Source organism: Citrobacter sp. CK199 (genome assembly GCF_030333285.1).
Taxonomy (GTDB): Bacteria; Pseudomonadota; Gammaproteobacteria; order Enterobacterales; family Enterobacteriaceae; genus Citrobacter_B; species Citrobacter_B koseri.
In genome coordinates this window covers 647236-704906 of record NZ_JAOWGF010000028.1, presented here as the reverse complement: position 1 = coordinate 704906, position 57671 = coordinate 647236, and the positions used below count along the sequence as shown (strand labels likewise).

Below are 57671 nucleotides of genomic sequence, written 5' to 3'. Positions count from 1 at the left end.
CATTCTCAGCAAAAGCGTGAAGCGGTTGATGCTCACCCCGTTTCAGGCAGGCCAGCAGCGAGTCACCCTCGACGTCGGTTTGCAGCAATTTCGCGACGTCAAGCGCGGCGGCGTTTCCAACGGCATCCGTCGGGAGGTTCTTAAGCGACGCAGTGCTTAAATACCCCTCTTCACCCACGGTATCGCGATATATGCTGCTACTTTTTGAATCCCCGTGGGTAAATTTAGCCGCATGCGTCACCAGGCTAATTTGCTCTGCTCGCCTTGCCGCATCCGTCAACCAATTTTGCGGTTGATAGCGTGCCTCAAGCGCCTGACGTTCCAGGGCGATGGTACTGGCATCTTCTCCCTGCGCCAGTCGCTTTGCAGCCTCTTTTTCAAAGGCTTCCAGCTTTGGCTGCCTTCGCGAGGCAATGTAATCGGTAATAAAATGGGTCAGTGCTTCAGTTGTCATAACTGCTCCCGACGTTCTTAATTAATATCCCTGTAAACACCCAACCACGGGTGGTAACGCCAGTCGCTCGTCACATCCTCTTCATTTACAGGTACGCTGATCTCACCGAAAATTTCACCTACGCGGTTAATCTCAGTCTGTTGGGCATCGGCCAACGCCAGCAACACCTGGCGGTAGTCCGTACATCCCCAATGGTCTGTTCCCTCTGCATACTCAATGTCCTGAAGAACAAATTTATCGGAAGCCTTGATGTTGCCGTTTTCAGTATGAAATGCGAAATAAGGCTCACTCTCTTCCTCTTCCATATGCAGAAAAAATCTGGCTTCCGGCTGCGACTGACGAAACGGTGTCTTACGCTGTAGCCAGGCGTTCCAGGTGAGCGGTTTACGCCACCAGTTTGCGGCAATAATCTGCCGGCTCTTACTGCTGAGTAATTCTTCCCTGAGCCGCATGTGCTCCAGTTCCGCCAGTTTATTTTCACCATTTGCAGGCAAAATACGTGGCAATGCAGTGATCGTCTGATAATCCTGCGGTGGTAATAGTTCACGCAGATCGTGACTGGCTAATGGATGATCCTTATTTTCAAATCCCGGCTTACAAAACGCGGGAGAGCGCTTTCTCAGCGCTTTAATATTACTGCTGAGAATCACCAGGTTTTCGTTCTCTGGAACGACGCGTCGATGGCGCTGTATACGCCCGGCGAACTGAATAATGGATCGCATAGAGCTGGGTTCGATGATACCCCAACTGCTGTCCCAGTCCCTGCCAACCTCCATGACGGAAGTCCCTAACACGACAAAAAGGTGATGCTTCTCCGGGCGGAGATTGAGGGCTTTTGCAATATCTGGATGTTGCCAGAGCGTATCGGGCTGATGGCGAGTAAATGCGCTATCCAGACATTTTTCGATGGCTGAACGCACCGCCAGCGGGTGCCGGGCATGGTAGACACAATAATGGATACAGACATCCTGCGGCGAAGGGATCGCCATTAACGCTTTTGTGACAGCGACCAGCGGATCGATATTCGCGAACCTGACTAAACCCAATGACACGGTCTTACCACCGGGATGCGTCTCTTTATGCGCGTGATGTAAAACCTGCATTTCCGTATGCACGGCGCGGGCCACGCAGGTAATGACATCGCTCACCTCTGGCGACGCCGGAGATACGGGCGAAATACGCCCAAAGTGCAGACGAGGTTTTGCCGCCAGCATTGCCGCCCGCTGCTCAACAAATGTTTTATGCGCAATGCTAAAGCTGCGTCCATCCGCGATGTGCTCCACCTTCGCGCCTTTTTCATCGAACCATGCGCAGCAAATATTCATCGGTTTCTCTGACGCGCCGCAGGACGCCTGCCATATTTTGCGCCCGGCAAACCAGGCGGCAAACATGGCCTGGATAAGATCCGGCGGCAGCGTTGCCGACGAGAGCAGCACGCGGGTTCCCAGCATCCCGGCCCAGTTCATCAGGCGGCAAACGGCATGCAGATCGGCAATATCAAAATCATCAGGTTCATCCAGCACCAGATCGCTGGTCAGCAAGCGCAACATCGCCGGTAGCTGCTTCCCGCCACGCACGCCTTCCGTCGCCGAAATCAAATGATCGAGGGTTGTCACTAAAACAGGGGCACTGACTAACGCCGACAATTTCCTGTCGCCGCTCAACCATTTTTCCAGCGCCCCCGTTTGCACACTGCCTTCATAATGAACATATTGCTGTTCTTCAGACAAGGCCTTTGCCGAGGCGCTATCCCTGTCTGGTTCCGGTTCTTTTTCCTTCTGCCACAACTGCTTCACCGCACCCGAGCCAATCAGTACCGCCAGGTCATCGTCGTCCAGCTTCAGTCGATTACGCAACGCATCGCCGGTTTGCAGCGTCAGCGTGCGTAACCCCATTGCCACGGTGAAGCGACAGCCTTCCTGCTCATCAGCCAGCGCATACATTATTCGTGCATTGGCAAGCGTCTTCCCGCAGCCCGTCGAGGCCATATTGACGCCGAAAAACCCCTCTTCCCGACTCCGCTCACGCAGCGCGACAGCTACATCCCAGGCTTTATTTTGCCAGTGATAAAGCGGATTACCCGAACGCTCACGAAAACCTTTATGCCTTGCAATCGCCGGAAGCGACGAACGCACACGCGCCAGTTGTCTCCCCAGAAGCAATGCGTGATGCGCGACACCGGTCAAATGCTCATCAACCCGTTGTTTTAGCGTGTCATTTTTCCGATCGCTGTTTGCCCATACACAATAATCGGGATCTTGCCACGTTGGGTGAGGATGGCTGGAAGAGTAGAAGTGATCGGCCAGCATCAGACAAAAACGCGCCATATGCAGCGTGAACAGTTGATCCATCTGTCCCCACTGTTTTAATGCCGCGGCATTCTTAGCGCGCCGGGAGATCTGACGTGCTTTCTCCCGCCAGACGCGACTTTGTACAGGCGTACCTGATGGAAAAACCCAGACATTACGAAAATCGACGTCTCGCCACCCTTCTTTTATATGATTCACGGCGTTCCAGTCTGCATTAAGCTGATTTTCAAGCCAGCTCTGACATCCCTCCAGCACGTTGTCGCCACGCAGGTTTTCAGGAAGACGGTGATGAGACAAAATCAGCCAGGCGACGACGCTGGCGAGCGGTGGAAGCGTACGAAAAGGGCTGTCAGAATAGCAGGGGTTATCCTTGCGCAATCGAGCCAGAAGTTCAGCGTCGTCATCCGCAGACAACTCACCGAGTTTTGCCAGCCACTGTTCATCATGTTGCTCACCGATAAACGCCTGAAACAGGCGTACCGAAACCCATTCATGGCGATAAGGTTGATAACTTTTAGCTGTTTTTTTCGTCAGGCTTTCCTGAAAACAGAACCCTGCCTTACCAAAATCATGAAACAAGCCCGCAATCGCTGCTAACAGCGCAATGCTTTCCGCACATCGCCACCGATGTTCATCGGTGTTCGTGATAAGCGTTTGTGTGGTTCGGTTGGTAGGAACACGCCCTTGCGCATTAAAACGACGTATATTGCCGACAATCCATAGCAATTCCATTTGCCCGTTTTTCTTCAACCAGTGGCAGGCAACCGCAGTATTACGCCTTGCGGTTTTCCGTAATAAACGGCGCAGCGTGTTAACGCCTTCTAAGGTGATGATGGTTTGCCAGGCCGCGTCTCCCGTTCGCTCAGCAAACTGATCGAGTATACGGCAACTCTCCTCGCGAGCGCGTTTGGTGCAGCGAGAGATAATCAGCACATTCATTCGCTATCCTCAGCCAACTGTCGCGCCGTGTCCTGAAGCGTGGTGATCATTAAATCTAAAGCATCAGACTGCTGAAATCTATTAATACAGCGCTGGCGGAACGCCTGTGCATCCTCCCCCTCCATTGCCGCGATAAACGCTTGCGGCATGACAAGCGCGTCTTTGATAAGATCGGCCAAATCAAAGACCAGGCCGCCGCGACGCGTTTTACCGTGCATAACCGCCAGGCCGTGTGGGAGCCCTGTAACCCATGCCGCAACAGCCGCTAATCCGTATGCCAGATAATTACCCTGATCCAGAAACCGATTCGCCATATCCAGACCACCGCCCCGTTTTGCTCGGGTAAAATCGCCATATCCAACGGTCTGGCTCACCAGTTTATACAGCGATTTTGTTAATTGCGCCTCTTTGAGCATTAAATGAGTATGATCCTCTGCTTGCGCCATAGACTCATCCGCGAGCGTGATAATATCATTTAATCGTTCCCGGTCTGGCTGAAATATTTTCTGTGATGATGGGGCTAACCAATATTTTTCTATTTGCTGCAATCTTATTTTCTGAAACATCTTTGCCGCGATCAGTCTTTTTTCTTCTTTAAACCAGAAAGAGACCCAATACTGTAAATATTCAGTCGGTCGATATTCACTTTGCGGTGACAGCCATGACACATCAATATCAACTTCATTTGCGGAATAAAGCGGCGTACCATCAGTGCCACAGAAGCCAACCATCACGCCAGCCCTTGCGAACTCCCGCATCGCTGCCTGTGACACTGACGTGCCCATACCCAGCATCACCGCCGTAGTATTCGCGACAGGAATATTCCAGTAATATGATTCATTACCTGCACTCGTAATGTATTCAACTCGCCCACCATTTACCTGCACACGGCATTTTTCAAGATAATATATATTGGCGCGTTTAGAGTGCAGAATGGTTTTTAAATCCGAAGGCATAATTGAATTTGCAGACATATCTATTTAAACCCCGTCATTTTATGTGTTATCGATAGTACTGATGAGGGTCTGGCAGATGAAATGATAAAAATCAACAAAAGAGCTTTCAAAATAAATAATTACATTTGTGGTGTGGTAGCTGCCTGTACGGCAGTGAACTTCCACAGCGTTTTGACTACGATTTTAATTTCTTTCTAAGCTGCCTGTACGGCAGTGAACGGGAAAGACTACACACAGCAATGGATGATTCTTTCTAAGCTGCCTGTACGGCAGTGAACATGAAATTCGTTACTTCAGGTGTGATTTGCTGCTTTCTAAGCTGCCTGTACGGCAGTGAACTAGTATCGCCAGGCATTATAGACGCCCAGAATTTTCTAAGCTGCCTGTACGGCAGTGAACACCCGGAAAGATTTAACGCGTATTGCCGCGCAGTTTCTAAGCTGCCTGTACGGCAGTGAACGATGGATTCCACTTCGGTGGCATCACCGCAATTTTCTAAGCTGCCTGTACGGCAGTGAACACAGAACTTATCGCGTTTGTATAAACGCTTATCTTTCTAAGCTGCCTGTACGGCAGTGAACTTGCTGGCGGCGGAGTAGTCGCCGGTGTTGCTTTTCTAAGCTGCCTGTACGGCAGTGAACGTCACCCACTGAGATCAGCAAATCACGCGCCGTTTCTAAGCTGCCTGTACGGCAGTGAACCATGTTTTATCCCTCCCGTCACGACCGCGTTTTTTCTAAGCTGCCTGTACGGCAGTGAACCGATCCTTACATGCTGGCGAACTGCCCGTCATTTTCTAAGCTGCCTGTACGGCAGTGAACGTCAACGAGCGCGATAAATTCCGCGACATGCTTTTCTAAGCTGCCTGTACGGCAGTGAACGCGCAGGGCTGGTCTTCAGAGCAAATTTTACATTTCTAAGCTGCCTGTACGGCAGTGAACTAAAAGTTGACGGCATAGGCCAGCACCGGGGCTTTCTAAGCTGCCTGTACGGCAGTGAACGAACCGCGCACTATCCAGACAAAAGCCAGGACTTTCTAAGCTGCCTGTACGGCAGTGAACCGACAGTCCATCGCTTCATTTCGAGCGTGATCTTTCTAAGCTGCCTGTACGGCAGTGAACTGTGTGTCCGTGCCGACCTCACATATCAACAATTTCTAAGCTGCCTGTACGGCAGTGAACACTGACGCGCTGACAATTAATAGCTTACGTCATTTCTAAGCTGCCTGTACGGCAGTGAACCGGGGCGTAACGGTACTCAGCGAAGCGTTCCTTTTCTAAGCTGCCTGTACGGCAGTGAACAATGGATGTATTTTTCGATTTGAAGTGCGCCCTTTCTAAGCTGCCTGTACGGCAGTGAACTCATCCCGTTCTTCATTGATGAGGCGCTACCTTTTCTAAGCTGCCTGTACGGCAGTGAACATCCAGCACATCCATCTGGTCGATTTCCACAATTTCTAAGCTGCCTGTACGGCAGTGAACAGAGGAAGAGAACGATGCGCTGCTGCTTGAGTTTTCTAAGCTGCCTGTACGGCAGTGAACGGTTATTTGTTCGAGGTCAAAGCTAATTTACTTTTCTAAGCTGCCTGTACGGCAGTGAACCCATTTCATCGTAGAGACTGTCATGTGTGTGATTTCTAAGCTGCCTGTACGGCAGTGAACAATTCGGACACCGGCAGTGCTCTCTTCGTTGTGTTTCTAAGCTGCCTGTACGGCAGTGAACAAGGTGCTGATGGATTTTGTCTCCCGCAGCTATTTCTAAGCTGCCTGTACGGCAGTGAACACTGGAACGGTGAGGGAGATAACCCGAATGAATTTCTAAGCTGCCTGTACGGCAGTGAACTCTGGATCGTTTCCAAATTCCTTGCGGATTTTTTTCTAAGCTGCCTGTACGGCAGTGAACAACTATGGGATGGGGTTCTGCTATTGGTGGCGTTTCTAAGCTGCCTGTACGGCAGTGAACATCCGCCTGCGCTTCCGGGGTGTTCGGTTTCTTTTCTAAGCTGCCTGTACGGCAGTGAACACGTCCGGTTCAACCTGACGGGCTTGCTTCGTTTTCTAAGCTGCCTGTACGGCAGTGAACTGAAGCAGTTCGTCGCTATCATGGTGTTAATAAAGAAAAATATCAACGAAATGATTAAATACCCTTTTATCGCCACCTAATATAAACACATAAAAATCATAGCGTTAAAAAAACACTCAAAAAAAGGGTTTCCAGGTATCCGGGGCATGACGGCAAAAAAAATCCGTAACCTCAAAAGAGATTACGGATTTTAGCGAGTTTATCTGAACGCGACTGGCGTTCAGATTTTACCGGTTACGAGATTAATGCGCGGCTTCCGGTTTGTGCTTTTGCGCACTCTGGAAGCCATACGTCAGCTCATTTTTCTCTTTATCCAGCGCAACGGTCACCTGGCCACCGCCAACCAGTGAACCGAACAGCAGCTCGTTTGCCAACGGTTTTTTCAGGTTGTCCTGGACGACGCGCGTCATTGGACGTGCGCCCATCGCGCGGTCATAGCCTTTCTCTGCCAGCCAGTCACGCGCTTCCTGACTCACTTCCAGGGAGACGCCTTTCTGATCCAGTTGAACCTGCAGCTCGACGATAAACTTATCGACAACCTGATGGATCACTTCAGTAGACAGGTGATCGAACCAGATAATGTTGTCGAGACGGTTACGGAACTCCGGCGTAAACACTTTCTTGATTTCACCCATCGCGTCCGTACTGTTGTCCTGATGGATGAGGCCAATCGATTTACGTTCAGTTTCACGCACACCGGCGTTGGTGGTCATCACCAGCACCACGTTGCGGAAATCCGCTTTACGCCCGTTGTTGTCCGTCAGCGTGCCGTTGTCCATCACCTGCAACAGCAGGTTAAAGACATCTGGATGCGCCTTCTCAATTTCATCCAGCAGCAGAACTGCATGTGGATGTTTGATAACCGCATCGGTCAGCAGACCGCCCTGGTCGAAACCGACATATCCCGGAGGCGCGCCGATCAGGCGGCTTACGGTGTGGCGTTCCATATACTCGGACATATCAAACCGCAGCAGCTCAATACCCAGCGCTTTGGAGAGCTGTACCGTTACCTCGGTTTTCCCTACCCCGGTAGGCCCCGCGAACAGGAACGAACCGACAGGTTTATGTTCATGACCGAGACCCGCACGGCTCATTTTGATCGCTTCGGTCAGCGCTTCAATTGCCTTATCCTGCCCGAAGACCAGCATTTTCAGGCGGTCGCCGAGGTTTTTCAACGTATCGCGATCGCTCTGCGAGACGCTCTTCTCAGGAATACGCGCGATGCGCGCCACAACAGACTCAATATCCGCCACGTTGACGGTTTTCTTGCGCTTGCTGACCGGCATCAGACGAGCACGCGCACCGGCTTCGTCGATGACGTCAATCGCCTTATCCGGCAGATGACGGTCGTTGATGTATTTCACCGCCAGCTCTACCGCCGCACGCACCGCTTTCGCCGTGTAGCGAACATCGTGGTGCGCTTCGTACTTCGGTTTCAGGCCGTTGATGATCTGCACAGTCTCATCCACGGACGGCTCAGTGATATCAATTTTCTGGAAGCGACGCGCTAACGCGCGGTCTTTTTCGAAAATGTTGCTGAATTCCTGATACGTCGTGGAACCAATCACGCGGATCTTACCGCTGGAGAGCAGCGGTTTAATCAGGTTTGCGGCATCCACCTGGCCGCCCGACGCCGCACCCGCACCGATAATGGTGTGGATCTCATCAATAAACAGGATGCTATTGGTGTCCTGTTCCAGCTGTTTGAGCAGCGCTTTAAAACGTTTTTCGAAATCGCCGCGATACTTGGTGCCCGCCAGCAGCGAGCCGATATCCAGCGAGTAGAGGGTGCAATCCGCCATCACTTCCGGCACATCGCCCTGGACAATACGCCAGGCCAGACCTTCGGCAATCGCCGTCTTACCGACGCCGGACTCACCCACCAGCAGCGGGTTATTTTTCCGGCGGCGACACAGCACCTGAATGGCACGCTCCAGCTCTTTTTCACGACCAATCAGCGGATCGATTCCGCCCACGCGAGCAAGCTGGTTAAGGTTAGTCGTGAAGTTCTCCATACGTTCCTCCCCGCCAACTTGTTCTTCGCTATTTGGCTGATTGCCGGGGTCAGAAGACTGACTCGGCTCGTCCTTTCGCGTCCCATGAGAAATAAAGTTCACCACGTCGAGGCGGCTGACTTCATGCTTACGCAGCAGATAAGCCGCCTGGGATTCCTGTTCGCTGAAGATAGCCACCAGCACATTCGCGCCAGTTACCTCACTGCGCCCGGAGGACTGAACGTGAAAGACCGCACGTTGCAGCACGCGCTGAAAACTCAACGTCGGCTGTGTGTCGCGCTCTTCTTCGCTGGCAGGCAGTACGGGTGTGGTTTGTTCAATGAAGGCTTCAAGTTCCTGACGGAGCGCCACCAAATCCACGGAGCACGCTTCCAGCGCTTCGCGGGCCGATGGGTTACTGAGCAACGCCAGTAACAAGTGCTCGACGGTCATAAACTCATGTCGGTGCTCGCGCGCTCTGGCGAAAGCCATGTTTAAACTGAGTTCCAGTTCTTGATTGAGCATAGGCACCTCCCCCAATTTTTACGCCTGCATTCAGGCTTTTTCCAGCGTACACAGCAACGGATGCTCGTTCTCCCTCGCATACTTGTTCACCATCGCCACTTTGGTCTCCGCGACCTCGGCGGTAAATACGCCGCAGATAGCTTTACCTTGATAGTGAACCGCAAGCATCAGTTGCGTTGCACGTTCTACATCATAAGAAAAGAATTTTTGTAACACGTCAATAACAAACTCCATTGGAGTGTAATCATCATTGACTAATATCACTTTATACATAGATGGCGGTTTTAGCGCGTCGCGCACCTTATCTTCCGCCAGCTGGTCAAAATCCAGCCAATCGTTCGTCTTACCCATTGTCAGTCGTCATCTTCGGTTACGGTTACCGGCAGAACGTACTGCCGCTGACAAGAGCCTATGCACGCAATCAATCTACCCCAATTAATAGATAACTATCATCTATCTCTGTCATCCGCGACATCTGTCACATTACCGGCAATAGCGTTAACTGCTTCAAATTTTTGATTCATTTTTACCCCATCCACCCCGCCTGGCGCTTGACGCCCCGCCTGATTTCTCTAAATTGTAGTTTCGAGAGTTGGCGAGGTTTTGAACAGCCCCCACTCCGCCACCGGTTCATTCCATCTTACTTATATAAGATTTACGAAGGATGTCGAAGCATGGAAACGGGTACTGTAAAGTGGTTCAACAATGCCAAAGGGTTTGGTTTCATCTGCCCTGAAGGCGGCGGCGAAGATATTTTCGCCCATTACTCCACCATTCAAATGGATGGTTACAGAACGCTTAAAGCCGGGCAGTCTGTCCGGTTTGATGTCCACCAGGGGCCAAAAGGCAATCATGCCAGTGTCATCGTGCCCATCGAAGCAGAAGCCGTTGCATAGCTCTTCTGTCTCATTGTGTACATCCCGCAGTCAAAATGCCAGCCCGATCGGCTGGCATTTTTATTTCTGCGCCATTGCTTTTTGCCGAATAGCGACGCTGACGCGCCTTACCCGGCGGACAAACATCCGGCAAGATTCACTCCCGCGCCAGCGCATCTACCGGATCGAGTCGTGCCGCATTACGTGCGGGCAACCAGCCAAACAGTATCCCGGTAAACGTCGAGCACAAGAACGCCGTCAGGAGTGCGACGGGCGAGAAGCCGATTTCCCAGCCGGGTAAAAACATCTGTAGCGTAAAGGCGATCAGCATCGACAGCCCGATCCCTAACGCGCCGCCGACCAGACACACCAGCACCGCTTCAATTAAGAACTGTTGCAGCACATCGCTGGCGCGCGCGCCTACCGCCATACGGATGCCAATCTCCCGGGTTCGTTCAGTGACGGAAACCAGCATAATGTTCATTACGCCAATCCCCCCTACCACCAGTGAGATCACCGCAACCAGCGTCAGGAACAGTTGAAGAGTACGTGTGGTCTTTTCGGCGGTTTTCAAGACGCCGTCCATATTCCAGGTAAAGAAATCCTTCTTCCCGTGGCGCAGCGTCAGCAGGCGGGTAAGCTGCTGCTCAGCCTGCGCGCTGTCAAATCCCTCTTTCACCCGAACGGTGATGGAGTTCAGCCATGACTGCCCCATCACCCGCCCGGACATCGTGCTGTACGGCAGCCAGACGCGGAGGATCTTACTGCTGCCGAACATAGACTGTTTCTCTTCGGCCACGCCGATCACCGTTGCAGGCATATTACCGACCAGGATCACTTCGCCCACCACTTTCGCTTTATTGGGGAAAAGTTGACGCCGCGTGTTGCTGTCGAGCACCACCACCTGTGCCCGGCCATTCAACTGCTCTCTGTTGAACGTGTTCCCCTCGCTAAAGGTCATGCCGTAGACATTAAAATAGTCGCCGCTGACGCCATTGGCGCTGGCGGCCACGTCGGTGTTGCCGTAGCGAAGCCGCAGATTTTGCGATACGGCAGGCGTCGCGGACGTTACCCACGGCTGCTTCTGAATCGCGTTCAGATCGTCATATTTCAGCGCCTGCTGATATTGCGGATCGTCGTCGCCGAAGTCTTTACCGGGGTAAATATCGATAGTATTGGTGCCAATGGCGCGAATATCCGCCAGCACCATCTGTTTTGCCGCATCGCCGACCACCACGATCGACACCACCGACGCAATCCCGATAATAATCCCCAGCATGGTGAGCAAGGTGCGCATTTTATTGGCGGCCATCGCCAGCCACGCCATCGTGAGCGCCTCACGAAATCCGCTGACAAACTGGCTCCAGCCGGAGGCCGTTTTGACGACGGGCTCCGCGATGCCTTGCCCCGCTTGCGTTTTCTGCGACGGCGGATTACGCACGATCTCGCCATCGTGGATTTCAATCACCCGTTCGGCCTGAGCGGCAACCTGCGGGTCGTGGGTCACGATAATGACCGTATGCCCCCGATCGCGCAGTTGATGCAGAATCGCCATCACTTCATCGCCGGAATGGCTGTCGAGCGCCCCCGTCGGTTCATCGGCGAGGATCACCTGCCCGCCGTTCATCAGCGCGCGCGCAATACTCACCCGCTGCTGTTGCCCGCCGGAGAGCTGCGAAGGCTGATAATCCACCCGATCGCCCAGCCCCAGCCGTTGCAGCAACTCTTCGGCCCGCTCCAGCCGTCGTTTGCGCTCCGTACCGGCATAAACGGCGGGTACCTCAACGTTTTGCGCCGCCGTCAGATGTGAGAGCAAATGATAACGCTGGAAGATAAAACCAAAATGTTCGCGGCGAAGTTGCGCCAGCGCGTCGCTGTCGAGCGTGGAGACATCCCGCCCCGCAATCCGATAGGTGCCGCTGGTGGGTTTATCCAGACAGCCGAGGATATTCATCAGGGTCGATTTACCGGAGCCGGACGCGCCGACAATCGCCACCATCTCTCCGGCATGAATTTGCAGGGAGATGCCCTTCAGCACCTCGACCTGTTCTTCACCTGACGGATAACTGCGGCGAATATTGCTCAGCTCAAGCAATGCCGTCATTGCGCGGCTCCAGGTTTGCTCTCGCTGATTACCACCTCATCGCCCTCTTCCAGTCCCTTGACGATCTCCACGTCAGTATCGTTACGCGCGCCAATCGACACCTCGCGTTCACGGGTTTCGCCGTTACGCAACAGCGTGACTTTGTAGCGGTTATTGCCGACCGGGTCGCCAAGCGCCGCCAGAGGAATCGTCAACACGTTTTTAATGTCCGTGAGCTGAATATGCACCTGTGCGGTCATGTCCAGGCGCAAAATCCCTTTCGGGTTAGGAACTTCAAAACGCGCGTAATAGAAAATAGCGTCGTTCACTTTTTCAGGCGTGGGCAGGACATCTTTCAGCGCGCCTTCATAGCGGGTCTGAGGGTCGCCCAGCACGGTAAACCAGGCTTTTTGTCCGGGACGCAGGTGAATAACGTCCGCTTCGGAAACCTGCGCCTTCACCAGCATGGTGCTCATATCCGCCAGCGTCAGGATATTTGGCGCCTGTTGAGCGGCGATCACCGTCTGTCCCTGCAAAGTGGTGATTTGCGTCACCTCGCCTGCCATCGGGGCGACAATGCGGGTGTAATCCAGGTTGGTTTTTGCTGTATCAAGAGAAGCCTGATTACGTTTAATCTGCGCGTCAATCGTGCCGATCTGCGCCTGTTTGACGGCCATTTCCGTCGCGGCCGTATCCAGTTCCTGTCGCGAAATCGCCTGGGTTTTCGCCAGCTGTTGCTGGCGTGACAGGGTGACGCGCGCCAGTTTCCACTCGGCTTCAGCCTGTCGGCGCTGAGCGCGTAATTCCATCAGCGTGGCTTCCACCTCTTTGATCTGGTTTTCCGCCTGTTCAGGATCGATAACGCCAAGCAGCTGATCTTTTTTCACCTTGTCGCCAATTGCGACCGACAGCGTTTTAAGCTGGCCGCTGACCTGCGCCCCGACATCCACTTTGCGCAGCGCATCCAGTTTCCCCGTCGCCAGCACGCTCTGCTGAAGGTCGCCCGGACGGACAATCAGCGTTTGATAGTGGGGTAGCGGCGCATTTAACGTTCGCCAGAGCGTAAACATCGCCACGATGATAATGAGGGCGATGAGAAGATAGCGCTTTTTCATTTTTCCCTTGAGCTTCATAACGATCCAACATTCCCCGAGATATCCACCAGAGTGGGAAGATAAACCTTAACGGTAAATAAACAAACACTGAAAAACGCGCCGAATATCGCCGTCGCTATCTATTGCTGGACTGCATTCCGCCACAGATGTCGCGGCTGTTTCGCCGTTAATCCGCTCTCCCGCGCGCCAGCCAGAGTACGCGGGAGAACATTTTTTTGAACAGCGTCGGCACCGCGTCAACGCCGCGTCGCCCTGCCTCCATCGCCACTTCAATGGCTAAATCAGGCTTTGACGAACGGTGGATCGCCTTCGAAATAATTTTCCGCATATTCATCGGGACGTTTTCCGGTATTTGCGCCACCCGATGAAAGACATCAGCAAATCCTGACCGATACATAAAATGTTCCATATCCAGAGCAGGCAATGCCGTCAGGTGCTCACGCTCTTCTTCCCGGTCGTTATTCAGCAAACCGCGCACCGTTGCGGCATATTTTTTCCCGGCTTCGTCGCCATCCACCAGCACATGCCACTCAATCCCCATCCGGCGGGCGAATTTTACCAGCGGTCTCAGGCCAGACTGGGCGAATTCGATCACTTTAATCCCTTCGGCATCGAAGTGGTGCCCACACTGGCGCGCCAGTTCGTTGATAACCCAGGTTTCCGTTTCGCCCTCCACCAGCAGCCAGCAGCGGGAAAACAGCGACGAGGCCCGGTTAAAACGAATATGAAAGGCGATGCGGCGACCATCTTCCGCACTCAGCCCGCCAGGCCCCAGTCGCCAGGCCGCGACCCGTGAAGATTCACGCACCAGACGGACAACGTGCTCCACAGGCGTCAGCGACAGCAGCTCGCCGGAATTGGTCGTTGCCACACGTTGCAGCGGTAAAAGATTCAACAACTGCCATGCCACCGACAGCATAATCGGATGCAGACGCGTTTCCGGGTCTTCAACCAATAATAATGGTCGGGCATCTTTATCCAGCCGCAGCGTCCCTTTTGCCTGTAACAGCGTGGAGAACAGCCCCAGCAGGATCACGCGATGCGTGCGGCCGCCGGGTTTGTCGATCATCCGGTTAATAATGTCCAGATAGCGCCAGCTACGCTGTTCGTTGTTCGAACGGCGACGCATCAACCGATGACGGGATTGCCCCGCGCCTTGCTCGGAAAAGTAATGCTCCAGCAGCTGTACCATCGCCGAAAGCCCCTGGCGAATCTGTCCGTCCGTTAAATTCTGCGGACGGGTCGCCAGCTCTCGCGCCAGAAAGTCCAGCTGGCAGGCGGTAACTTCAACATCGGGAACATCGGGCACCGTACCGTTACGGATGCGTCGCATAAAGCGCGCATCGCGCAGGCGCAGTACCGGCATCAAACGAATGAGATGGTGTGCCTGGCGATTAATATCATCGATCGGTAGCGGGTGGCCGTCGCCATCAAGGAAGCTGCGCAGCGTCATCACGCTGCCATCTGCCGCGCTCTCCCCCTCCAGGCGGTAGAAAATACGGTGAAAGCCATCCTGACAGGGAGACCAGCATGCCTCCAGCGGGCGGTATCGACGCACCCGATGGCGGCCTGGCTGAGATTCACGGAAAGTGAGGATAATATGCAGATGATGTTCACGTCCCTGAATATCTCCGGGGGGAAACCAGAAATCCTCGCGGATGAAATGATACAGTTCCGATTCTGGCGACAGCAGCAGAGTTAAGGCATCCAGCAGGCTGGATTTCCCCCACGCGTTCTCCCCAATCAGCACGTTGTTTTGCTCCAGCATCAACGATAATCGATTGATCCCGCGAAAACCCACAATCTCAACGCGTTCGAGAATCATGTATCCTCCAGAAATGAACAACTTATCCTTTCCGCAGTATAACGACAAAATCCGTTGCATGGCGTGATAATTGCAGCATTAAGTCCGTGCACTACACTCTTTATTAAGACAAATCAGAACAAGGATTCACACCACATTGCCCTAAATCAAACTAACTGAATTTTTTTAACTGGTGATTGGGTGACGTTCGTTCTTAAAATACAGTTTCCTGCATTATGTCGTCACCCTTTTATGACGATAAAAAAACAGCCGCATATTCAATGTGGTTAATTTTATTATTTGAGGTGGTTATGTTTAGAAAATTAGCAGCCGAATGTTTCGGTACATTCTGGCTCGTTTTCGGTGGCTGCGGAAGCGCCGTTCTGGCTGCGGCATTCCCTGAACTGGGAATTGGTTTTGCGGGTGTCGCGCTGGCTTTTGGTCTGACCGTACTGACAATGGCATTCGCCGTAGGTCATATTTCCGGCGGACATTTTAACCCGGCAGTGACATTAGGTTTATGGGCTGGCGGTCGTTTTCCGGCAAAAGAGGTCATTGGCTATATTATCGCTCAGGTTGTCGGCGGTATTATTGCCGCGGCGGTGCTGTATCTGATTGCCAGCGGTAAAGCAGGCTTTGATGCCGCTGCCAGCGGTTTTGCCTCTAACGGTTACGGCGAACATTCCCCTGGCGGTTATTCCATGCTTTCCGCCATCGTCATTGAAATCGTGCTGACCGCCGGTTTCCTGCTGGTCATTCATGGCGCGACGGACAAACACGCCCCGGCGGGTTTTGCCCCGATCGCCATTGGTCTGGCGTTAACCCTGATTCACCTGATCAGTATTCCGGTCACCAACACCTCTGTGAACCCGGCGCGCAGCACCGCGGTTGCGATCTTCCAGGGCGGTTGGGCATTACAACAACTGTGGCTGTTCTGGGTGATGCCGATTATCGGCGGTATTCTGGGTGGCGTGCTGTACCGCACGCTGCTTGAAAAACGCGATTAATTGAGTGAAGTCCGTGGTGTCGGGTGGCGACTACGCCTTACCCGACCTGCGGTACAGTACAATAAGCAGGCCGGGTAAGCGTTAGCGCCACCCGGCTTTTTTTTGCTCCTTTACCTGACCGCCTTTATTGGGTAGTGTCATTGCGCTGTCTCGCATATAAAGGACCCGGTTGTTCATGTTTTCAGGACTTTTAATCATTTTGGTTCCACTGATTGTGGGCTACCTCATTCCGCTTCAGCATCAGGCCGCATTAAAACTGATCAACCGGCTGTTAAGCTGGATCGTCTACGTCATTCTCTTTTTTATGGGGATCAGCCTGGCGTTCCTGGATAATCTCGCCAGTAATTTGCTCGCTATTTTTCATTATTCCGCTGTCAGTATTACCGTTATTTTGCTGTGCAACATCGCGGCATTATTCTGGCTGGAACGTTCGCTACCGTGGCGACACAACCACCAGCAGGAGAAATTACCTTCACGTATCGCGATGGCGCTTGAGTCACTTAAATTATGCGGCGTCGTGGTACTGGGTTTTCTGCTTGGCCTCAGCGGGCTGGCATTTCTCAAACACGCCACGGAGGCCAGCGAATATACGCTGATCTTCTTATTATTCCTGATCGGCATCCAGTTGCGAAACAATGGCATGACCTTAAAACAGATTGTGCTGAATCGCCGGGGGATGATTGTCGCCGTGGTGGTGGTCGCCAGCTCTATGCTCGGCGGGGTTATCAATGCGCTCATTCTCGGCCTGCCGATCAAAACCGCGCTGGCAATGGCATCGGGTTTCGGCTGGTATTCCCTGTCCGGCATTTTATTGACCGAATCGTTCGGCCCGGTAATTGGCAGCGCCGCTTTCTTTAACGATCTGGCGCGCGAGCTGATAGCGATTATGCTGATCCCCGGTCTGGTTCGTCGCAGTCGCTCCACCGCGTTAGGGTTATGCGGCGCCACGTCGATGGACTTCACGTTGCCGGTGCTTCAGCGTACAGGCGGTCTGGAGATGGTGCCTGCCGCCATCGTTCACGGTTTTATCCTCAGCCTGCTGGTGCCGATCCTGATGGCCTTTTTCTCAGCCTGATACCTCCCTGGCGGTAGAACCCTGCCGCCAAAATTGCGCTAAATCAATCTCCCTGTAAATTATGTAAGAAATCACTTTTATCCCTTTGCGCGCAGGCATAACCTTAAACATGTATATTAAATATAACTTTAAAAAAGGTGTGACCATGTTTTGTGTGCAATGTGAACAAACCATCCGTACTCCGGCGGGGAACGGCTGCTCCTACGCGCAGGGTATGTGCGGTAAAACAGCGGAAACGTCCGATCTCCAGGATCTGCTGATTGCGTCCCTGCAAGGTCTGTCTGCATGGGCTGCTAAAGCCCGTGAATATGGCATCATCGATCATGACGTTGACAACTTTGCCCCGCGTGCATTTTTCTCCACTCTGACCAACGTTAACTTCGATTCTCCGCGTATCGTCGGCTATGCCCGCGAAGCGATCGCCCTGCGCGAATCGCTGAAAGCGCAGTGCCAGAACATCGATGCAAGCGCTACGGTAAACAACCCGATGGCCGACCTGCAACTGGTCAGCGACGATCTGGGCGATTTGCAACGTCAGGCCGCCGAGTTCACCCCGAACAAAGACAAAGCCGCTATTGGCGAGAACATCCTCGGCCTGCGTCTGCTTTGCCTGTATGGCCTGAAAGGCGCGGCAGCGTACATGGAGCACGCCCACGTTCTGGGTCAGTATGACAACAACATCTACGCGCAGTACCACAAAATCATGGCGTGGCTGGGCACCTGGCCTTCCGATATGAACGCTCTGCTGGAATGTTCTATGGAAATCGGCCAGATGAACTTCAAAGTGATGAGCATCCTGGATGCCGGTGAAACCACCAAATACGGCCACCCGACCCCGACTCAGGTTAACGTGAAAGCGGTTGAAGGTAAGTGCATCCTGATCTCCGGTCACGACCTGAAAGATCTGTACAACCTGCTGGAGCAGACCGAAGGGACTGGCGTGAACGTCTATACCCACGGTGAAATGCTGCCCGCGCACGGTTACCCGGAACTGCGTAAATTCAAACACCTGGTCGGTAACTACGGCAGCGGCTGGCAGAACCAGCAGGTTGAATTCGCCCGCTTCCCTGGCCCTATCGTGATGACCTCTAACTGCATCATTGACCCGACCGTTGGCGCATATGACGACCGTATCTGGACGCGCAGCATCGTCGGTTGGCCGGGCGTAAACCACCTGGAAGGCGAAGATTTCTCTCCGGTTATCGCTCAGGCGCAGCAGATGGCAGGCTTCCCGTACAGCGAAATCCCGCATCTGATCACCGTTGGTTTCGGTCGCCAGACGCTGCTGGGCGCAGCAGACAGCCTGATCGACCTGGTCAGCCGCGAAAAACTGCGTCACATCTTCCTGGTGGGTGGCTGTGACGGCGCGCGTGGCGAACGTAACTACTTCACCGATTTCGCGACCAGCGTACCGGATGACTGCCTGATTCTGACGCTGGCCTGTGGTAAATACCGCTTCAACAAACTGGAATTCGGCGACATCGAAGGTCTGCCGCGTCTGGTTGACGCTGGTCAGTGTAACGACGCTTACTCCGCCATCATTCTGGCCGTCACGCTGGCAGAAAAACTGGGCTGTGGCGTGAACGACCTGCCGCTGTCTCTGGTGCTCTCCTGGTTCGAACAGAAAGCGATCGTCATCCTGCTGACGCTGTTGTCTCTGGGCGTGAAAAACATCGTGACCGGGCCAACTGCGCCAGGTTTCTTCACCCCGGATCTGCTGGCTGTCCTCAACGAGAAATTTGGCCTGCGTCAGGTCACCACCGTTGAAGAAGATATGCAGCAACTGTTGAGCGCGTAAGGAGTTTTAGAATGACGATGCCAACCACTCAGTGTCCGTGGCGGATGCAGGTACATCACATCCATCAGGAAACCCCGGATGTGTGGACTCTCTCATTACTGTGTCACGATCACTATCCGTACCGTGCCGGTCAGTATGCGCTGGTCAGCGTTCGCAACTCTGCGGATACGCTGCGGGCCTACACCATTTCGTCCACGCCGGGCGTGAGCGAGTACATTACGCTGACGATCCGTCGCATTGATGAAGGCGCAGGTTCACAGTGGTTAACCCGCGAGGTGAAACGCGGCGACTATATCTGGCTGTCCGATGCGATGGGCGACTTTATCTGCGAAGACAAAGCCGAAGACAAGTTCCTGATGCTGGCGGCCGGTTGCGGCGTCACGCCAATTATGTCGATGCGTCGCTGGCTGGCAAAATACCGCCCGCAGGCAGATGTGCAGGTGATCTTCAACGTGCGTTCGCCGCAGGATGTGATTTTCGCTGAGGAATGGCGTCAGTACCCGGTCACGCTGGTGGCGGAGAACAATGCGACCCACGGTTTCGTGGCGGGTCGCCTGACCACTGAATTACTGAAAAACGTGCCGGACCTGGCATCGCGCACCGTCATGACCTGCGGCCCGGCGCCGTATATGGACATGGTTGAGCAGGAAGTGAAAGCGCTCGGCGTAACGCGCTTCTTTAAAGAGAAGTTCTTTACACCAGTTGCCGAAGCGGCAACGGAGGGTCTGAAGTTCACCAAACTGCAACCGGCGCAGGAGTTTTACGCGCCTGTCGGCACCACGCTGCTGGACGCGCTGGAAAGCAATAAAGTTCCGGTGACCGTGGCATGTCGTGCTGGCGTATGCGGCTGCTGCAAAACCAAAGTGGTTTCCGGTGAATATACGGTCAGCAGCACCATGACGCTGACCGATGCGGAAATCGCCGACGGTTATGTACTGGCCTGCTCCTGCCATCCGCAGGGCGATTTAGTTCTGGCATAAGCTCTCATTGCCGGATGACGCTTCGCTTACCCGGCCTGCCATTTTTCGGCAGGCCGGGTAAGGCATTTACGCCGCCATCCGGCAATTCTTCACCGCCAGGCCGAATTTCCCGCAACAGAGAACCGCCCCGCCCCCAGAAACGCCACCGCCAGCGCGCCAATAAAGAAATAAACTAAACTTTCTATCGCCCATGCGCCGACGGCGTCCAGTTGCCAGGTTTTCCCGGTGCCGACCATTAACCACGCCACCACCATCGTCAATGCCAGCACCAGCGCGGCAGGACGCGTAAGAATACCCAGCACAATCAGGCAAGGCGCAATCACCTCGCCCACCAGCACGCCATAGGCGATAAACCCGGGCAATCCTTTTGCAATCAGCATATTGCTAATGCCATCAATACCGTCGAACAGTTTATGCAGGCCGTGAAACAGCATCAGCCCCCCTACTGCGAGGCGTAACAGAAACTTGCCAAAATCTTCATGCGTCAGCATACGGTTCACTGCATTTAATAACGTTGTAACCATCTGAATTGACTCCTGGTTCCGGCTGGTTTGCCATTAAATTACGCGTTCTGTCGGTTGAAATATAGCTGCTGAAAATAAGGGGTGATGACAAAGCGTAACGATTATCTTCATCTAAACTTGTAACCGGTATCACATTACAGGAGATGGAAAACCATGAAACAAACCGTTGCCGCTTACATTGCAAAAACACTTGAACAGGCTGGCGTGAAACGTATCTGGGGCGTGACGGGCGACTCCCTGAACGGCCTGAGCGACAGCCTGAACCGGATGGGGACGATTGACTGGATGTCGACGCGCCATGAAGAGGTCGCCGCCTTTGCCGCTGGCGCGGAAGCGCAACTCACCGGTGAACTGGCGGTGTGCGCGGGTTCATGCGGGCCTGGCAACCTGCATTTGATTAACGGTCTGTTCGATTGCCACCGTAATCACGTCCCGGTTCTGGCTATCGCCGCCCACATTCCTTCCAGCGAAATCGGCAGCGGCTACTTTCAGGAGACCCACCCACAAGAGCTGTTTCGCGAATGCAGCCACTATTGCGAGCTGGTTTCCACCCCGGAGCAGATCCCGCAGGTACTGGCGATCGCCATGCGTAAAGCGGTGCTTAACCGTGGCGTCTCCGTCGTGGTGCTGCCGGGCGACGTTGCGCTGAAACCGGCGCCGGAAAGCGCCAGCACCCACTGGTATCATGCCCCGCTGCCGATCGTGACCCCGGCCGAAGAAGAGCTGAAAAAACTGGCACAGCTATTACGTTACTCCAGCAATATCGCCCTGATGTGCGGCAGTGGCTGCGCGGGCGCGCATAAAGAGCTGGTGGAATTCGCCGCCAAAATTAAAGCGCCAATTGTTCATGCGCTGCGCGGCAAAGAGCATGTAGAGTACGATAACCCTTACGATGTGGGCATGACGGGATTGATCGGCTTCTCATCCGGTTTCCATACGATGATGAATGCTGACACCCTGATCCTGCTCGGCACCCAGTTTCCCTATCGCGCCTTTTACCCGACCGACGCCAAAATCATTCAAATCGATATCAACCCGGCAAGCATTGGCGCGCACAGTAAAGTCGATATGGCGCTGGTCGGCGATATTCGCTCCACGCTCGCCGCGTTATTGCCGATGCTGGAAGAAAAAACCGATCGTAAATTCCTTGATAAAGCGCTGGAGCACTATCGCGACGCGCGCAAAGGGCTGGATGATTTAGCCAAACCGAGCGAGAAAGCGATTCACCCGCAATATCTGGCGCAGCAGATCAGCCATTTCGCCGCAGATGACGCCATCTTTACCTGCGACGTCGGCACGCCGACCGTATGGGCGGCGCGTTATCTGAAAATGAACGGTAAGCGCCGTCTGCTGGGATCGTTTAACCACGGTTCAATGGCCAATGCCATGCCGCAGGCGTTAGGCGCCCAGGCCACCGAACCGGGCCGTCAGGTGATCGCCATGTGCGGCGACGGGGGATTCAGTATGCTAATGGGCGATTTCCTCTCTGTCGTACAGATGAAGCTGCCGGTAAAAATTATTGTTTTCAACAACAGCGTGCTGGGCTTTGTGGCAATGGAGATGAAAGCGGGCGGCTACCTCACCGACGGCACCGAGCTGCACGACACGAACTTCGCCCGCATCGCTGAAGCCTGCGGCATTACAGGGCTCCGCGTTGAAAAAGCCGCCGACGTCGACGAGGCGCTGCAACGCGCACTGTCTATCGACGGTCCGGTACTGGTCGATGTGGTTGTGGCGAAAGAAGAACTGGCCATTCCGCCGCAAATCAAACTGGAGCAGGCCAAAGGGTTTAGCCTGTATATGCTGCGCGCGATCATTAGCGGGCGCGGAGATGAAGTGATCGAACTGGCGAAAACCAACTGGCTAAGGTAAAACAATGCACATCGCCTTTTAAACTATAGGGATGTGCAATGATCGATTTACGTAGTGATACCGTTACCCGGCCGAGTCGTGCCATGCTAGAAGAGATGATGGCCGCCCCGGTCGGGGACGACGTGTACGGAGATGACCCAACCGTCAACGCCCTCCAGCAATACGCCGCTGAGCTTTCTGGCAAAGACGCGGCGATTTTTTTACCCACCGGCACTCAGGCTAACCTGGTCGCTCTGCTCAGCCACTGTGAACGCGGCGAAGAGTATATCGCCGGTCAGGGCGCGCATAACTATCTGTACGAGGCAGGCGGCGCGGCGGTGCTGGGCAGCATTCAACCGCAGCCCATTGATGCCGCCGCAGACGGTACGTTGCCGCTGGATAAGGTCGCCGCGAAGATCAAGGCGGATGATATCCATTTTGCCCGCACTCGCTTACTCAGTCTGGAAAACACCCACAACGGTAAAGTGTTGCCGCGCGAATATTTAAAACAGGCGTGGGAATTTACCCGCGAGCGCGGTCTGGCGTTACACGTTGACGGCGCGCGTATTTTTAACGCGGTCGTCGCCTACGGCTGCGAACTGAAAGACATTACTCAATACTGCGACTCATTCACCATTTGCCTGTCAAAAGGTCTGGGGACGCCGGTAGGCTCACTGTTAGTCGGCAACCAGGACTACATTAAGCGCGCCATCCGCTGGCGCAAAATGACCGGCGGCGGTATGCGTCAGGCGGGTATTCTGGCGGCCGCCGGGCTGTACGCGTTGAAAAATAACGTCGCACGTTTACAGGACGATCACGACAACGCGGCCTGGATGGCGGAGCAACTGCGTGAAGCCGGCGCGGATGTTATGCGTCACGACACCAATATGCTGTTTGTCCGCGTTGGTGAAGAGAACGCGGCGGCGCTGGGCGAATACATGAAGGCGCGTGACGTGCTGATTAACGCGTCGCCGATCGTGCGTCTGGTGACTCATCTGGACGTATCGCGTGAACAGCTTGCTGAAGTCGCCGCCCACTGGCGCGCCTTTTTAACCCGCTAAGGAGACGGACGTGCCGCAACGTATTTTGGTTCTTGGCGCCAGTGGTTACATTGGTCAACATCTGGTGCGGGCGCTCAGCGCGCAAGGGCATCAGATTCTGGCGGCGGCACGTCGCATCGAACGGCTGGAAAAACAGCAACTGGCTAACGTCAGTTGTCATAAAGTCGATCTCAACTGGCCGGATAATCTGCCCGCGCTGCTCCGCGAGGTCGACACCGTCTATTATCTGGTGCATGGCATGGGCGAAGGCGGCGATTTTATTGCCCATGAGCGCCAGGTTGCGATGAACGTGCGCGATGCGCTGCGTGAAATACCGGTCAAACAGCTCATATTCCTCAGTTCGTTGCAGGCGCCGAAACATGAGCAGTCTGACCATTTGCGCGCCCGGCAGTTAACTGCGGAGACGCTGCGCGAATCCGGCGTGCCGGTGACTGAACTGCGCGCCGGCATTATCGTCGGCGCAGGTTCAGCCGCCTTCGAAGTGATGCGCGATATGGTCTACAACCTGCCAGTGCTGACGCCGCCTCGCTGGGTGCGCTCCCGAACCACGCCCATCGCGCTGGAAAATTTGCTGCACTATCTGGTGGCGTTGCTGGATCACCCTGCCTGCGAGCACCGGGTTCTCGAAGCCGCCGGGCCGCAGGTCTTAAGCTATCAGGAGCAGTTCAAGCACTTTATGGCCGTCAGCGGCAAACATCGCCTGCTGATCCCCATCCCTTTTCCGACCCGCTGGATTTCAGTCTGGTTTTTAAATGTCATTACGTCCGTTCCGCCGACCACGGCAAAAGCGCTGATCCAGGGGCTGAAACATGACCTGCTGGCCGATGATACCGAACTGCGAGCGTTGGTCCCCCAGACGCTCATCTCCTTTGACGATGCCGTGCGTCGCACGCTGAAGGAGGAAGAAAAACTGGTCAACTCCAGCGACTGGGGATACGACGCCCAGGCGTTTGCCCGCTGGCGACCAGAGTATGGCTATTTTGCCAAACAGGCCGGATTCACGGTTAAAACCTCCGCCAGCCGGAAAGCCCTGTGGCAGGTGATCAACCGTCTCGGCGGCAAAGAAGGCTATTTCTTTGGCAATATTCTCTGGAAAACGCGTGCGGCAATGGATCTGCTGGTGGGGCATCGACTGGCAAAAGGCCGGCCTGAACACGCGCTTCTTCAGACCGGCGACACGGTGGACAGCTGGAAAGTCATCATTGTCGAGCCGGAAAAGCAGCTGACTTTATTGTTTGGCATGAAAGCACCGGGCCTTGGCCGTCTGAGTTTTACCCTTGAAGATAAAGGCGATCACCGGCAAATTGACGTGCGCGCCTGGTGGCACCCGCACGGGATGCCCGGCCTTTTCTACTGGCTGCTGATGATCCCGGCGCATCTCTTTATTTTCCGGGGCATGGCAAAGCGAATCGCCCGGCTTGCAGAACAAATCACAGATTAATCATAAAAACATACTGTATTCTTTCATGTTTCCCATTGCATACCGACGTAATTCACGGAAGAATGCGCACGAAGTTCTATTAACCACAGTGGATTGATATGAAGGTACTGGTTACCGGCGCCACCAGCGGCTTAGGTCGAAACGCGGTTGAGTTTTTGCGCAATAAAGGCATCAGCGTCAGAGCTACCGGTCGCAATGAAGCGATGGGCAAGCTGCTGCAAAAAATGGGAGCGGAATTTGTCCATGCGGATTTAACCGAGCTGGTCTCTTCGCAGGCAAAAGTGATGCTCGCAGGCATTGATACGCTGTGGCACTGCTCCAGTTTCACCTCGCCGTGGGGAACCCAGGAAGCCTTCGATCTGGCGAACGTTCGCGCCACCCGACGCCTCGGCGAATGGGCCGTCGCCTGGGGCGTACGTAACTTTATTCATATCTCCTCTCCGTCACTCTATTTTGATTATCACCACCATCGCGATATCAAAGAGGATTTTCGTCCGCACCGCTTCGCCAACGAATTTGCACGCAGCAAAGCGGCCGGTGAAGAGGTGATTAACCTGCTGGCGCAGGCCAACCCGCAGACGCGTTTTACCGTCCTGCGCCCGCAAAGTCTGTTTGGCCCACACGATAAAGTCTTTATTCCGCGTCTGGCGCATATGATGCACCACTACGGCAGCGTTCTGTTGCCGCACGGCGGCAGCGCGCTGGTGGATATGACTTATTATGAAAATGCCGTCCATGCGATGTGGCTGGCAAGCCAGGAAAGCAGTGACAAGCTGCCTTCTGGTCGGGTCTATAACATCACAAACGGTGAACACCGGACGCTGCGCAGCATTGTGCAAAAGCTGATTGATGAATTAAACATTGATTGCCGAATCCGTTCGGTTCCGTATCCGATGCTGGATATGATCGCCCGCAGCATGGAGCGTTTCGGCAATAAATCGGCGAAAGAGCCGACGCTGACGCACTACGGCGTTTCCAAGCTGAATTTCGATTTTACGCTGGACACCACGCGCGCCCAGGAAGAACTGGGCTATCAGCCCATCGTCACGCTGGATGAAGGCATTGAGCGTACCGCCGCCTGGCTGCGCGATCACGGCAAGCTACCGCGCTAGCCCTGTCCGTACTTCTCCAGCAACGCCTCGGCAATCGCCTGGGTTTCAGCATCCGCCACCCCGTTCCATAACGCCGGGCGGAAATGCATCTGGAACGCCATGATCACCCGCTGCTGTTCACGCGCGGTCATCTCCGGTTTGACCTCGTAACCATAACGCGAAAGCAAGTCGAGCAATGATGCGGGATCGACTGGCGCATTGGGCGCGCGTCCCGCCAGATAAAACGCCACGCGCTGTTCATCAGGCCAGGCGCCAATGCCCTGCGCCGCCAGATCGCGCCAGGGGAACAGAGGGCCGGGATCGTCTTTACGCTGCGGGGCAATATCCGCATGCGCCACCACGTTTTGCGGCTTAATGTCGTAGCGGGCAATGATCTCTTTCGCCAGTGGGATCAGGGCCTGAATTTGCGCAGGTTCAAACGGGGCGAAGTATTTCATTCCCGCCGACTTTTGCCAGCCGCGATTTTCCAGTTCGATACCAACGGACGTGTCGTTGATGCGCGTTGCGCCGCGCCAGAAGCTGATGCCCGCGTGCCACGCCAGATCGTGCTCTGGCACCAGTTGCCAGATACGCGGCTTGCCACGGTGAAGCGGCGGTACAGCAGGAATTAAATAGTGCGAGCTGACGTTTTTATCCGTTAACGTCGCCAGAGAGGTATCAAAGTCATCCGCCGTGTAGTGGATGACCAGGATTTTGATGCGCGGGTACGCCGCCTGTGCCTGATGACGGGTATCCAGCTGATACCCGTCTTTATCAATAATCCCTTTCTCGCCCGCGCACCCGGTTAACAGAAGCGCGAACGCGACCAGCCAGAGCAGGCGTCTCATCGGCGCGTTTTTACCGCCGTCCCGCTGACGCTCACCATCAGCATACTGCTGTCTTTTCCTACGGTCTCATAGTCAATGTCGATGCCCACAACCGCATCCGCACCCAGCGCTTTCGCCTGTTCGCCCAGTTCCTGAAAAGCGATTTCACGCGCTTTACGCAACTCTTTTTCATAGGAACCCGAACGTCCGCCGACGATATCGCGAATACCCGCGAAGAAGTCACGGAAAATATTGGCGCCCAAAATGGCTTCACCCGTTACCACACCGCAATATTCCACGATGTTCTGCCCTTCCAGCGTCGGGGTTGTCGAAAACTGCATAGCCGATCTCCTTGTTTACCTAAGCACTCGATCTCAAACGCATTATCAGACCGATACGCTATCATTGAAAAGATATAATTGATTATCGTAGATCGCTTTTTGGCAGATCGCTTATAAGGAAATCACTATGCGCTACAGCAAACTCTCTCTGCTCGTCCCTTGCGCACTGCTGCTCAGTGCCTGCACAACCGTCACTCCTGCTTATAAAGACAATGGCCCGCGCAGCGGGTCGTGCATAGAAGGCGGGCCGGACAGCGTGGCTCAACAATTTTATGACTACCGCATTCAAAACCGTACTAACGACATTACCGCCCTTCGCCCTTACTTAAGCGACAACCTGGCAAAACTGCTCTCTGACGCCAGCCGTGACAGCGAACACCGCCAGTTGATGAGCAGCGACCCGTTCTCCAGCCGCACCACCTTCCCGGATAGCGCCAGCGTAGCCAGCGCGTCCACCATTCCTAATCGCGACGCCCGCAACATCCCACTGCGCGTGGAGCTGAAGCAAGGCGACCAGACCTGGCGCGACGAAGTGCTGATGATCCATGAAGGTCAGTGCTGGGTTATTGATGATGTGCGTTATCTTGGCGGCAGCGTCCACGCGCCAGCCGGTACGCTGCGCCAGTCCGTCGAAAACCGCTGATCACCCGACAAAACGTCGATAAATCATAAGCCCCACAAATTGTCTGGCATTCTGCATAGAATGCCGACAATTATTCTTGCCGCCTACCGCCCCCGCTATTTTGTGCTATGTTTAGTGAAGAATGCGGTTTGCATTTAACTTTTAACGCATAAATATTGCATAACTATTCTGTCAAAGGTACTATCTGCGGCCTCAACATACACAAAATCATTCATGATGCGTCGAGGCGGCAAGTGACTGGAGTGACAAATCTGTCAGGAACAGATTTGAACGTCGCGAGCAACGGTCCGTAAGGGCGAGTCTCAGGGTGAGACGAGTCACTCAGCAGCCAACAAAGAGGCAGCATGAAGGATGACGTGTACAGTTATCAGACTGCCAGCATACGAGAATCAATGAGTATTCAATTAAACGGCATTAATTGCTTCTACGGCGCGCATCAGGCGCTGTTCGATATCACGCTGGATTGCCCTCAGGGCGAAACGCTGGTGTTACTTGGCCCAAGCGGAGCGGGTAAAAGCTCGCTGCTGCGTGTACTCAATCTGCTTGAGATGCCGCGCTCCGGCACGCTCACTATCGCAGGAAATCATTTCGACTTCACGAAAACGCCTTCCGACAAGGCGATTCGTGAATTGCGCCAGAACGTAGGCATGGTTTTTCAGCAATACAATCTCTGGCCGCATCTCACGGTACAACAAAACCTGATTGAAGCGCCCTGCCGCGTGCTGGGTCTGTCAAAAGACCAGGCGCTGGCGCGTGCCGAGAAGCTGCTGGAACGTCTGCGTCTGAAACCTTACAGCGATCGCTATCCTCTGCATCTTTCCGGCGGTCAGCAACAGCGTGTGGCTATTGCTCGTGCGTTAATGATGGAGCCGCAGGTGCTGCTGTTTGACGAGCCAACCGCCGCGCTGGACCCGGAAATCACCGCGCAAATCGTCAGTATTATTCGTGAACTGGCGGAAACCAAAATTACCCAGGTGATCGTCACTCACGAAGTAGAAGTGGCGCGTAAAACCGCCAGCCGGGTGATCTATATGGAAAACGGTCACATCGTCGAGCAAGGGGATGCGAGCTGCTTTGCGAACCCGCAGACCGATGCATTCAAAAACTATTTATCTCACTAAGATTCGGGACAATGACAATGAAAAAAGTTCTGATTGCTGCGCTAATTGCAGGCTTTAGCCTTTCCGCTACAGCAGCTCAAACCATCCGTTTCGCCACGGAAGCATCCTACCCTCCGTTCGAATCTATGGATGCCAGTAACAAAATCGTCGGCTTTGACGTCGATCTGGCCAATGCGCTGTGTAAAGAGATTGACGCGACCTGCACCTTTACCAACCAGGCGTTTGACAGCCTGATCCCAAGCCTGAAGTTCCGTCGTTTCGACGCGGTAATGGCCGGTATGGACATCACGCCTGAGCGTGAAAAGCAGGTTCTGTTCACCACGCCTTACTATGACAACTCCGCGCTGTTCATCGGTCAACAGGGTAAATACACCAGCATCGACCAGCTGAAAGGCAAAAAAGTGGGCGTACAGAATGGCACTACCCACCAGAAGTTCATCATGGATAAGCACCCGGAAATCACCACCGTGCCTTATGACAGCTACCAGAACGCGAAGCTGGATCTGCAAAATGGTCGTATTGACGGCGTGTTCGGCGACACCGCCGTGGTCACTGAATGGCTGAAAGATAATCCGAAGCTGGCGCCGGTTGGCGATAAAGTGACCGACAAAGATTACTTCGGCACCGGCCTCGGTATCGCGGTACGCCAGGGCAACACGGAACTACAGCAGAAATTCAACACTGCGCTGGAAAAAGTGAAGCAAGATGGCACGTACGAAACCATCTACAACAAATGGTTCCAGAAGTAAGACTTGATGAACGAATTTTTTCCTTTAGCAAGCGCCGCCGGGATGACCGTCGGCCTTGCCGTTTGTGCGCTGATCATCGGCCTCGTCCTCGCTATGATTTTTGCCATCTGGGAGTCCGTAAAATGGCGCCCGATAGCCTGGACAGGTTCCGCAGTGGTCACGATTCTGCGCGGCCTGCCGGAAATTCTGGTGGTGCTGTTTATCTATTTCGGTTCCTCTCAGCTTCTGCTGATGCTGTCTGATGGCTTCACCATCAACCTGGGGTTTGTGCAAATCCCGTTGCAGATGCAGATTGAAGACTTCGACGTCAGTCCGTTCCTGTGCGGCGTCATCGCGCTGTCGTTGCTGTATGCGGCATACGCGTCGCAAACGCTGCGCGGCGCGCTGAAAGCGGTTCCGTCTGGACAGTGGGAATCCGGTCAGGCGTTGGGCTTATCAAAAACCGCGATTTTCTTCCGCCTGGTGATGCCGCAAATGTGGCGTCATGCGCTGCCAGGGCTGGGCAACCAGTGGCTGGTATTGCTGAAAGATACCGCGCTGGTCAGCCTTATCAGCGTGAACGATCTGATGCTGCAAACAAAAAGCATCGCCACGCGCACTCAGGAGCCGTTCACCTGGTACATTGTGGCTGCGGCTATCTATCTGGTGATTACGCTGGTGAGTCAGTACATTCTCAAACGCATTGACCTGCGCGCGACACGTTTTGAGCGGAGACCAGGCTGATGTTTGAGTATTTACCTGAACTGATGAAAGGGCTGCACACCAGCCTGACGCTGACGGTTGCGTCTATCATCGTCGCGCTGATCCTGGCGCTGATTTTCACCATCATTCTGACGCTGAAAACGCCGGTGCTGGTATGGCTGGTTCGCGGCTACATTACGCTGTTTACCGGTACGCCGCTGCTGGTGCAAATCTTCCTGATCTACTACGGCCCAGGGCAATTCCCGTCGTTACAGGATTACCCGGTACTCTGGCACCTGCTGTCCGAGCCGTGGCTATGCGCCTTACTTGCCCTGTCGCTCAACAGCGCGGCCTATACCACGCAGCTGTTCTATGGCGCGATCCGTGCGATCCCGGAAGGCCAGTGGCAGTCCTGCGGCGCGCTGGGGATGAGCAAAAAAGATACCCTGGCGATCCTGCTGCCGTACGCGTTTAAACGCGCCCTCTCCTCTTACTCCAATGAGGTGGTGCTGGTCTTCAAGAGTACGTCTCTGGCGTACACCATTACGCTGATGGAAGTGATGGGCCACGGCCAGCTGCTGTACGGTCGTACCTACGATGTGATGGTGTTTGGCGCGGCTGGCGTGATTTATCTGATCGTCAACGGTTTGCTAACCTTGCTGATGCGCCTCATCGAGCGTAAAGCGCTGGCGTTTGAGCGCAGGAATTAAGAACATCATATGTAGGCCTGATAAGATGCGTCAGCGTCGCCATCAGGCAATGGCGCAAGCGCCTTATCCAGCCTACAAAAGCATCGACATAAATGCATAAAACGAAATCATAAAGACGGACAAGCCACTAAGCTGTCCGTCTTTTTTTATAACAACAAAATACTTAATCATTTTTATTGCATATAAATTCATTAAATGGCATTGTAAACCCATGCCGCAGACACGGTGAATAATCATAAGATTGACAGACGGGAGTTCCACCATGAAAAAGTTAGTTCTGGCCGCATTACTCGCTACTTTCGCCGCTGGCGCCTCAGCTGCCGATAAAATCAATTTCGGCGTTTCCGCCACTTACCCGCCGTTCGAATCACTGGATGCGAGCAATAAAATCGTCGGTTTCGATATCGATCTGGCGACTGCGTTATGCAAACAAATGCAGGCCGACTGTACTTTTACCAACCACGCGTTTGACAGCCTGATCCCGGCGCTGAAATTCAAAAAATATGACGCGGTTATCTCTGGTATGGATATTACCCCTGAGCGTAGCAAACAGGTGACGTTCACCAGCCCTTACTATGCCAACTCTGCGCTGGTGATTGCGAAAAAAGACAGCTATAAAACCTTTGCCGACCTGAAAGGGAAACGTATCGGCATGGAAAACGGCACCACGCACCAGAAATACCTGCAAGATAAGCATCCTGAAGTGAAAACCGTGGCTTATGACAGCTACCAGAATGCGATTATCGACCTGAAAAATGGCCGTATTGATGGCGTATTCGGCGATACCGCCGTGGTGAATGAGTGGCTGAAAACCAATCCGCAACTGGGCGCGGCAACAGAAAAAGTGACCGATCCGCAATACTTCGGCACCGGCCTTGGCATCGCTGTGCGCCCGGATAATAAAGCGCTACTGGAAAAACTGAACACCGCGCTGGCGGCAATCAAAGCTGATGGCACTTATCAGAAAATCAGCGATCAGTGGTTCCCGCAGTAATCTTCCTTGCCGGATGGCGCAGCGCCATCCGGCAATTCTATAAGGGCACAAAGAACCTAAACCGCGCGCCACTCACTGAATCCATCAGCCTGATCCCACCGCCGTGCAGTTCCAGCATCCGTCTTACAATCAGCAGCCCTAACCCTCCGCGATCTTCCCGCGACGCCTGATGCCCCAGCACCGATGGTCGCTGGAACAGTTGTTCACGCAACGCTTCGTCGATACCTGGCCCGCTGTCGCTGACCTCTACCTGTAGCTGCGCCTCCTCCTGCCATACCTTCAGCCGGATAGTGCTCCCCTGCGGCGAATGGCGCACGGCGTTATCCAGCAGATTCGTCACTACCCGCTCTATCATCGAGACGTCAGCATTAATAAGCGGCAGGGAATGCGGCATATCGACCTGCAAATGCAACTGCCGGGTCTCTATTGTCAGATCGAATTTTTGCGCCACATCCTGAATCAGCTCACCAATAGCAAAGCGCTCCAGTTGCGGTTTAATGCTGCCATGCTCAAGCCGCGCCAGCTCGAAAAGCTGCTGCGACAGGTGCCGCACCTTGTGCCCCTGACGCAGCGCAGTGGCGAGATATTGCTGCGTTTCCTGCGGCGTCAGCGTAGCGGATTTAAGCGATAACGTTTCCAGGTAGCCCAGCAATGACGTCAGCGGCGTGCGTAAGTCATGCGAGATATTGGCGATAAACTCCCGGCGCTGCCTGTCGCTGTCGGCCAGTTGATCCCACTGGCCAGCGATTTTGCGCGCCAGCTCTATAAAAGTATTGCGCAGCACCGCAACTTCATCACTCACCGTGGTCTCCGGCTGCTGTGCCGCCAGCTGTTTGATGGCGGTAATGCTGTCCTGCTCCAGCCCGGCAACGTCCATCGTCAGGCGTTTTACCGGGCGCGTCACCCAGTACCAGATCAGTAACCCCGCCAGCAGGCCGAACAGCGCCACCCATAGCAGGGACCACAACACCGTACTCCAGAGTGCTTTATGCCAGGCCATTTCTGCCAGCGCATTTGACTCTTCACCTTGCAGGATGATGTACAAATAGCCTTTAAGCTCACCATCCTGACGTAAAGGGGTAACGCTGAAAACCTTCTGACTCTGACTACGCGGATCGTCGCCATAGACGGGCATCGCTGCGCCGCTGAGAAAAGTTTGCAATGGACTAATATCGATCTTTTGCCGCTGGATATGGCCCGGCGGCGCGGCATCGGCCAGCAGTTCGCCGTCAGAAGAGACGACATACAGCTCAACGCTCGGGTTAAAGGTCATCAGGCGGTCAAACAGCGGCTTCAGCACGCTGCGGTCAACCCTGCCCTGCGCATCCAGAATGGGTTCACGCTGCACAATTTGTTGCGCCAGCCCGCCGGACAGCCGCTGCACCATCGCGTTGCCGTACTGCATGCTGCTGTAGAGTTGCACCGCGCAGGCAACGGTAGCGCAGAGCATCAGCAGCAGAATAAACAGCAGCGTCAGCCGCTGGCTCAGGCTAAAGCGCCGCATCATGGTTCAGCTCCGCAAATTTGTAACCTTTGCCCCAGACGGTACGAATAATCTCCGGTTCAGCGGCATCTTTTTCAATCTTGATGCGCAGGCGATTAATGTGGGTGTTGACGGTGTGCTCATACCCTTCGTGCTGATAGCCCCAGACCTGTTCCAGCAGCGCCAGACGCGAAAAGACTTCGCCGGGATGACGGGCAAAGAAGTACAGCAGCTCAAATTCACGCGGCGTGAGGTCCACATCCTGACCGTGCAGGCGCACCGTACGCGCCAGCGGATCAAGCGTCAGGCCATGAGCCTGAATATGCCCGGCAGTCTGTGCCTGCCCCATAGCCTGCTGACGGCGAAACAGCGCTTTGATGCGCGCGATCAGCTCCTGCACCGAGAAGGGTTTTGCCAGGTAATCATCTGCCCCGGTTTCCAGCCCGGTAATGCGGTCCGTTTCGCTGCTGCGGGCGCTGATGATAATCACCGGCAGGTAGCGGGTCATCTGACGGATGCGACGACAAATCTCCAGACCGTCAACGTTGGGGAGCATCAGGTCGAGGATCACGGCATCCCAGGGCTGGGTTTCAAGGCACTGTAACGCCTTGCCCCCATCCGGTTGGTGAGTAATGGCGTAGCCTTCGTCTTCTAAATTGAGGCGCAGGAGCGCCGCGATGTCGTGGTCATCTTCCACCAGCAGGATCTGCTTCATGGGTAAGCCTTCATTCTCTCAATGCCAATGACTTAAGCTTACCCGATTTCACAGGGGGGAAGAGTTCACATTTTGTTGAACTTTGTGCGGCCGTTGCGCCAGACGGCGGCTTCGCTTTACCCGGCCTACCGGTCAGTGTGCTTTGGTCAACAGCGTTAACACTTCATAATGCGCGGTATGCGGGAACATATCGAAAAGCTGAACACGCTCAATACGGTAGCCCGGCAAGTTGGCAATGTCCTTTGCCATCGTCTGCGCGTTGCAGCTGGAGTAGATGATGTATTCCGGCGCCATCTGGCTAAGATAGTCGCACAGGGCTTTTCCAATGCCGCGACGCGGCGGGTTCACCAGCACCAGTTCCGGCACTTCCCCTTGCGCGGTGGCGAATCGGGTGGAGTCCAGCGCCTGAAAATGAAGATTCGTCAGCCCCAGTTCTGCGGCGGATTGCTTCGCGCAGGCGATTGCCTCTGGTACGATCTCAATGCCCGTCAGCGTCATCTCCGGGGTGGCGCAGTGCAAACCAAATCCCCCGACGCCACAAAACAGATCCCACATGTGATGAACAGGCAACTGACGCACCCAGTCACGCGCCGTCGCATACAGATGGCTCGCAACGACCGGGTTGGTCTGGAAAAAGCTCTGCGGACGGATCCACAGCGGCACATCGTTAAAACGTTCTGCCAGCGCCTGCTGCTCCGTCAGGAAGATCTCCGTCTCCCCTTCCATAATCGCCATGTGTACTGGTTGAATATTCGCGGTAATAACCTTCAGTTGCGGTAACTGCGCCTGTAGCCACGGCAGCGCCGCGCGCAGCTGCGCCAGTTTGGTTTCTGAGCGCAGCACGAACCGCAGCATCATGCCGCCATCGAACTGGCTTTCCGTCAGCAGGATGTATTTCAGCTCGCCGCGTTTGCGCGCCACGTTGTAAGGCGTTAACCCGGCACGGGCGATGAACGGCTTCAGCACGGCGAAAACGGGAGCAAACGTGTCGGGATAGAGCGGACAGTCACTCAAATCCTCCGGGGTGCCATCGCGATGCAACATGCCTAACAGCGGCTTTTCCACGCTGCCGCTGACCACCATTTTGGCTTTATTACGAAAGGCCTGTTCCGGGCCGCTGACCGGCGCACACCATTGTTCAACCGAAAAATCGGCAAGCAGCCCCTTCAGATCGGCGGTTTTGGCGGAGAGTTGATCGCGGATCGGCTGGACTATCCACTGACAGGATCGACAGCGACCGGCGTCGTAGAGTGCGCACTGCATACAAAGACCTTCATATTACCAGGGGCGAGGATTATACACGTTATTGCAAACGGAAGAACCGCCTGCTGCCCGCAGGAATAAAGAGCAGCATCAGAACCAGCATGTCCGGCAATTTCTGCATCACCAGCGTGCGCAAAATTTCGCGTTTCGACTCCCCGGCAATACTGAACAGTTCCGGGTAGCCATAGCCCAGCGACGCCGCCCACAGATAACCTGCGGCAATAACCTGCGTGAGCAGGTACACCCAGCGCGCCCAGTTGCGCCCTTTCACCAGCGAAAACGCGCAATATATTTCAGTAAAGACCAGCGCCAGGCTGCCTAAAAACACCAGCGTCAGATTCCAGGTTTGCACGCTGCGATGAATAAACTCCCCCATTCCCCGCATGCCGAGCGTGTTAAAAATCATCAGCAAATCGAGGCAGCGGATCAAAATAATCGCGAGCGCCGCCACCTGCACCAGCGTGGGTACATTTAAACGGGCATGTGATGAGGATGATTTCTTAAAAAATCCCAACGAATCGTCTTCCATGAAAACGTTACCGCGTTTGCCCACGGTAACGTGTTGCCAGGTTGGCAGATTTTAGTTTCTTCAGCCGCGTCTTGCACGTTGGATATCACGCATCCGCTGCTTTTCTGCGCGCGCCATCAGATACCAGGCGATAAAACCGACAATGCCTACCACGCCGAGGATAAGGGTCGCCAGCGCGTTAATCTCCGGGTTAACCCCCATACGCACGCTGGAGAAGACCAGCATCGGCAATGTCGTCGCCCCCGGGCCAGAGACAAAACTGGCGATCACCAGATCGTCCAGCGACAGCGTGAAAGCCAGCAGCCATCCAGAGATCACCGCAGGCATGATCATCGGCAGCGTAATCACAAAGAACACTTTTAACGGCGTCGCGCCAAGATCCATCGCCGCCTCTTCAATCGAGCGATCCAGTTCGCGCAGACGCGATGAAATAACCACCGCCACATAGGCCGTACAGAAGGTAACGTGCGCCAGCCAGATTGTCAGCATTCCGCGATCTGCGGGCCAGCCGATGGCATGGGCCAGGGCCACAAACAGCAGCAACAGCGACAGTCCGGTAATCACATCCGGCATAACCAGCGGCGCGGTGATCATAAACGCAAAGCCATTCGCTCCACGAAAACGGCCAAAACGCACCATTACCACGGCGGCAATCGTCCCCAGAATAGCCGCCATTGTCGCGGCGCAAGCGGCAATCGTGAGGCTCAGGCCGACGGCGCTTATCATCGCGCTATCCCGGAACAGCTCGCCATACCAGCGCGTAGACCACCCAGCCCAGACAGTCACCAGCTTCGAGCTGTTAAACGAATAGATGACCAGCATCAGCATCGGCGCATACAGAAAGGTAAACCCGAGCACCAGAATAACAATTCGCCAGGGCGAACGAACCACCGGTAAAGTATTCATCCGAGTTCCCCCTCGCTTTTTTGCTGATGCTTATGGAACCAGATAATCGGTACAATCAGCAGCAATAACATGATGATAGCCACCGCAGAGGCCACCGGCCAGTCGCGGTTGTTGAAGAACTCCTGCCACAGTACGCGGCCGATCATAATGCTGTCTGGCCCGCCGAGCAGTTCCGGGATCACAAATTCCCCCACCGCCGGAATAAACACCAGCATCGATCCGGCGATAATGCCCCCTTTCGTTAACGGCACAATGACGCTAAAGAAGGTTTTCAGCGGACGCGCGCCCAGATCCAGCGAGGCCTCCACCAGCGAATAATCAATGCGCGTCAGCGCGATATAAATCGGCAGTACCATAAACGGCAGATAGGCGTAGACAATACCGATATACACCGCCAGATTGGTATGCAAAATCGTCAGGGGATGATCGATAACCCCCAGCCACATCAGGAAGTTGTTCAGCACGCCGTTATTTTTCAGAATCCCCATCCAGGCGTAAACGCGGATCAGAAACGAGGTCCAGGACGGCAGGATCACCAGCAACAGCAGAATATTACGCGTCGACGGCCTGCTGTGCGCCACCGCCCAGGCCAGCGGATACCCCAGCAGCAAACAGCAGAGAGTCGAAACGCCCGCCACCTGCAAAGACTGCAAATAGGCGTCAAAATAGAGCGGATCGTCCGTCAGTTGCAGGAAGTTTCCCAGATTGAGGGTCAGGGATAGCTGCCCGTCGGCCCACGCCACCAGATCGGTATAGGGCGGGATCGCCCGCGCCATCTCCGCCAGGCTGATTTTAAACACAATCAGAAACGGCAGCAGAAAAAGCAGGATCAGCCAAAGGTACGGCACTGCGATGACCAGCTTACGCCCATGCTTCATTTGCACCCGCGCCAGCCACAGCGTCAGGCCGCCGGGCTTTTTATCGCGAGCCGGAGGTTCAAGTGTACTCATTTTCGCTCCTTAAACCGTCAACACCACACAACTGTCCGCATCCCAGCATAAACGCACTTCATCGCCCCAGGTCGGCAATCCTTTGCGATAGCGATGCGCGTTCTGTAACTGAGCGCTCAACATCTGGCCGCTTTGCAACCGCACATGATAAATCGACAAATCGCCGAGGTAGGCAATATGCACCACTTCACCCACGGCAAAGTTGTAGCCGTCTTCTGGCGGCGCGTCGCACAGCATGATTTTTTCCGGGCGCAGCGCGACATACACCGGAACGTTATCGACAACGGACGCATCCGCATCCACCTTCAAAGGATGCACCAGCCCCGGCGAATCAATGACCAGCCCATCATCCTGACGTTCCTTCAGCAAGCCTTCAAAGACATTCACAGAACCGATAAATTCCGCGCTGTAGCGGGTGGTCGGATGTTCATAAATCTCTTCCGGTTCGCCAATCTGCACGAATTTCCCACGGTTCATGATCGCAATTCGCCCGGCCATCGTCATCGCCTCTTCCTGATCGTGCGTCACCATCACGCAGGTCGCGCCAACGCGCTCAAGAATATCGACGACTTCCAGCTGCATCCGGTCGCGCAGCTTTTTATCCAGCGCGCCCATCGGTTCGTCGAGCAGCAACAGCTTCGGGCGTTTCGCCAGGCTACGCGCCAGCGCCACACGCTGACGCTGGCCGCCGGAAAGCTGATGAGGCTTACGTTTAGCGAACTCCTGCATATGCACCAGCCCCAGCATTTCGTTCACGCGCGCGGTGATTTCCGCCTTCGACAGCTTGTCCTGCTTCAGCCCAAACGCAATGTTCTGTTCCACCGTCATATGGGGGAACAGCGCATAGGACTGAAACATCATATTGATAGGGCGCAGATAAGGCGGGACATGCGCCAGATCGACGCCATCGAGCATGATTTGCCCGGCGGAGGGTTGTTCAAATCCGGCCAGCATACGCAGCAGCGTGGATTTCCCGCAGCCCGATGCGCCAAGCAGCGCAAATATTTCGCCTTTATAGATGGTGAGGCTGACATCATCCACGGCGTGTTGACCATCAAATGATTTTGTCAGGTTGCGGATTTCAAGAAGCGGCGTCAGCGCTTTACGGGTTTTCGCCTGTGGGCGGGGGGTCGCGTCGTTCACGGGGTGCTCTCCGGCATAAACAAAAATCAGTGCAAACGCACCATAAAAGTGCGCATTGCCCGGTAAACCTCACCGGGCAACGTTCTGATACAGCGGCTTATTTACCGCTTTTCACCTTCGTCCAGGCACGCGTACGCACACGGTCGATCTTCGGTTCCTGCACTTTCAGCGTGAACATTTTCGCTCGCACATCCGCAGGCGGATAAATGCCCGGGTTGTCACGCACTTCAGCGCTGACCAGCGCCGTCGCTTCTTTGTTGGCGTTGGCGTAGAACACATGGTCGGAAATGTGGGCGATCACATCCGGGCGCAGCAGGTAGTTGAGGAACTGATAAGCCTCTTCTTTGTTTTTCGCATCAGCAGGCATCGCGAACACATCAAAGAACGCCATCGCCCCCTCTTTCGGAATGGAGAAGGAGATATTCACGCCGTTTTTCGCTTCTTTCGCGCGGTTAGCCGCCTGCCATACGTCCCCTGCCCAGCCAATCGCCACGCAGGTATCGCCGTTCGCCAGATCGTTTATGTATTGAGACGAGTGGAAGTAACGAATGTTCGGGCGCAGCTTCAGCAACAGATCGGTCGCAGGCCCCGTGTAGTCATCCGCTTTGGTGCTGTTGGGATCTTTCCCCAGGTAGTTCAGCACGGTCGCGAACACCTCTTCAGGCGCATCAAGGAAGGAGACGCCGCAGCTTTTAAGTTTTTCCAGATTTTCAGGTTTCAGCACCAGATCCCAGCTATCGACCGGCGCGTCAGCCCCCAGCACCGCTTTGACTTTATCGATGTTATAACCGATACCGGTGGTCGCCCACATATACGGCATCGCGTATTTGTTGTCGGGATCGTGCTTCGCTACCAGCTTCAACAGCTCTGGATCGAGGTTTTTCCAGCCTGGTAATTTGCTTTTATCCAGCGGCTGGAATACACCCGCAGTGAGCTGGCGTTCCAGAAAACTGGCCGACGGGACAACCAGGTCAAAACCGGTGCTCCCGGCCATGAGTTTCCCTTCCAGTACCTCGTTGGAGTCGAAGACGTCATAGACCACTTTGATACCGGTCTCTTTTTCAAAGTTCGCGACCGTATCCGGGGCGATATAATCAGACCAGTTATAGATATGCAGTGTTTTTTGTTCAGCGGCGAGCGTGCTGGCAGAGACGGCCATCAGAGCACCCGCAACCAGACCCGATAGCCATTTTTTATTTAAGGCGGTCATAATCTCTTTCCTTCTGAAAGTTCGTTAACAAACGAACCAAAAAAGTTGCATTCTAAGATATGCAAGAAACGTGCATATTTTGTCACTCGACACAGTTACAGAAGAGAGGGCTCTCTCCCTGCCGTCATTGCTCGCCATAAATACACAAAATCATTCAGGAGGTTGTCTGAAGGATGACGTGTAAAAGCTTCGCAAGAATAACTTTAGCCAGGGTTCGAGGCTATAGCTCAGATTAAAAAACGCCTTTTATCAATTTTTTATGCAGGTTTTGTCTATGTGATAAAGCGAAACAGGCGGAAAGGAGGTGAATTATTCTTTAAAGAAAGGTTAAAGGCAGAATAAAAAAATGCAAACAGCAGCCGCTCTGGCAGCGACTGCGTTAGACGCGTCATTCTTCAGGTTGCATGTGCGCAGATTTCAGTGAAGAAAATGATTTTCAGCGCGACTTTTTTGCGCGTCTTCTTCTGCGCTGAACAGCAGCTGATGCGCTCCGGCTTCCAGAATCACCATAGAAATCTGCTCTTCGCTCTGACGAACAAACCACTCGAACTGTTCATACGTCACGCCCCGCATAACGGATAAAGACTGGCAAACCACCAGTTTTGGCAGATTATCATCCTGCATATCCAGGAACGCTTTCACCGTTAACGAACTGGCGTTAATTGCTGACAGATCGGCAGCCAGCGGCAGCAGCGCAGAGGGTCTTACCTCCGCCATTGCGGAAAACAGCACCGTGTTATCCACCAGGTCGATTTTCGCATCGTAAATGCCGTCAAAATTTTGCATATGGGGCAAATGCAGCGCCTGACAGGTATCACATTCAAAAAAACTCATGCCCAGGTCGTCGAGCCATTGACGCAACGTATCCAGAGTAGGAACGACCAGTGATGTCATAATAATGTGCTACCTCTTACGATAAAAAAATTACCGGCACAGCTTACGCAAAAAGACCGCGTCATACCACGATCGGGAACGATATTGCGATTAACCGCCCGTTTTAAGGCAAAATTCGGGAGTGGCGTGACGCTCAATCCACTGGATCATTCGCCCGGCGATATCCACTCCCGTCGTTTTTTCTACCCCTTCCAGACCCGGAGAGGCGTTCACTTCCATGACCAGCGGCCCACGCTCCGCGCGCAGAATATCGACGCCAGCGACATCCAGCCCCATCGTCTGCGCCGCTTTTATCGCGATCTCTCGTTCACGCGGCGTGATGCTGGCGATACTCGCCATACCGCCGCGATGAAGGTTGGAGCGAAAATCGCCCTCTTTTGCCCGCCGCTCAATGGCCGCCACCACTTCGTCGCCCACGACCAGACAACGGATGTCACGCCCTCTGGCCTCTTTGATGTACTCCTGCACCAGAATGTGCGCATTGAGGCCACGAAACGCATCAATCACGCTCTCTGCGGCTTGCCGGGTTTCCGCCAGCACCACGCCAATGCCCTGCGTACCTTCCACCAGTTTGACCACCAGCGGCGCGCCGCCGACCATGTCGATCAGATCGCTGGTGTCATCCGGCGAATGCGCAATGCCGGTAACGGGCAAGTCAATTCCCTGCCGGGCCAGTAACTGTAGCGAACGCAGTTTATCGCGCGCGCGGGTAATCGCCACGGATTCGTTCAGCGGATAGCTACCCAGCATTTCGAACTGACGCAGCGCCGCTGTACCGTAAAACGTGATGGCGGAGCCAATACGGGGGATGACGGCATCAAAATGCGGCAACTGGCGGCCTTTATAGTGAATAGAAGAGGCCGCCGGGCTGATGTTCATATAGCAGGAAAGCGGATCGAGTATTTCGACCAGATGGCCGCGCTTCATCGCCGCTTCGCGCAGGCGTTTACAAGAATAGAGCGTTCCGTCCCGGGACAATATGGCAATTTTCACCCTGCACCTCTCTAAAAGACCTGGTAAAAGCCTGCGTATCATACACCGGGTGTTAGCGCGTCGCCCAACCCTGTTTATGCAAATAGTCCAGAATAAACGGGCGATTCTCTTTGATGATGGTACGACGGATATGATCGCTCCAGGTATCGCGGCGCGTATTGCTGTCGCGGGTCAGGTAATACTCCGCGATCTGCTCATCATATTGCGCCAGCAGCGCGGCATCCACAGGCTGATAGTGATTTTCATGCACCACCAGTTCTGCGGGCAAACGCGGCTTAACGCCAGGGTTATCCGCAGGCCAGCCGAGGCACAGCCCAAACAGCGGCAGGACATATTTCGGTAATTTTAGCCGTTCCGTAACCGCTTCAATATGATTGCGGATACCGCCGATGTAGACGCCGCCCAGCCCCAGGGATTCGGCAGCGGTCAGCGCATTTTGCCCCATCATCGCCGTATCGACCGTGCCCAGCAGCAGCTGTTCCGCCAGCCCGAGCTGCGCGTCCGGGCAAATCTGTAAGTGACGATTAAAATCAGCGCAGAAAACCCAGAATTCTGCGGCCTGCGCAACGTGCTTTTGCCCGCCCGTCAGGGGCACCAGCGCTTCGCGCATGGCTTTATCGGTAATGCGGATAATGGAACTGCACTGTAAAAAACTGGAGCTTGAGGTTCCCCGCGCGGCGGCAATAATCGACTCACGCTGCGCATCGGAAATCGGCTCATCGGTGAAATGACGAATAGAACGGTGACCACGGATTAAATCAATGGTTGGAGTCATGCGGTTTTTCTCTTGCTGAACGGGAAGAAGAATCGGGTGAGCGCGTCATCAGTTGCGGCGCAATAAGCTGCGCGATCCGCCACATCAGCGCCACCGCAGCGGGAAGCATAAGCAGGATACCGAGAAATATCATCACCGTTACCGCCAGCGGGCTGTTCATCGGCGCGGGTAATGTGAGGTACTGATTGAGCGACAGCAACGCCGCTGCCAGCAAAACCATACCGAGAATTTCCAGAATCAACACGCTTTTGGGTAAAGCGCCAATCGAGCGCATAAGGGCCTCCCGGATAACGGATGCTCAGTGTAACGCGTTCAGGTTTATCGTGTTTAACAGATATAGCCTATAGGTATCAAAGCAACAGGCGCAACCTGCTTTTCAGACGCGTCGTTTAACGGCATCATAGCCGCCATTCGTCACAAGGCTATGAGTTCGAGGAAAAAACAATGTTTACCGTTATTTTTGGTCGCCCAGGGTGCCCGTATTGCGTGCGTGCGAAAGAGTTAGCAGAAAAACTGAGCACTGAGCGCGATGATTTTAACTATCGCTATATTGATATTCATGCTGAAGGCATTACCAAAGCGGATCTGGAAAAAACCGTGGGTAAACCGGTAGAGACCGTACCGCAGATTTTTGTCGATCAGAAACACATCGGCGGTTACACCGATTTTGAGGCTTGGGCAAAAGAGAATCTGAACCTGTTCGCCTGATCGCTGCTTTACGCCCTCTCCCGGAGGGCGTTATCGGTTCTTTTTACGCCGCTGACTAAACAGGCTGCTGATAAATAAAAAGCAAAGCGCGCCGAGCGCACACCAGAACACCGCACTGAACAACCACGCCAGTTCTTGCCATACGGAGCGCGTAGGCATAAAAACAAATCGCATCAGAACCAGACAACATGGTGCGGCCAGCATGGCGCCGATAAGAGGTTTAATGACTTCTCTGCGATGGGAAAAAAAACTGGCCACCGCGCCAGGTAACGTAAAAAACAACAGCCCAATCTCAGGATGCCCGGCAACCCGAAATGCCCCTTTCATATGCATCGTTAATGAAAGGCACACCACAATAAAGAGTACAAAGCAGCAGATTGCACCCGCCCAACCTTGTTTATGTTTCAATCGTTCCTCCTGACACTATCTCTATCGAACACTTTTTTCGCCCGAAGGCGTCCAGTCAGATAAAGTCGTTCGGCATTCCATGCCAAAAACACACCCACACGATTCTTATAGCCGTTGATACGTAATGAGATTAAACTAGCGAATTAAATTGTTGTGCTGCTTTTATTTGAGCGCCGATACGATGCCGACGCCTCATAATTTCTGGCAAAAACATTAGCGTAAATTGTCATTTCTTTCAACAGCTTACTGGTAAACAAGAAGTTAGTCTCCGTGAATATAAACGTCGCAGATTTGTTAAATGGGAATTACATCCTGTTATTATTTGTGGTCCTGGCTCTCGGGCTATGTCTGGGTAAGTTACGCCTGGGTTCAGTCCAACTCGGTAATTCCATTGGCGTTTTAGTGGTCTCCCTATTATTAGGGCAGCAGCACTTTAGTATTAACACCGATGCACTAAATCTGGGCTTTATGCTGTTTATTTTTTGTGTCGGCGTCGAAGCTGGCCCCAACTTTTTTTCTATTTTTTTTCGCGACGGCAAAAATTACCTGATGCTTGCTCTGGTCATGGTCGGTAGCGCGCTGCTGATCGCATTAGGGCTGGGTAAGCTCTTTGGCTGGGATATCGGCCTGACCGCCGGTATGCTGGCGGGCTCCATGACCTCGACCCCTGTGCTGGTCGGCGCAGGCGACACGTTACGCCATTCCGGTATGGAGAGTTCGCAGCTCTCTGTCGCGCTGGACAACCTGAGCCTGGGCTACGCGCTGACCTACCTCATCGGCCTGGTCAGCCTGATTGTCGGCGCACGTTACCTGCCGAAACTGCAACATCAGGATCTGCAAACCAGCGCCCAGCAGATTGCCCGCGAGCGCGGCCTGGATACCGACGCCAACCGCAAGGTCTATCTGCCGGTCATCCGCGCTTATCGCGTCGGCCCGGAACTGGTGGCCTGGGCCGACGGGAAAAACCTGCGCGAGCTGGGCATCTATCGTCAGACCGGTTGCTACATTGAGCGCATCCGCCGTAACGGTATTCTGGCGAACCCGGATGGCGACGCGGTATTGCAGATGGGCGATGAGATTGCCCTGGTTGGTTACCCGGATGCACACGCCCGACTGGACCCCAGCTTCCGTAACGGCAAAGAAGTCTTCGACCGCGACCTGCTCGACATGCGCATCGTGACCGAAGAGATCGTCGTGAAAAACCACAATGCCGTAGGCCGCCGTCTCGCCCAGTTGAAGCTGACCGACCACGGCTGCTTCCTTAACCGAGTGATCCGCAGCCAGATTGAAATGCCGATCGACGACAACGTGGTGCTGAATAAAGGCGACGTCTTGCAGGTGAGCGGCGATGCGCGTCGCGTGAAAACCGTCGCGGACCGTATCGGCTTTATCTCGATTCACAGTCAGGTAACCGATCTGCTGGCCTTCTGCGCCTTCTTTATCATCGGCCTGATGATCGGGATGATCACCTTCCAGTTCAGTAATTTCAGCTTCGGCATCGGCAACGCCGCCGGGCTGCTGTTCGCCGGGATCATGCTCGGTTTCCTGCGAGCTAACCACCCCACCTTCGGGTACATCCCGCAGGGCGCGCTGAACATGGTGAAAGAGTTTGGTCTGATGGTCTTTATGGCCGGCGTCGGCCTGAGCGCGGGCAGCGGCATCGGGAACGGGCTTGGCGCGGTCGGCGGGCAAATGTTGATTGCCGGTCTTGTGGTGAGCCTGGTGCCAGTCATTATCTGCTTCCTGTTCGGCGCTTATGTATTACGTATGAACCGCGCCCTGCTCTTCGGCGCCATGATGGGCGCGCGCACCTGTGCTCCGGCGATGGAGATCATCAGCGACACGGCGCGCAGCAACATTCCGGCATTAGGCTATGCGGGAACCTATGCGATAGCCAACGTTCTGTTAACGCTGGCGGGGACACTTATTGTCATCATCTGGCCGGGCTTAGGATAAAACTGAAGTTTGCCTTTAAGTGAAAAATTTTTGCAGGTAAGCAGAACTTTTCTTCAAGGCGTCAGTCATAACTAGTGCCACTGCTTTTCTTTGATGTCCCCAATTTGTGGAGCCCATCAACCCCGCCATTTTGGTTCAAGGTTGATGGGTTTTTTGTTGCCTGAATTTCACGCCTGCCCGGCAATACGCTTCACCATGACCAGAATATCTTTCCGCGTTAAAGGCGCTCTGTCGGTGACGAAATGGAGGGTCATGCCTTCGATAAACGCGTCCAGCGCGCGGGCGGTCACCGGTTCAAACCACTGCTCCAGCGTTTGCTGACTGCGCTGCATCCAGTTCTGCATCACCGTTTTCAGCGCCGGTTTTCGGCTGGCGAAGGCATACAGCTGGTACATCAGCTCCATATTATCTGGCGTGGTCACCAGCGAGCTGTAGATCATGTCGGTAATGGCGTGACAGGCGTCCTGAACGTTCGTGACATCGGCAAAGAATGACTGAAACTGGTGCGACATTGTTTCTGTAAACCGGCTTAACGCCTCGATCAGCAACTCATCGATTCCCGAAAAATAATAGGTCATCGACCCGAGCGGCACCTGCGCTATCGCCGCGATTTTGCGGTGCGTAACGCCGTGAATGCCATGCGTTATTATCGCTTCCTGCGTGGCCTGAACGATTTTGTCTCGCCGCAGGGGATCGTTAGCTCGTCGCACTGCTTTTCCTCTCATCACGTTTGTGTACAAATGTACACAAACTTGCTAGTGTTGTCCCCTGTATTCTCTTTTTTCAGTTTGAATCAATGACCGCCATCTCATCACGTAAAGCCTTAAGACGCCGGACCTGGGCGCTTTTTATGTTCTTCTTCTTGCCTGGGCTGTTGATGGCCTCATGGGCAACCCGCACCCCCGCCATTCGCGATATCCTTTCGGTATCAACGGCAGAAATGGGGGCGGTGCTGTTTGGGCTTTCCATCGGTTCGATGAGCGGTATTCTGTGTTCCGCCTGGCTGGTAAAGCGATTTGGCACGCGCAACGTCATTCAGACCACCATGTCCTGCGCCGTTGCGGGGATGGTTATCCTCAGCATTGCGCTGTGGTTCGCTTCTCCGCTGGTTTTTGCGCTTGGCTTAGGCGTATTCGGCGCCAGCTTTGGCGCCGCCGAAGTCGCTATCAACGTTGAAGGGGCGGCGGTTGAACGTGAAATGAATAAAACCGTCCTGCCGATGATGCACGGTTTTTACAGCTTCGGTACGCTGGCTGGCGCTGGCGTCGGCATGGCGCTAACCGCCTTTAACGTCCCTGCCAACGCTCATATCCTGCTGGCGGCTCTCGTCGCGATCGTCCCCATTTTTATTGCTATTCGCGCCATTCCCGACGGCACGGGGAAAAACGCCGCCGACGGCGCCCACACAACGGAAAAAGGCGTACCTTTTTATCGCGATGTCCAGCTACTGTTGATCGGCGTGGTGGTACTGGCGATGGCCTTCGCTGAAGGGTCCGCCAACGACTGGCTGCCGCTTCTGATGGTGGATGGTCACGGCTTCAGCCCAACGTCCGGCTCGCTGATTTATGCGGGCTTTACGCTCGGTATGACCGTCGGGCGCTTTACCGGCGGCTGGTTTATCGACCGTTATAGCCGCGTGGCGGTAGTCCGCGCCAGCGCGCTAATGGGAGCGCTCGGTATTGGTCTGATTATCTTCGTCGACAGCGCCTGGGTCGCGGGCGTTTCCGTTATTCTCTGGGGGCTTGGGGCGTCGCTTGGCTTCCCGCTAACGATTTCAGCGGCCAGCGATACCGGCCCGGACGCGCCAACCCGCGTCAGCGTGGTGGCGACAACCGGTTATCTGGCCTTCCTGGTGGGGCCGCCGCTGCTGGGCTATCTTGGCGAACATTATGGTTTGCGCAGCGCAATGCTGGTTGTGCTGGCGCTGGTCATCCTGGCTGCTCTTGTCGCGAAGGCTGTCGCCAAACCGACATCAAACACTCAATCTGTTATGGAGAATAGTTAATGGGTATCAAGCTAATTGCGGTAGACATGGACGGCACCTTTTTGAGCGATCAAAAAACCTATAATCGCGACCGGTTTATGGCGCAGTACCGGCTAATGAAGCAGAAAGGCATCCGTTTTGTGGTCGCCAGCGGTAATCAGTATTACCAGTTAATCTCTTTCTTTCCAGAGATCGCCCACGAAATCGCCTTTGTCGCTGAAAACGGCGGCTGGGTGGTCAGCGAGGGCGAAGACGTGTTCAACGGCGAACTGGCGAAAGAGGATTTTGCTGCCGTTGTCGATCATCTGCTGACCCGCGCGGATATTGAAATCATCGCCTGCGGTAAAAACAGCGCCTATACCCTGAAACAGTACAACGATGAACTGAAACAGGTTGCGGCGATGTACTACCATCGCCTTGAGTTCGTGGACAGCTTCGACAACATCAATGACGTGTTCTTTAAATTCGGCCTCAACATTACTGATGACCGTATTCCCCAGGTTCAGACGGCGCTGCATGATGCGATTGGCGATATCATGGTGCCGGTTCACACCGGTTACGGCAGCATCGATTTGATCATTCCCGGCGTACACAAAGCGAACGGCTTGCGTCTGCTGCAACAACGCTGGGGGATTAACAATGATGAGGTCGTGACGTTTGGCGACGGCGGCAATGATATTGAGATGCTGCGTCAGGCCGGCTTCAGTTTTGCGATGGAAAACGCCGGAGCGGCGGTGGCCTCTGCAGCGAAATATCGGGCGGGCTCGAATAACGCGGAAGGCGTGCTGGACGTTATCGACCGCGTGCTGAAAAACGAAGCCCCGTTCTGTGGGTAATGCCTCTTTGAGGCCTGATGGCGCTGCGCCGGACGGCCTCACCCTTCCCGTGAATCCCCTACCCGTTTGTCTTTCAGGAAGATAACCATCAGCAGCAGCCAGAGAATGCCGTTCGCCAGGTTGAAGAGGCTGAATAAGCCGTTGCCGCCGCTCAGATAAGCATGCTTGCTCACTTCAATACCCACGGTAAAGATCAGCATCTGCAACATCCCCATCGCCGCAGAAACCGTGCCTTTGCTCATATCGCTGGCGAACAGGGTCAGACGCACCAGCCCCGCGTTCGCCACGCCGATGCCAAAAGCGTAGACGCTCAGACCCGCCGTCATCCATAGATATGCATGGGAAGAGACCACCGTCGCGGCTGCGGCGATCAGCAATCCCGCCACAATCGGCCAGCCGCCCATGATAATCAATGCGCGCACCGTTCGCCGGGAGGTCAACCGCGCCAGCACCAGATTCCCGGCAATCAGCGCGCCAAAGACAGGAACCTGCAACAAGCCATATTCATAGCTGCTGAGCTGCTCACCGCTGATGATAATGATCGGCGACTGGGCAATCCACGCCAGCAGCGGCAGGCTGACGAACCCCAGCGCCAGCGCGCCGGCAACAAACCGCACGTTTTTCAGCACCAGCTTGTAATCCCGCCCCAGCTCTTTAAGCGACAGCTTCTCGCCGAGGCGGGTCGCGGTCTCCGGCATCGCGCGCTGTAAGCCGACAAAAGCAATCGCCGCCAGTACGGCAAACAGAACAAACATCCCTTCCCACGGCAGAACATGCACCCAGGCGGCGCCCACCAGCGGCCCCAGCAGCGGCGCAATCAGGGCAACATTAGCCATTAACGCCGTAATTTTGATACACACCGCTTCTTCAAAGGATTCCTGAATGGCGGCGTACCCCACGGCGCCAATAAAGCACAGGCTTACCCCCTGTAAAAAACGCAGCAGGGTGAACTGTTCAATGTTTTGCGCCAGCAGTGTGGCAAGGCAGGTGACGATAAACCAGATCACGCCCGCTAACATCACCGGGCGGCGTCCAATACGATCCGACAGCGGCCCTAACAGCCACTGCAAAAACATCCCGCCCGCCAGGTAGGCGGTCATCGAGGTCGGAACCCAGTCGATCCCGGCCTGATACTGTTCCACCACCGCCAGCATCCCCGGCTGGATCATATCATTGCCGATATACGTAGAAAATTCGTAAAGCACCAGACAGAGAGGGAAAAGCAGTGCCTGACGTCCGAGCCGGACGCCTGTTTGTGAAAGGTTTTGCATGCAATCTCTTCGCAAATAAAAAATCGCGCAAAGTGTAATGAAAGTACGTTACCTGAGATAGCGAATTATGTGATTTAAAAACAAAATGCGCACATTTTTACATAATCATCCTTCGTGACCTTTTGCTTTAAGGTTAATTTAAGTTGCTGGCGCTATCATGGCGAATAAGCTCGCGCCATTGTCTTAAATTTCCTCATTTTACAGGTAAATAAGACAATACCGCTTTCCCCCCGTTGCGGCACTTTGTATTCTCGCCCTTACCCGGAGCACGTAGGGTCGTTTCGTTTAATCACTGCACTGAGTCTGGATGTTATGCTGGAAAACCTTAACAACTCGCTGTTTTACTTAATCAATGCCACCCCCGACTCCGCACAGTGGATGATCGCTCTGGCCATTTTCATTGCCAGAGATTTGATTAACATCGTGCCGCTGCTGGCCGTTGTGCTTTGGTTATGGGGGCCGCGCGATCGGGTCTGCGCTCAACGCCAGTTGGTGATTAAAATGGGTATCGCGCTGCTCATCAGCCTGACGATCTCCTGGATAATGGGGCATCTTTTCCCGCACGATCGCCCTTTTGTCGATCGTATCGGCTATAACTTCCTGCATCACGCGCCCGATGACTCCTTCCCGAGCGATCACGGCACCGTTGTCTTTACCTTTGCGCTGGCGTTTTTATTCTGGCACCGCGTCTGGTCTGGCGTACTGCTCATGGCGCTGGCCGTGACGGTTGCCTGGTCACGCGTTTACCTCGGCGTTCACTGGCCGCTGGATATGCTCGGCGGTTTGCTGGTCGGGATGATCGGCTGCCTGAGCACGCAAATGCTGTGGCAAAAATATGGGGTTGCTCTCTACCACGGCCTACAAACGTGCTACCGCGTCTGCTTCGCGCTGCCCATTCGTAAAGGCTGGGTACGTGACTAACCTGGTGAAAAAAGAGTAGTATTAAGCGCTCTGTACTGTGCAGAGTGCTTATTCAACTGTCCAGGGGAATTATGGAAACACGACGCGACGAGCGTATTGGTCAATTGCTGCAAGCGCTAAAACGCAGCGATAAATTACACCTGAAAGAAGCCGCGACTCTGCTGGGCGTATCGGAGATGACCATTCGTCGCGACCTGAATAATAAAAGCGCGCCCGTCGTGTTACTGGGCGGGTATATTGTTCTGGAACCCCGCAGCGCCAGCCATTATTTATTGAGCGATCAAAAATCCCGCCTGGTTGAAGAGAAGCGCCGCGCCGCGCAGCTGGCCGCCGGTCTGGTACAGGCGCATCAGACGATTTTTTTTGACTGCGGCACCACCACGCCGTGGATCATTGAAGCCATTGATAACGAATTGCCTTTCACCGCCGTCTGTTATTCCCTGAATACGTTTCTGGCGCTCCAGGAAAAACCGCTGTGCCGGGCGATTCTGTGCGGCGGGGAATTTCACGCCAGCAACGCCATTTTCAAACCGCTCGATTTTCAGGAAACCCTGAATAATATCTGCCCTGATATCGCCTTTTATTCCGCCGCAGGCGTTCATATCAGCAAAGGGGCAACCTGTTTTAACCTCGAAGAACTGCCGGTGAAACACTGGGCCATGTCGATGGCGCAATACCATGTCCTGGTGGTGGATCACAGTAAATTCGGCAAGGTGCGACCCGCGCGGATGGGCGAATTAACGCGTTTTGATGCGGTAGTGAGCGACTGCCGCCCCGACGATGAGTTTGTCGATTATGCCAAAGCGCAGCGCATTACGTTGATGTATTGATGTAAGGTTTGCCGGATGGCGGCGCTACCGCGCCTTATCCGGCCTACAAATATGCACGTATCGTAGGCCGGATAAGCGTTAGCGCCGTCCGGCACCGCGATTAAGAGAACCAGCCGCCAAACCACTGGTGGAATTTCATCAGGACGAAGTCCCATATCCGCCCAAAGAAGCCGCCCTCTTCCACGTTTTCCATCACCATCAGCGGACGCTGTTCAATGGACTTTCCGTTGAGCTGGAAGTCGATGGTGCCGACAACCTGACCTTTCTTCAACGGCGCGGTCAGCTGCGGTTCCGTCAGCGTAAAGCTGGCCTTCAGGTTTTTCAGCTGTCCGCGCGGAATCGTCACGGAACCCGCCTCTCCCGCGCCCAGATTCACCTCGCTCTTATCCCCAAACCAGACGCGCTGAGTCACGAAAGTCGCGTCAGGTTTAATGGGTGTCACCGTTTCAAAGAAGCGGAAGCCCCAGGTCAACAATTTCTCTGACTCATTAAAACGGATGCGATCGGTTTTCGTCCCCAGCACGACGGAGATCAAACGCATATCTCCCTGAGTCGCAGAGGCCACCAGATTGTATCCGGCACCTGCCGTTGTCCCGGTTTTCATGCCGTCAACGTTCAGATTAGAACTCCACAGCAGGCGGTTACGGTTCGGCTGGCGAATCTTGTTGAAAGTGAACTCTTTTTCTTTGTGAATGGCGTACTCTTCCGGCACATCATGGATCAGCGCTTTGCCCAGCAGCGCCATATCACGCGCGGTACTAAACTGCCCCGGCGCATCCAGGCCGTGAACCGTCTGGAACGTTGTGTTGGTCAGCCCCAGTTTTTTCGCGTAACCATTCATCAAACCAATGAACGACTCCTGGCTTCCGGCAACATAATCCGCAAGCGCAATACAGGCGTCGTTACCCGACTGAATAATCACACCCTTGTTGAGATCGGATACCGAGACCTGATCTCCGGGCTTAAGAAACATGACCGACGAACCGCGCAGAGCCGGGTTGCCCGTGGCCCAGGCGTCTTTTCCTACCGTCACCATATCCGTAAGCTGAATTTTTCCGGCCTTCAGCGCCTGCCCGACGACGTAACTGGTCATAATTTTGGTCAGGCTGGCGGGGTCCAGTTTCTCGTCGGCGTTGCCTTCCGCCAGCACCTTGCCGCTGGAATAGTCCATTAAAATCCACGCGCGCGCATCAACGCTCGGCGGCGCCGTTGTCTGCTCAGCCGCCTGTAACGTCGGCGCAAAAAGGAATAAGAGTGCTGAACCCGCAGCAAGACTACGAAGGGAAGAAGAGTATTGCGTCATAAATGCCACCCGAGTATCCATTCCAAAAAAACACGCCATACCACCGTGTTATAAGTGCGGTGAGTAATAACGCACTAACGAACTTAAAGAAACCGTAAGTTGGTAAAGTTTTTAAAGTTTATGCAATAACGCCACGCTGCGCTGCCTCCGTGAGGATTTTTTTGCAAGCTGTTGCGTAAATGTTAGCTTTATCCCACCATGGGACGAGTCGGATACCGATTGCAGAACAATTTGAGGGGTAACTATGATTACGCTGTGGGGACGGAATAACTCAACCAACGTCAAAAAAGTGCGATGGACGCTCGACGAACTGGAGCTGCCTTATACGCAAATTCTGGCAGGCGGGCAGTTCGGGCTGAATCATGACGCTGACTATCTGGCGATGAACCCGAATGGCCTGGTGCCGCTGCTGCGCGATGATGAAACGGACGTTTTGCTCTGGGAGTCCAATACCATCGTCCGCTATCTGGCGGCGCAGTATGGGCAAAAGCGTCTGTGGGTAGACTCTCCGGCGCGACGGGCAGAAGGGGAAAAGTGGATGGACTGGGCAAACCAGACGTTAAGCCCGGCGCATCGCGTGATCCTGATGGGTTTAGTCCGCACCCCGCCGGAGCAGCGCGACCAGGCAGCGATTGACGCCGGCGCCAACGTCTGCGACGGCCTGTTTGGCATTCTTGATGAGGCGCTGGCCAGCCAGACCTGGTTCTCCGGCGCGGAGTTCGGCACGGCGGATATCGCGATCGCCCCCTTCGTCTACAACCTGTTTAACGTTGGCCTGAGCTGGACGCCGCGCCCTCACCTTGAGCGCTGGTATCAGCAACTTACCGAACGCCCGGCGTTTCGTAAAACGGTGATGATCCCGGTCAGCTAAGCGCGTGGGCTGACTTTCAGCAGTTCTCCGTCGGACTCGTCGGTTAAGACATATAAATAACCGTCGGGTCCTGCGCGCACATCGCGAATACGTTTCCCTCTGTCGCCCAGAATCCGTCCGTCCTCCGTCACCTTATCGCCGTTAACGCTCAGGACAATCACATCCTGCTCTTTCAGCGCGCCGATAAACAGTTTCTGCTTCCATTGAGGGAACGTGTCGCTGTTATAAAACGCCATGCCGCTGACCGCTGGCGATTTTTTCCAGTAGAAGATCGGCTGCTCCGTTCCCTCGACAATTTCACCTTTCGCTTCCGGGATTTTAAAGCCGCTGTAGTTGATGCCCCAGGTTGCCAGCGGCCAGCCATAATTTTTACCTTTTTCGGGGATATTGATTTCATCGCCGCCGCGCGGGCCATGCTCATTCAACCACAACGCATCGCTCCACGGGTTTATCGCCATACCCTGCGGGTTACGTATGCCGTACGACCAGATCTCAGGGCGCGCGCCGGTCTGATTCACAAAGGGATTATCCGGCGGCACGCTCCCCTGGTCGGTCAGGCGCACCACTTTGCCCTGCAACTTGTCCAGATCCTGTGCGGTAGGGCGCTGATTATTTTCGCCAAGCCCGATAAACAGATGGCCTTTGCCATCAAAAACCAGTCGTCCGCCGAAATGATTACCGGTTGAGAGTTTCGGCATCTGACGAAAAACGGTCTGGAATTCCTCCAGATGCTTCAGGTCATCGCTGAGTCGCCCGAAGCCTACCGCCGTTCCGGCTTTCCCCTCGCGATCGGCCTCAGAAAAACTGAGCCAGACGCGGCGAGACTGCTCAAAATCAGGAGCGAGCGCCACGTCCAGTAACCCCCCCTGCCCGTTCGCCCAGACCTTCGGCACGCCCGTTATCGGATCGGAAAGCCCTTTACCCGCCTGCCAGTGACGAAGCTGGCCGCCTCTGAGAGTTATCAACATACCGCGGTTATCCGGCAGAAAAGCCAGCGCCCAAGGGTGATCAAGTTTGGTCTGCAAAACCTCCACCTTCACCGCCGGGGTTTCCGCATTCACGAAGGGAGAAAACAGTGCCAATAAGGCAACAGAGAAAAGTGTCCGACGCATACCGCCTCCTGTATGACCCTGCGTTAAAGCGTAGTCAGCAAGGGACAGCGCGGAATGATTTTTACAAAAACTTAACGAAAAGGGGGAGTCGCCTCCCCCTGACTTAGACCTGTTCAAGCGGTGATTGCGCTTTCAGGCTCTGGATACTCAGCGTCAATGTTGTCAGACAGTTTTCAAGTTTCTCTGCGTTGACGGCGATAAACGTCGGACAGTCATGGTGTCCGCTCATGAGACATACTGCGGCGGCTGCCAGTGCGCCTTCAGCACGATGTAAAGCATTCCATTCTTCCTGATCCAGATGCAGACCTTGCAGCAGTGATTTATCGTGAAGCCCACGATTCAGTTCAAAAAAGTTGTCACGCAGATGATCACTTTCGCTGACTGACATATAGCCTTTCGCCTTTCTTAACTGCAAATAAGCGGCGAGATCGATTCGGGCGTTTATCAGCTTGTTAAGTAGCTCGGTTCTTAGTCTGTCAACGACCATACCTTGTTCCTCCTCTTTCCAACCATACTGCAACTTAATAGTATGGTCATTTTTTGAACAAAGTGCTGCCTGAGATCAATAATTCACTCGGTATTAACATACTTTACATATTTGCTATAAACCCCGTGGCGCGCTTACCCGCACAGGCGATGAGATAGCGATACATTTTTTGCCCGGATCTCTGTAGAATCCCTGCCCTGACCATTCCAATAAATGAACAATTTTTAAGCTATGAGCAATGTAACCCGCCAGCCGAAAATCGGCTTCGTTTCCCTGGGCTGCCCGAAAAACCTGGTTGATTCGGAGCGAATCCTGACTGAACTGCGTACCGAAGGCTATGACGTCGTACCGAGCTACGACGACGCCGACATGGTGATCGTCAATACCTGTGGCTTTATCGACAGCGCCGTACAGGAGTCTCTGGAAGCGATTGGTGAAGCGCTGACTGAAAATGGCAAGGTGATCGTCACCGGCTGCCTGGGCGCGAAAGTCGATCAGATCCGTGAAGTGCACCCTAAAGTGCTGGAAATCACCGGGCCGCATAGCTATGAGCAGGTTCTGGAACACGTTCACCATTACGTACCAAAACCAAAGCACAACCCGTTCCTGAGCCTGGTGCCGGAACAGGGCGTTAAGCTGACCCCGCGTCACTACGCCTACCTGAAGATTTCTGAAGGCTGCAACCATCGCTGCACCTTCTGCATTATTCCGTCCATGCGCGGCGATCTGGTCAGCCGTCCGATTGGCGAAGTGTTAAGCGAGGCCAAACGTCTGGTCGATGCGGGCGTGAAAGAGATCCTCGTCATCTCCCAGGATACCTCCGCTTACGGCGTGGATGTGAAGCACCGCACCGGTTTCCACAACGGCGAGCCGGTAAAAACGAGCATGGTCGACCTTTGCGAGCAGTTGTCAAAACTGGGCATCTGGACGCGCCTGCACTACGTCTACCCTTATCCGCACGTTGATGACGTGATCCCGCTGATGGCGGAAGGCAAAATCCTGCCGTATCTGGATATCCCCCTGCAACATGCCAGCCCGCGCATTCTCAAACTGATGAAGCGTCCGGGCGCTGTCGATCGCCAACTGGCGCGCATCAAACAGTGGCGTGAGATTTGCCCGGAACTGACCCTGCGTTCGACCTTTATCGTTGGTTTCCCTGGCGAGACGGAAGACGATTTCCAGATGCTGCTCGACTTCCTCAAAGAGGCGCGCCTGGATCGCGTCGGCTGCTTCAAGTACAGCCCGGTCGAAGGCGCTGGTGCGAACGCGCTGCCGGATCAGGTGCCGGAAGAGGTGAAAGAAGAGCGCTGGAACCGCTTTATGCAGCTGCAACAGCAGATCTCCGCAGAACGTCTGCAAGAGAAAGTGGGTCGCGAAATCCTGGTCATTATCGACGAGGTTGACAAAGAAGGCGCGATTGGCCGCAGCATGGCCGACGCACCGGAAATCGACGGCGCGGTCTACCTCAACGGTGAAACCAACGTTAAACCCGGCGACGTTATCCGCGTGAAAGTTGATAACGCCGACGAATATGACCTGTGGGGCAGCCGCGTTTAATTCGCCCAAATTATCGTAAAACTCGTAGGCGGATAAGACGCTTCAGCGTCACCATCAGGCATTGCGCCGGATGGCGGCATAAATGCCTTATCCGGCCTACGGTTCGACATTCACCCCTTAATCTTCGGGTCCAGCGCGTCGCGCAGCCCGTCGCCCAGCAGGTTAAACGCCAGCACCGTCAGGAAAATCGCCACCGCCGGAAAAATCGCCACATGCGGCGCGATGACCATATCCGCCCGCGCTTCATTGAGCATCGCCCCCCACTCCGGCGTTGGCGGCTGCGCGCCTAACCCCAGAAACGACAGGCTTGCCGCAGAAATAATCGACGTCCCGATGCGCATAGTAAAAAAGACCACGATCGACGAGACCGTGCCGGGCAAAATGTGGTTGAACAAAATCGTCGCGTCACTGGCGCCAATACTGCGCGCCGACTCAATAAACGTCTGCTGTTTCAGCACTAATGTGTTTCCGCGCACCAGACGGGCAAACGCGGGGATAGAAAAGATAGCGACGGCGATAATCACATTCGCAATACC

54 protein-coding genes and 1 CRISPR repeat array (2 of these 55 only partly in view) are annotated in these 57671 nt (G+C 54.4%); of the genes, 23 read left to right on the top strand and 31 right to left on the bottom strand.

Features of this window, described 5'->3' with window-relative positions:
* From csy1 to OGX75_RS18260, 6 genes are all read right to left on the bottom strand, one after another.
* A protein-coding gene (gene csy1, locus OGX75_RS18285) for a type I-F CRISPR-associated protein Csy1 (RefSeq protein ID WP_058668947.1) crosses the window boundary here: on the bottom strand, nt 1-454 show its 5' portion. Its footprint begins 869 nt before the window's first position; the window shows 454 of its 1323 coding nt (coding positions 1-454); the start codon lies at nt 452-454; its stop codon lies off the left edge, out of view.
* Nucleotides 455-471: 17 nt separating this feature from the next.
* Complete coding sequence (cas3f, locus tag OGX75_RS18280) at nt 472-3702, bottom strand: type I-F CRISPR-associated helicase Cas3f (RefSeq protein ID WP_286451375.1); 3231 nt, start codon at nt 3700-3702, stop codon at nt 472-474.
* Nucleotides 3699-4676, bottom strand: coding sequence for a type I-F CRISPR-associated endonuclease Cas1f (cas1f, locus tag OGX75_RS18275; RefSeq protein WP_286451376.1), 978 nt, complete (start codon nt 4674-4676; stop codon nt 3699-3701). Before cas1f ends, cas3f begins: the two co-directional genes overlap by 4 nt.
* 113 nt (nt 4677-4789) lie before the next feature.
* Nucleotides 4790-6740: direct repeats of the CRISPR family, unit length 28 nt; unit sequence TTTCTAAGCTGCCTGTACGGCAGTGAAC.
* A 242-nt stretch (nt 6741-6982) separates the two neighbouring features.
* On the bottom strand, nt 6983-9259 hold the full coding sequence (clpA, locus tag OGX75_RS18270) for an ATP-dependent Clp protease ATP-binding subunit ClpA (RefSeq protein ID WP_012133049.1): 2277 nt from the start codon (nt 9257-9259) through the stop codon (nt 6983-6985).
* A 30-nt stretch (nt 9260-9289) separates the two neighbouring features.
* On the bottom strand, nt 9290-9610 hold the full coding sequence (gene clpS, locus OGX75_RS18265) for an ATP-dependent Clp protease adapter ClpS (protein ID WP_012133050.1): 321 nt from the start codon (nt 9608-9610) through the stop codon (nt 9290-9292).
* A 98-nt stretch (nt 9611-9708) separates the two neighbouring features.
* Nucleotides 9709-9783, bottom strand: a complete 75-nt coding sequence (locus OGX75_RS18260) for a hypothetical protein (RefSeq protein ID WP_213164981.1) — start codon at nt 9781-9783, stop codon at nt 9709-9711.
* A gap of 150 nt (nt 9784-9933) precedes the next feature.
* On the opposite strand from OGX75_RS18260, the gene cspD reads away from it, so the two are divergent.
* Nucleotides 9934-10155, top strand: a complete 222-nt coding sequence (cspD, locus tag OGX75_RS18255; protein ID WP_000447499.1) for a cold shock-like protein CspD — start codon at nt 9934-9936, stop codon at nt 10153-10155.
* Between the two features lie 136 nt (nt 10156-10291).
* Here cspD and macB read toward each other — a convergent pair whose 3' ends face one another.
* From macB to OGX75_RS18240, 3 genes are all read right to left on the bottom strand, one after another.
* A complete protein-coding gene (gene macB / locus OGX75_RS18250) occupies nt 10292-12238 on the bottom strand; it encodes a macrolide ABC transporter ATP-binding protein/permease MacB (RefSeq protein ID WP_286451377.1) in 1947 nt (648 codons plus the stop codon).
* Nucleotides 12235-13332: a macrolide transporter subunit MacA gene (gene macA / locus OGX75_RS18245; protein ID WP_371417097.1), complete on the bottom strand. Its 1098-nt coding sequence runs from the start codon at nt 13330-13332 to the stop codon at nt 12235-12237. The genes macB and macA overlap by 4 nt, the downstream gene beginning before the upstream one ends.
* Nucleotides 13333-13498: 166 nt before the next feature.
* On the bottom strand, nt 13499-15157 hold the full coding sequence (locus tag OGX75_RS18240; protein WP_049009763.1) for an ATP-dependent endonuclease: 1659 nt from the start codon (nt 15155-15157) through the stop codon (nt 13499-13501).
* Nucleotides 15158-15447: 290 nt separating this feature from the next.
* Between OGX75_RS18240 and aqpZ the strand changes: the two genes are divergently transcribed.
* The 4 genes from aqpZ (at nt 15448) to hcr (ending at nt 19996) form a co-directional block, all read left to right on the top strand.
* A complete protein-coding gene (gene aqpZ, locus OGX75_RS18235; protein ID WP_024130486.1) occupies nt 15448-16143 on the top strand; it encodes an aquaporin Z in 696 nt (231 codons plus the stop codon).
* A gap of 175 nt (nt 16144-16318) precedes the next feature.
* Nucleotides 16319-17218: a LysO family transporter gene (locus OGX75_RS18230; RefSeq protein ID WP_012133055.1), complete on the top strand. Its 900-nt coding sequence runs from the start codon at nt 16319-16321 to the stop codon at nt 17216-17218.
* Nucleotides 17219-17363: 145 nt separating this feature from the next.
* Complete coding sequence (gene hcp / locus OGX75_RS18225; RefSeq protein ID WP_286451378.1) at nt 17364-19016, top strand: hydroxylamine reductase; 1653 nt, start codon at nt 17364-17366, stop codon at nt 19014-19016.
* A gap of 11 nt (nt 19017-19027) precedes the next feature.
* Nucleotides 19028-19996, top strand: a complete 969-nt coding sequence (hcr, locus tag OGX75_RS18220; RefSeq protein WP_024130488.1) for an NADH oxidoreductase — start codon at nt 19028-19030, stop codon at nt 19994-19996.
* A gap of 89 nt (nt 19997-20085) precedes the next feature.
* Here hcr and OGX75_RS18215 read toward each other — a convergent pair whose 3' ends face one another.
* Entirely contained in the window at nt 20086-20520 is a 435-nt protein-coding gene (locus OGX75_RS18215; RefSeq protein ID WP_024130489.1) for a DoxX family protein, read from the bottom strand.
* Nucleotides 20521-20673: 153 nt separating this feature from the next.
* On the opposite strand from OGX75_RS18215, the gene poxB reads away from it, so the two are divergent.
* From poxB to OGX75_RS18195, 4 genes are all read left to right on the top strand, one after another.
* Nucleotides 20674-22392: a ubiquinone-dependent pyruvate dehydrogenase gene (gene poxB / locus OGX75_RS18210; protein WP_286451379.1), complete on the top strand. Its 1719-nt coding sequence runs from the start codon at nt 20674-20676 to the stop codon at nt 22390-22392.
* Between the two features lie 38 nt (nt 22393-22430).
* Nucleotides 22431-23432: a low-specificity L-threonine aldolase gene (gene ltaE / locus OGX75_RS18205; protein WP_058668943.1), complete on the top strand. Its 1002-nt coding sequence runs from the start codon at nt 22431-22433 to the stop codon at nt 23430-23432.
* A gap of 10 nt (nt 23433-23442) precedes the next feature.
* The gene (locus OGX75_RS18200; RefSeq protein ID WP_286451380.1) at nt 23443-24873 is read left to right on the top strand and encodes an SDR family oxidoreductase; all 1431 of its coding nucleotides are present in this window, start codon (nt 23443-23445) and stop codon (nt 24871-24873) included.
* A gap of 98 nt (nt 24874-24971) precedes the next feature.
* A complete protein-coding gene (locus OGX75_RS18195) occupies nt 24972-25985 on the top strand; it encodes a 3-beta-hydroxysteroid dehydrogenase (protein WP_012133064.1) in 1014 nt (337 codons plus the stop codon).
* Here the strand turns inward: OGX75_RS18195 and OGX75_RS18190 are convergent.
* Together OGX75_RS18190 and OGX75_RS18185 are read right to left on the bottom strand one after the other, a co-directional pair.
* Nucleotides 25982-26812: an N-acetylmuramoyl-L-alanine amidase gene (locus tag OGX75_RS18190; RefSeq protein ID WP_286451381.1), complete on the bottom strand. Its 831-nt coding sequence runs from the start codon at nt 26810-26812 to the stop codon at nt 25982-25984. The two genes, OGX75_RS18195 and OGX75_RS18190, sit on opposite strands and share 4 nt — an antisense overlap.
* Nucleotides 26809-27132 (bottom strand): heavy metal-binding domain-containing protein, encoded by a 324-nt coding sequence (locus OGX75_RS18185; RefSeq protein WP_012133087.1) that lies wholly within the window; start codon nt 27130-27132, stop codon nt 26809-26811. Before OGX75_RS18185 ends, OGX75_RS18190 begins: the two co-directional genes overlap by 4 nt.
* Before the next feature lie 127 nt (nt 27133-27259).
* Here OGX75_RS18185 and OGX75_RS18180 point away from each other — a divergent pair, with 127 nt between their 5' ends.
* From OGX75_RS18180 to artJ, 6 genes are all read left to right on the top strand, one after another.
* Nucleotides 27260-27775 (top strand): lipoprotein, encoded by a 516-nt coding sequence (locus tag OGX75_RS18180; RefSeq protein WP_115181793.1) that lies wholly within the window; start codon nt 27260-27262, stop codon nt 27773-27775.
* Nucleotides 27776-28167: 392 nt separating this feature from the next.
* Nucleotides 28168-28896 (top strand): arginine ABC transporter ATP-binding protein ArtP, encoded by a 729-nt coding sequence (gene artP / locus OGX75_RS18175; RefSeq protein WP_024130493.1) that lies wholly within the window; start codon nt 28168-28170, stop codon nt 28894-28896.
* Between the two features lie 17 nt (nt 28897-28913).
* Entirely contained in the window at nt 28914-29645 is a 732-nt protein-coding gene (gene artI / locus OGX75_RS18170) for an arginine ABC transporter substrate-binding protein ArtI (protein ID WP_024130494.1), read from the top strand.
* Between the two features lie 6 nt (nt 29646-29651).
* Nucleotides 29652-30368 (top strand): arginine ABC transporter permease ArtQ, encoded by a 717-nt coding sequence (gene artQ / locus OGX75_RS18165; protein WP_275148000.1) that lies wholly within the window; start codon nt 29652-29654, stop codon nt 30366-30368.
* Complete coding sequence (gene artM / locus OGX75_RS18160; RefSeq protein WP_012133092.1) at nt 30368-31036, top strand: arginine ABC transporter permease ArtM; 669 nt, start codon at nt 30368-30370, stop codon at nt 31034-31036. The genes artQ and artM overlap by 1 nt, the downstream gene beginning before the upstream one ends.
* 262 nt (nt 31037-31298) lie before the next feature.
* Nucleotides 31299-32030 carry an arginine ABC transporter substrate-binding protein ArtJ gene (gene artJ / locus OGX75_RS18155; protein ID WP_012133094.1) on the top strand — a complete coding sequence of 244 codons (732 nt, stop codon included), beginning with the start codon at nt 31299-31301 and terminating at the stop codon, nt 32028-32030.
* A gap of 37 nt (nt 32031-32067) precedes the next feature.
* On the opposite strand, the gene OGX75_RS18150 is transcribed toward artJ, so the two are convergent.
* The 12 genes from OGX75_RS18150 to OGX75_RS18095 form a co-directional block, all read right to left on the bottom strand.
* A complete protein-coding gene (locus tag OGX75_RS18150; RefSeq protein ID WP_115181794.1) occupies nt 32068-33537 on the bottom strand; it encodes a sensor histidine kinase in 1470 nt (489 codons plus the stop codon).
* Entirely contained in the window at nt 33521-34228 is a 708-nt protein-coding gene (locus OGX75_RS18145; RefSeq protein WP_047457883.1) for a response regulator transcription factor, read from the bottom strand. Before OGX75_RS18145 ends, OGX75_RS18150 begins: the two co-directional genes overlap by 17 nt.
* Nucleotides 34229-34360: 132 nt before the next feature.
* The gene (rlmC, locus tag OGX75_RS18140) at nt 34361-35491 is read right to left on the bottom strand and encodes a 23S rRNA (uracil(747)-C(5))-methyltransferase RlmC (protein ID WP_275148002.1); all 1131 of its coding nucleotides are present in this window, start codon (nt 35489-35491) and stop codon (nt 34361-34363) included.
* Between the two features lie 40 nt (nt 35492-35531).
* Nucleotides 35532-36020, bottom strand: coding sequence for a YbjO family protein (locus tag OGX75_RS18135; RefSeq protein WP_049009787.1), 489 nt, complete (start codon nt 36018-36020; stop codon nt 35532-35534).
* Between the two features lie 60 nt (nt 36021-36080).
* Nucleotides 36081-36926, bottom strand: a complete 846-nt coding sequence (potI, locus tag OGX75_RS18130) for a putrescine ABC transporter permease PotI (protein WP_012133100.1) — start codon at nt 36924-36926, stop codon at nt 36081-36083.
* Nucleotides 36923-37876, bottom strand: a complete 954-nt coding sequence (potH, locus tag OGX75_RS18125; RefSeq protein ID WP_286451382.1) for a putrescine ABC transporter permease PotH — start codon at nt 37874-37876, stop codon at nt 36923-36925. The genes potI and potH overlap by 4 nt, the downstream gene beginning before the upstream one ends.
* A gap of 9 nt (nt 37877-37885) precedes the next feature.
* Nucleotides 37886-39019 carry a putrescine ABC transporter ATP-binding subunit PotG gene (gene potG / locus OGX75_RS18120; RefSeq protein WP_275055130.1) on the bottom strand — a complete coding sequence of 378 codons (1134 nt, stop codon included), beginning with the start codon at nt 39017-39019 and terminating at the stop codon, nt 37886-37888.
* 97 nt (nt 39020-39116) lie between these two features.
* Complete coding sequence (gene potF, locus OGX75_RS18115) at nt 39117-40229, bottom strand: spermidine/putrescine ABC transporter substrate-binding protein PotF (RefSeq protein ID WP_012133103.1); 1113 nt, start codon at nt 40227-40229, stop codon at nt 39117-39119.
* Between the two features lie 417 nt (nt 40230-40646).
* Nucleotides 40647-41123 (bottom strand): YbjN domain-containing protein, encoded by a 477-nt coding sequence (locus OGX75_RS18110; RefSeq protein WP_012133104.1) that lies wholly within the window; start codon nt 41121-41123, stop codon nt 40647-40649.
* Between the two features lie 90 nt (nt 41124-41213).
* Complete coding sequence (rimK, locus tag OGX75_RS18105) at nt 41214-42116, bottom strand: 30S ribosomal protein S6--L-glutamate ligase (RefSeq protein ID WP_024130496.1); 903 nt, start codon at nt 42114-42116, stop codon at nt 41214-41216.
* Nucleotides 42117-42168: 52 nt separating this feature from the next.
* Nucleotides 42169-42891, bottom strand: a complete 723-nt coding sequence (gene nfsA, locus OGX75_RS18100) for a nitroreductase NfsA (protein ID WP_012133106.1) — start codon at nt 42889-42891, stop codon at nt 42169-42171.
* Complete coding sequence (locus OGX75_RS18095) at nt 42875-43165, bottom strand: YbjC family protein (protein ID WP_049009778.1); 291 nt, start codon at nt 43163-43165, stop codon at nt 42875-42877. The genes nfsA and OGX75_RS18095 overlap by 17 nt, the downstream gene beginning before the upstream one ends.
* A 170-nt stretch (nt 43166-43335) precedes the next feature.
* Here OGX75_RS18095 and OGX75_RS18090 point away from each other — a divergent pair, with 170 nt between their 5' ends.
* Nucleotides 43336-43599, top strand: a complete 264-nt coding sequence (locus OGX75_RS18090) for a GrxA family glutaredoxin (RefSeq protein ID WP_024130497.1) — start codon at nt 43336-43338, stop codon at nt 43597-43599.
* 30 nt (nt 43600-43629) lie between these two features.
* Here OGX75_RS18090 and OGX75_RS18085 read toward each other — a convergent pair whose 3' ends face one another.
* Nucleotides 43630-44007 (bottom strand): inner membrane protein YbjM, encoded by a 378-nt coding sequence (locus tag OGX75_RS18085; RefSeq protein WP_024130498.1) that lies wholly within the window; start codon nt 44005-44007, stop codon nt 43630-43632.
* Nucleotides 44008-44277: 270 nt separating this feature from the next.
* Between OGX75_RS18085 and OGX75_RS18080 the strand changes: the two genes are divergently transcribed.
* Complete coding sequence (locus OGX75_RS18080; protein WP_012133110.1) at nt 44278-45963, top strand: aspartate:alanine antiporter; 1686 nt, start codon at nt 44278-44280, stop codon at nt 45961-45963.
* Between the two features lie 167 nt (nt 45964-46130).
* Here the strand turns inward: OGX75_RS18080 and OGX75_RS18075 are convergent, their stop codons facing one another.
* The gene (locus tag OGX75_RS18075; protein WP_115626526.1) at nt 46131-46673 is read right to left on the bottom strand and encodes a TetR/AcrR family transcriptional regulator; all 543 of its coding nucleotides are present in this window, start codon (nt 46671-46673) and stop codon (nt 46131-46133) included.
* 86 nt (nt 46674-46759) lie between these two features.
* Between OGX75_RS18075 and OGX75_RS18070 the strand changes: the two genes are divergently transcribed.
* Entirely contained in the window at nt 46760-47968 is a 1209-nt protein-coding gene (locus OGX75_RS18070) for an MFS transporter (RefSeq protein WP_024130499.1), read from the top strand.
* Nucleotides 47968-48783, top strand: a complete 816-nt coding sequence (locus tag OGX75_RS18065) for a Cof-type HAD-IIB family hydrolase (RefSeq protein ID WP_115609454.1) — start codon at nt 47968-47970, stop codon at nt 48781-48783. The genes OGX75_RS18070 and OGX75_RS18065 overlap by 1 nt, the downstream gene beginning before the upstream one ends.
* Before the next feature lie 38 nt (nt 48784-48821).
* Here OGX75_RS18065 and OGX75_RS18060 read toward each other — a convergent pair whose 3' ends face one another.
* On the bottom strand, nt 48822-50054 hold the full coding sequence (locus OGX75_RS18060) for an MFS transporter (RefSeq protein ID WP_058668863.1): 1233 nt from the start codon (nt 50052-50054) through the stop codon (nt 48822-48824).
* Nucleotides 50055-50366: 312 nt separating this feature from the next.
* On the opposite strand from OGX75_RS18060, the gene ybjG reads away from it, so the two are divergent.
* Both ybjG and deoR read left to right on the top strand, forming a co-directional pair.
* Entirely contained in the window at nt 50367-50975 is a 609-nt protein-coding gene (gene ybjG / locus OGX75_RS18055) for an undecaprenyl-diphosphate phosphatase (protein ID WP_012133117.1), read from the top strand.
* Between the two features lie 71 nt (nt 50976-51046).
* Complete coding sequence (gene deoR / locus OGX75_RS18050) at nt 51047-51805, top strand: DNA-binding transcriptional repressor DeoR (protein WP_058668858.1); 759 nt, start codon at nt 51047-51049, stop codon at nt 51803-51805.
* Between the two features lie 100 nt (nt 51806-51905).
* Here the strand turns inward: deoR and dacC are convergent, their stop codons facing one another.
* Nucleotides 51906-53108, bottom strand: a complete 1203-nt coding sequence (dacC, locus tag OGX75_RS18045; RefSeq protein WP_024130500.1) for a serine-type D-Ala-D-Ala carboxypeptidase — start codon at nt 53106-53108, stop codon at nt 51906-51908.
* A gap of 244 nt (nt 53109-53352) precedes the next feature.
* Between dacC and OGX75_RS18040 the strand changes: the two genes are divergently transcribed.
* The gene (locus tag OGX75_RS18040; protein ID WP_049008548.1) at nt 53353-53979 is read left to right on the top strand and encodes a glutathione S-transferase family protein; all 627 of its coding nucleotides are present in this window, start codon (nt 53353-53355) and stop codon (nt 53977-53979) included.
* Here the strand turns inward: OGX75_RS18040 and OGX75_RS18035 are convergent.
* Nucleotides 53976-55091 carry a PQQ-dependent sugar dehydrogenase gene (locus OGX75_RS18035; protein WP_047457915.1) on the bottom strand — a complete coding sequence of 372 codons (1116 nt, stop codon included), beginning with the start codon at nt 55089-55091 and terminating at the stop codon, nt 53976-53978. The genes OGX75_RS18040 and OGX75_RS18035 overlap by 4 nt on opposite strands.
* 103 nt (nt 55092-55194) lie before the next feature.
* Nucleotides 55195-55578, bottom strand: a complete 384-nt coding sequence (gene bssR, locus OGX75_RS18030; protein WP_024130501.1) for a biofilm formation regulator BssR — start codon at nt 55576-55578, stop codon at nt 55195-55197.
* 231 nt (nt 55579-55809) lie between these two features.
* Here bssR and rimO point away from each other — a divergent pair, with 231 nt between their 5' ends.
* Nucleotides 55810-57135 (top strand): 30S ribosomal protein S12 methylthiotransferase RimO, encoded by a 1326-nt coding sequence (rimO, locus tag OGX75_RS18025; protein WP_024130502.1) that lies wholly within the window; start codon nt 55810-55812, stop codon nt 57133-57135.
* A 110-nt stretch (nt 57136-57245) separates the two neighbouring features.
* On the opposite strand, the gene gsiD is transcribed toward rimO, so the two are convergent.
* Nucleotides 57246-57671 carry the end of a glutathione ABC transporter permease GsiD gene (gene gsiD, locus OGX75_RS18020; protein ID WP_012133126.1) on the bottom strand. It continues 486 nt past the right edge of the window, so only the last 426 of its 912 coding nucleotides appear in the window; its start codon lies beyond the right edge, outside the window — the gene reads right to left on this strand; it ends in the stop codon at nt 57246-57248.

Excerpts from the sequence above, each read along its gene's own strand:
- cas3f (WP_286451375.1), bottom strand. The coding sequence starts at position 3,702 with ATGAATGTGCTGATTATCTCTCGCTGCACCAAACGCGCTCGCGAGGAG.
- cas1f (WP_286451376.1), bottom strand. The coding sequence starts at position 4,676 with ATGTCTGCAAATTCAATTATGCCTTCGGATTTAAAAACCATTCTGCAC.
- clpA (WP_012133049.1), bottom strand. The coding sequence starts at position 9,259 with ATGCTCAATCAAGAACTGGAACTCAGTTTAAACATGGCTTTCGCCAGA.
- clpS (WP_012133050.1), bottom strand. The coding sequence starts at position 9,610 with ATGGGTAAGACGAACGATTGGCTGGATTTTGACCAGCTGGCGGAAGAT.
- cspD (WP_000447499.1), top strand. The coding sequence starts at position 9,934 with ATGGAAACGGGTACTGTAAAGTGGTTCAACAATGCCAAAGGGTTTGGT.
- macB (WP_286451377.1), bottom strand. The coding sequence starts at position 12,238 with ATGACGGCATTGCTTGAGCTGAGCAATATTCGCCGCAGTTATCCGTCA.
- macA (WP_371417097.1), bottom strand. The coding sequence starts at position 13,332 with ATGAAAAAGCGCTATCTTCTCATCGCCCTCATTATCATCGTGGCGATG.
- OGX75_RS18240 (WP_049009763.1), bottom strand. The coding sequence starts at position 15,157 with ATGATTCTCGAACGCGTTGAGATTGTGGGTTTTCGCGGGATCAATCGA.
- aqpZ (WP_024130486.1), top strand. The coding sequence starts at position 15,448 with ATGTTTAGAAAATTAGCAGCCGAATGTTTCGGTACATTCTGGCTCGTT.
- OGX75_RS18230 (WP_012133055.1), top strand. The coding sequence starts at position 16,319 with ATGTTTTCAGGACTTTTAATCATTTTGGTTCCACTGATTGTGGGCTAC.
- hcp (WP_286451378.1), top strand. The coding sequence starts at position 17,364 with ATGTTTTGTGTGCAATGTGAACAAACCATCCGTACTCCGGCGGGGAAC.
- hcr (WP_024130488.1), top strand. The coding sequence starts at position 19,028 with ATGACGATGCCAACCACTCAGTGTCCGTGGCGGATGCAGGTACATCAC.
- OGX75_RS18215 (WP_024130489.1), bottom strand. The coding sequence starts at position 20,520 with ATGGTTACAACGTTATTAAATGCAGTGAACCGTATGCTGACGCATGAA.
- poxB (WP_286451379.1), top strand. The coding sequence starts at position 20,674 with ATGAAACAAACCGTTGCCGCTTACATTGCAAAAACACTTGAACAGGCT.
- ltaE (WP_058668943.1), top strand. The coding sequence starts at position 22,431 with ATGATCGATTTACGTAGTGATACCGTTACCCGGCCGAGTCGTGCCATG.
- OGX75_RS18195 (WP_012133064.1), top strand. The coding sequence starts at position 24,972 with ATGAAGGTACTGGTTACCGGCGCCACCAGCGGCTTAGGTCGAAACGCG.
- OGX75_RS18190 (WP_286451381.1), bottom strand. The coding sequence starts at position 26,812 with ATGAGACGCCTGCTCTGGCTGGTCGCGTTCGCGCTTCTGTTAACCGGG.
- OGX75_RS18185 (WP_012133087.1), bottom strand. The coding sequence starts at position 27,132 with ATGCAGTTTTCGACAACCCCGACGCTGGAAGGGCAGAACATCGTGGAA.
- OGX75_RS18180 (WP_115181793.1), top strand. The coding sequence starts at position 27,260 with ATGCGCTACAGCAAACTCTCTCTGCTCGTCCCTTGCGCACTGCTGCTC.
- artP (WP_024130493.1), top strand. The coding sequence starts at position 28,168 with ATGAGTATTCAATTAAACGGCATTAATTGCTTCTACGGCGCGCATCAG.
- artI (WP_024130494.1), top strand. The coding sequence starts at position 28,914 with ATGAAAAAAGTTCTGATTGCTGCGCTAATTGCAGGCTTTAGCCTTTCC.
- artQ (WP_275148000.1), top strand. The coding sequence starts at position 29,652 with ATGAACGAATTTTTTCCTTTAGCAAGCGCCGCCGGGATGACCGTCGGC.
- artM (WP_012133092.1), top strand. The coding sequence starts at position 30,368 with ATGTTTGAGTATTTACCTGAACTGATGAAAGGGCTGCACACCAGCCTG.
- artJ (WP_012133094.1), top strand. The coding sequence starts at position 31,299 with ATGAAAAAGTTAGTTCTGGCCGCATTACTCGCTACTTTCGCCGCTGGC.
- OGX75_RS18150 (WP_115181794.1), bottom strand. The coding sequence starts at position 33,537 with ATGATGCGGCGCTTTAGCCTGAGCCAGCGGCTGACGCTGCTGTTTATT.
- OGX75_RS18145 (WP_047457883.1), bottom strand. The coding sequence starts at position 34,228 with ATGAAGCAGATCCTGCTGGTGGAAGATGACCACGACATCGCGGCGCTC.
- rlmC (WP_275148002.1), bottom strand. The coding sequence starts at position 35,491 with ATGCAGTGCGCACTCTACGACGCCGGTCGCTGTCGATCCTGTCAGTGG.
- OGX75_RS18135 (WP_049009787.1), bottom strand. The coding sequence starts at position 36,020 with ATGGAAGACGATTCGTTGGGATTTTTTAAGAAATCATCCTCATCACAT.
- potI (WP_012133100.1), bottom strand. The coding sequence starts at position 36,926 with ATGAATACTTTACCGGTGGTTCGTTCGCCCTGGCGAATTGTTATTCTG.
- potH (WP_286451382.1), bottom strand. The coding sequence starts at position 37,876 with ATGAGTACACTTGAACCTCCGGCTCGCGATAAAAAGCCCGGCGGCCTG.
- potF (WP_012133103.1), bottom strand. The coding sequence starts at position 40,229 with ATGACCGCCTTAAATAAAAAATGGCTATCGGGTCTGGTTGCGGGTGCT.
- OGX75_RS18110 (WP_012133104.1), bottom strand. The coding sequence starts at position 41,123 with ATGACATCACTGGTCGTTCCTACTCTGGATACGTTGCGTCAATGGCTC.
- nfsA (WP_012133106.1), bottom strand. The coding sequence starts at position 42,891 with ATGACTCCAACCATTGATTTAATCCGTGGTCACCGTTCTATTCGTCAT.
- OGX75_RS18095 (WP_049009778.1), bottom strand. The coding sequence starts at position 43,165 with ATGCGCTCGATTGGCGCTTTACCCAAAAGCGTGTTGATTCTGGAAATT.
- OGX75_RS18090 (WP_024130497.1), top strand. The coding sequence starts at position 43,336 with ATGTTTACCGTTATTTTTGGTCGCCCAGGGTGCCCGTATTGCGTGCGT.
- OGX75_RS18070 (WP_024130499.1), top strand. The coding sequence starts at position 46,760 with ATGACCGCCATCTCATCACGTAAAGCCTTAAGACGCCGGACCTGGGCG.
- OGX75_RS18065 (WP_115609454.1), top strand. The coding sequence starts at position 47,968 with ATGGGTATCAAGCTAATTGCGGTAGACATGGACGGCACCTTTTTGAGC.
- OGX75_RS18060 (WP_058668863.1), bottom strand. The coding sequence starts at position 50,054 with ATGCAAAACCTTTCACAAACAGGCGTCCGGCTCGGACGTCAGGCACTG.
- ybjG (WP_012133117.1), top strand. The coding sequence starts at position 50,367 with ATGCTGGAAAACCTTAACAACTCGCTGTTTTACTTAATCAATGCCACC.
- deoR (WP_058668858.1), top strand. The coding sequence starts at position 51,047 with ATGGAAACACGACGCGACGAGCGTATTGGTCAATTGCTGCAAGCGCTA.
- dacC (WP_024130500.1), bottom strand. The coding sequence starts at position 53,108 with ATGACGCAATACTCTTCTTCCCTTCGTAGTCTTGCTGCGGGTTCAGCA.
- OGX75_RS18040 (WP_049008548.1), top strand. The coding sequence starts at position 53,353 with ATGATTACGCTGTGGGGACGGAATAACTCAACCAACGTCAAAAAAGTG.
- OGX75_RS18035 (WP_047457915.1), bottom strand. The coding sequence starts at position 55,091 with ATGCGTCGGACACTTTTCTCTGTTGCCTTATTGGCACTGTTTTCTCCC.
- bssR (WP_024130501.1), bottom strand. The coding sequence starts at position 55,578 with ATGGTCGTTGACAGACTAAGAACCGAGCTACTTAACAAGCTGATAAAC.
- rimO (WP_024130502.1), top strand. The coding sequence starts at position 55,810 with ATGAGCAATGTAACCCGCCAGCCGAAAATCGGCTTCGTTTCCCTGGGC.